This is a genomic window from Burkholderia sp. MSh2 (assembly GCF_000731655.1).
GTDB classification, from domain to species: Bacteria; Pseudomonadota; Gammaproteobacteria; order Burkholderiales; family Burkholderiaceae; genus Burkholderia; species Burkholderia paludis.
Window position 1 is genome coordinate 56762 of the sequence record NZ_JPGM01000032.1, and the last position, 54922, is coordinate 111683.

Below are 54922 nucleotides of genomic sequence, written 5' to 3' on the forward strand. Positions count from 1 at the left end.
CGTTCGGCGGGGCATAAAATCAGTCTTTAATCTGACATGCGGCTGCGGCCCCGGGGGGCCGACAGCCCGCCTCTCTTGACTCGACTCGCGTTCACCATGCCACACGCCCTGATTGTCGAAGACGATCCCAACAGTCTGTCCGGCCTCACTGCGCTGCTCGCCGCGGACGGCTTCTCGGTCGACACTGCCACGTCGCTGGCCGAAGCGCGCACGGCGCTCGGCCGCTCGATTCCCGATGTCGTCCTCGTCGACCTGAACCTGCCCGACGGCAGCGGGTTCGACCTGCTGCAGCACCTGCCGCAGCAACAGCCGAACGGCTCGCTGCCCGTCATCGTGCTGACCGGCAATGCGACGGTCGAGAGCGCCATCGAGGGCTTGCGTCACGGCATCTGGGACTACCTGCTGAAGCCGATCAACATCCCGCGCCTGCGCAGCCTGCTGGCGCGGATCCCCCGTCCGTACGAACTGATCGACGAAGTGCAGTCGCTGCGCGCATCGCTGCGCCATCTCGGCCGCTTCGGCGCGCTGGTCGGCCGCAGCGACGCGATGCAACACGTGTACGACATGATCGAGCACAACGGGCGTACCGAAACGGCCGTCCTGTTCTCGGGCGAGGCCGGTACCGGCAAGAAGCTGGCCGCGCGCACGCTGCACGACCTGAGCCGGCGCCGCAAGGGGCCGTTCGTGTCGTTCGACTGCCGCACCATCGCGCAGGCCGGCCGGCACGGCGCACCGCTCGACAGCGTGCTGTTCGGCCATGAGCGCGGTGCGTTCGATGGCGCCGAGCGACGCGAATCGGGCCTGTTCGAACAGGCCGGCGGCGGCACGCTGTTCCTCGACGAAATCACCGCGCTGCCGCTCGTGCTGCAGGAAGCGCTGCTGCAAGCGCTCGATTCGCAGAACTTCATGCGCATCGGCGGCACGAGCGCGATCGCCAGCGATTTCCGGCTGATCGCCACCACGCGCCGCCCGGCGCGCGAAGCTGTCGCGAACGGCACGCTGCGCGAGGATCTCTGGTTGCGCCTCGACGCGGCGGCGATCACGATGCCGCCGCTGCGCGAGCGCGATGGCGACGCGCTCGCGATCGCGGACGCGCTGATCGACGAACTGAATCGCGACGCGCGCGCAACCGGCCGCAGCACGACCGACAAGCGCGCGGCTCCGGGCTTCGTCCGCGAATGCCTTTCCTACGAATGGCCGGGCAACGTGCGCGAACTGCAGGAACGCGTACGCTTCGCGTACGACGCATCGGGCGACTTCATCGAGACGCTGCGCGCAGGTGAAGCAAGCTTCTCCTCCGGCGCGGCGCTGAACGGCAGCAGCGTGCAGATCAAGGTCGGCACGCCGCTGTCCGACGTCGAGGATCTGCTGATCCGCGCGACCCTCGACGCGGTCGGCGGCACGCGTCACCGTGCGGCGACGCTGCTCGGCATCAGCCCGAAGACGCTGTACAACAAGCTGCAGCGGATGAAGGTGAACTGAGCAGGCGGCGACGGAATACGGGCGCTGGTCGGGTCTGACCGTTAGTTGCGCTCAAGTTCGCCATGCCGACGGCCGATCCGTATCCGCCGCCCGGCAGAAAAAAAGCCGCGCAATTGCGCGGCTTTTTGCTGCGACGGCCGGGATGACGTGAACCGCGCCATCCCCTTCCCGCTCAGGCCAGTGCGCTTTTCAACAACGCCTGCGCCTGCAGATAGGCAGGCTGCGCGACCAGCTTGTCCCACTTGAGCGCCTTGCCACGCGCACGCATCCGTTTGATGCGTCGCACCGACTCGGCCGACGGCTGCGCCTTCAGCCCGTTCAGCACGACCTCGGCCGCATCCGGCTGATTGCAGACGAGCACCATGTCGCACCCGGCGGCAAGCGCGGCGTCGGCCGCCTGCGTGAGCGTGCCGCCTTCGCGCGCGGCCTCCATCGACAGGTCGTCGCTGAAGATCGCGCCCGTGAAGCCGAGCCGCCCGCGCAGGATGTCCTGCAGCCACACCCGAGAGAAACCCGCCGGCCGCTTGTCGACCTGCGTATAGATCACGTGCGCCGGAATCACCGCGGACAGCGACAGGCCGAGCCAGTCGTAAGGCGCGACGTCCTGCTCGAGGATCGCATCGAGCGCGCGGTCGTCGGTCGGCAGGGCGACGTGCGAATCGGCCTCCGCGAAGCCGTGCCCGGGAAAATGCTTGCCGCAGTTCGCCATCCCGGCAAGCGACAACCCGTGGTTCAGGCTCTTCGCGAGAAGCGTGACGACGCGCGGGTCGCGATGGAACGCGCGATCCCCGATCACCGTCGAGTGCCCGTAGTCAAGGTCGAGCACCGGCGTGAAGCTCATGTCGATCCCGCATGCACGCAGTTCGGCGGCCAGGACGTAGCCGACGGCGGTTGCCACCTTCGTCGCGAGCAGCACGTCGCGATCCCACAGCTCGCCGAGGCGACGCATGGCAGGCAGCACCGTGAAACCGTCGGTGCGGAAACGCTGCACGCGTCCGCCTTCGTGGTCGACGGCGATCAGGATATCTTCGCGCACCGCGCGGATCGAGTCGGTCAGCGCGGTCAGTTGCGCGCGGTCCTGGAAATGCCGCGCGAACAGGATCACGCCGCCGGTGTTCGGATGCGCGAGGCGCCGCGCATCGTCGCGCGACAGGGTCGTGCCGACGACGTCGAGCATGACCGGGCCGGGAGTCGTTTTCATCGAATCGGGAATTCCGTCAGGAGGGGGTTCGGGAAACAGGGGCAGGCGCGGCGTCCGTTTCGGCGATCACGAACGACACCGCATAGTCGCGTTCGTCGCTGACCGTCACGCGCGCCGTGATGCCGCGCGCGGCAAGCCAGTCCGCCAGCTCGCCCGACGCGACCACGTACGGCTCGCCGCTCGGGCGGTTGAGCGTCTGCAGCGCACGCCACGTCATCGGCCAGTGCATGCCGAGCCCGATCGCCTTCGAGAACGCTTCCTTCGCGGAAAAGCGCGTCGCCAGGAACGCGATGCCGCGCGCCTCGGAGCGTGCGCGGCGCGCGTGGAACACGCGCAGTTCGTCGGGGCCCAGCACTTTCTCGGCAAAGCGGCCGCCCGTGCGTTCGAGCACGGCCGCGATGCGGCTCACCTGGGCGATATCGGTGCCGATGCCGTAGATCGCCATGTCAGTGCGCGCCGGTACGCCCCGGCGCGGCCGGGTCAGGCACGACGTGCGATGCGCGCCGGCTTGCCATCTTCAGCGTGCGCCGCCGTGCAGCGCGGCCACGCGCGCGGCAACCATGATCGCCTTCATCTCGCGCACCGCGTTGTCCCAGCCCGCGAAGATCGCATGCGCGACGATCGCGTGGCCGATGTTCAGCTCGACGATGCCGTCGATCGCGGCAATCTGCTGCACGTTCGTGTAATGCAGGCCGTGGCCCGCGTTGACCTTCAGGCCGAGCTGCGCGCCGGCCTGCACACCGGCGACGATGCGCTCGTATTCGCGCTGCTGCTCGGCTTCGTCGTGAGCCTCGGCATAACGGCCCGTATGCAGCTCGATCACCGGCGCGCCCGCTTCGTGCGCGGCGCGGATCTGCGTCTCGTCCGGGTCGATGAACAGCGACACGCGCACGCCCACGTCGGCAAGCTGCTTGCACGCCGCACGCACGGCCTCGAAGTGGCCGGCGACATCGAGACCGCCTTCGGTCGTCAGTTCCTCGCGCTTCTCGGGCACGAGGCACGCGTCGTGCGGGCGCACCTCGCATGCGATATCGAGCATCTCGGCCGTCACCGCGCATTCGAGATTCATGCGCGTCTTCAGCAGCGGTCGCAGCTTGCGCACATCCGCATCGACGATGTGGCGGCGGTCCTCGCGCAGATGCAGCGTGATCGCATCCGCACCGGCTTCCTCGGCGGCGAGCGCCGCGCGGATCGGGTCCGGATAGGTCGTGCCGCGCGCATTGCGCAGCGTCGCGACGTGGTCGATGTTCACGCCGAGGTCGATGGCGGTGGGCGTTGTCAGGAAGAAGCTCATAGGTTTTGCAGGTCGATCAGGATCTGACGCGTGGCAAGCGGCGTACCGCCGAGATAGGTGTTCAGCAGGAAGCGCATCAGCGTCTTGCTTTGCGCAACCGTCTGGGCTCGATGGTAATCGTCCTGCTCCATGTCGAGCAACGTCTGTCCGGAAATGACCGGCCAGTGCGACGGAACGTCGTCGTCCGCATTGCGCACGCCGCGCTCGGGATCGAACACGTAGCGGCGGTCAGGCTCGACCGTGCGGCGCGCGACCGTGCGGTTCAGCGCCATCGCGTAGCCGGTCTCGCGCAACAGCACGCGCTCGAACGAGCGCAGCACCTGCACCGCGGGCTCGCCGTGGGCGAGACGCGTGAGGGTCAGCACGTAGTGGTTGAAAAGCGGCGGCTGGGGATCCTCGCGCGCGCAGAATTTGACGAGCAGCTCGTTCGCGTAGAAGCCGCACAGCAGCCCGTCGCCGCCGAGCGGCAGCATCCCGCCGACCCACTCGGCGCCCGTCAGCGTGCGCACCTCGGATTTGCCCGACCAGGACAGCAGCAGCGGCTGGAAGGTCTGCAGTACGCCGCGCAATGCGGAGTGCGGGCGCTTCGCGCCCTTCGCGACGAGCGCGAGCCGGCCATGATCGCGCGTCAATACATCGACGATCAGGCTCGTTTCACGGTACGGATAGCTGTGCAGCACGAACGCCGGCTGCTCGGCGACGCGGAAATCGGACGTGCGAGACGTCGCGCGCCGCGCCTTGCGCGGCGGTTCGGGCGGTGCCGGCAGCGGCGCGTCGTTCGCGCCGGCCGTCACCGCGTCTTCAGTCGACGTCAGCGCGTCATTCGTACCCATAGGCGCGCAGCCCCGCCTCGTTGTCGGCCCAGCCGCTCTTCACCTTCACGAAGGTCTCGAGGTACACGGGGCCGTCGAACAGCTTCTCCATGTCCATCCGCGCCTCGGTGCTGATCTGCTTGAGCTTCTCGCCCTTCTTGCCGATCACCATCGCCTTGTGCGAATCGCGCTCGACAAGGATCGTCGCGAAGATGCGCTTCAAGCGCCCTTCCTCCTCGAACTTGTCGATCAGCACGGTGCTCGTGTACGGCAGTTCGTCGCCGGTCCAGCGGAACACCTTCTCACGCAGGATTTCAGCCGCGAGGAAGCGCGAGCTGCGATCGGTCAGCTCGTCCTCGCCGTAGATCGGCTCGCCTTCCGGCAGGTACGGCTTGATCGTGTCCAGCAGGCGCTTGATGTCTTCCGGCCGCTGCGCCGACAACGGCACGAGCTCGGTGAACTCGCGCAACGTGCTCATCTGCTGCATGAACGGGAACAGCGTCGCCTTGTCGTTCACGCGGTCGATCTTGTTCGCGATCAGCAGGGTCGGCATGCCGGGCGGGATCAGGTCGAGCACCTTCTGGTCATCGGGCCCGAAGCGGCCGGCCTCGATCACGAACAGGATCACGTCGACCGATGTCAGCGTCGACGTGACCGCGCGGTTCAGCGAGCGGTTCAGCGCGGTGCTGTGACGGGTCTGGAAGCCCGGCGTATCGACGAACACGAATTGCGCGTCGTCGAACGTGTTGATGCCGGTGATGCGGTGACGGGTCGTCTGCGCCTTGCGCGACGTGATGCTGATCTTCTGGCCGACGAGTGCGTTCATCAACGTCGACTTGCCGACGTTCGGGCGGCCCACGATCGCGATCATGCCGCAACGGAAACCGGTAGGAGCGGGAGTGTTCATATCGTTTGGGAGACAGGTTCGGAAACGGCCGCGCGGCGCGCGGCACGATCGCTGGGCAATTCAGTGGTCGGCATCGGCCACGCGCGCCTGCGCGGCGGCGACGCTCGCGCCGCCCGGCGGCGTATCGGAATCGGACGCCGCGGCATCGCGTGCGCGAATCGTCGTACGAGTGGCGGGGTCGGAACCGGCGGAAGGCTTGTCGGCCGGCGCAGCCGGATCGACGGCATGGCCTGCCGGCTTGTCGACGGTGCGCAACGCGCCATCGGCGGGCTTGTCCACGGCCTTGTCAGGTCGCTCGGCCGGCTTGTCGGCAACCTTGTCGACCACCGGCTTCGTCGCCCGTTCGCCCTTGTCCGTGGCTGCCTCGACATGCGCCGCGCGAATCGCGGCCATCGGCGCCGCGGCCGGCTCCGCGCCGCTCGCGGCGGCTGCCGCGGACGCAGCCGCCCTGGCCTCGCGCGCCGACGCACGCTCCTTCCGTTCCGGCGAGCGCAGGTCGAGCGCTTCCTGCACGCCCTTCACGCCCGGCACGATTTCGGGTTCGACATGCTTCGACCCGCGCGCATTCTTCGAGCGCTTCGGCTTCGCGGCCAGCATCGGCGCGGCCGCCATCACCTCGTCGAGCGCCTTCTTCGCCGCGGCCTGCTCGGCCGCGCGCCGGCTCGCGCCGGAGCCCGACACCTTCACGTCCAGCTTCGGCACCGTGCATTCGACCTCGAACTGCTGATTGTGCGCCGCACCATGCGTCGCGACGACCGTATAGGTCGGCAGCGCGATCTTGTGCCCCTGCAGGTATTCCTGCAGCAGCGTCTTCGCGTCCTTGCCGAGCGTGCGCGGATCGATGTGGTCGAGAATCGGGATGTAGAGGCGCTTGATGACCCCTTGGGCGGCTTCGAAGCCGCCATCGAGGAACACGGCCCCGATGATGGCTTCGAATGCGTCCGCGAGGATCGACGGCCGGCGGAAGCCGCCGCTGCGCAACTCGCCCTCGCCCAGCCGCAGCCCGTCGGAGATATTCAGGGCCTGAGCAATTTCATACAGCGACTGCTGTTTGACGAGGTTGGCGCGTACGCGCGACAGATCGCCTTCGTCCAGCTTGCTGAAACGCTGGAACAAAAGGGCAGCCACCGCGCAATTCAGAACGGAGTCGCCGAGAAACTCGAGCCGTTCGTTGTGCGTGGCACTGTGACTACGATGGGTCAAAGCCTGGCGCAACAATTCCGCATTGCGAAATTCGTAGCGCAGCCGGCTTTCCAACTGGGATAGGGGCATGTGCAGGAGTATAACGCGGGCGCCGGTCGGGCCGAAACGGCAAGGCCGGACGCGAAAAGGCGTGACGAGGCGGTGTTACCGCCGGTTCTTAAAGTAGTTCGGCAATACGCGACGCGGCCCGTGCGTCGCGCATTGCGAGTGACTCGGCTGCGATCAGTTGAAGGAACCGATGCGCTTCAGGTCGCTGAAGTTCATCCAGATGAAGAACGCGCGGCCGACGATGTTCTGGTCGGGCACGAAGCCCCAGTAGCGGCTGTCCGCACTGTTGTCGCGGTTGTCGCCCATCATGAAGTAGTGACCGGGCGGCACCTTGCAGATCACGCCGCGGCTGTTGTACGTGCAGTTGTCGCGATACGGATAATCGTATGCGCCCATCACGAACGGCGGCACGGCCGGGTTGTTGAGGATCGCGTTCTTCCTGTTGCCGATCGTTTCCTCGAACTGCTTCGCGTAATTCTGGCGCTCGTCGTCGAAGTAATCGGGCAGCGGCGCCTCAGGCACCGGCTGGCCGTTGATCGTGAGCTGCTTGTCCTGATAGGCGACGGTATCGCCCGGCAGGCCGATCACGCGCTTGATGTAGTCAACCGACTCATCCTTCGGATAACGGAACACGACGACGTCGCCGCGCGACAACGGGCTGCCCTGCGTGATCTTCGTGTTCGTGACCGGCAGACGCAGCCCGTATTCGAACTTGTTGACGAGGATGAAATCGCCGACCAGCAGCGTCGGCACCATCGAGCCCGACGGAATCTTGAACGGCTCGACGACGAACGAACGCACGACGAACACCGCGAGAATCACCGGGAAGAAGCTCGCCGTGTACTCGAGCCACCACGGCTGGCGCAGCTTCTCGTCGCGCAGCTTCGAACGCGTCTGCCCCGCGTTTTCGTCCGCGAAACGCTTGTCGATGCGCGACTGCTGGCGATCGAACTCCTCGATCGCCGAGTCGGCCGCCTTGCGTCGCCGCGGCAGGAACACCAGCTTGTCCAGCACCCACGCTACGCCCGTCAAGACGACGAGCACAAAAAGAATCAGCGCAAAATTCATAAAAGGATCAGTCCTGTTATTTGTCTTCGACGCGCAAGATTGCAAGGAACGCTTCCTGCGGGATCTCGACCGAACCCACCTGCTTCATCCGTTTCTTGCCTGCTTTCTGCTTTTCGAGCAGTTTCTTCTTCCGCGTGATGTCGCCGCCGTAACACTTCGCCAGCACGTTCTTGCGCAGCGCCTTGATGTTCTCGCGGGCGATGATGTGCGCGCCGATCGTGGCCTGGATCGCCACGTCGTACATCTGGCGCGGAATGATCTCGCGCATCTTCGCCGCCACTTCGCGGCCGCGATACTGCGATTGCGACCGGTGGACGATCACCGACAGCGCGTCGACCTTGTCGCCGTTGATCAGCATGTCGACCTTCACGACGTCGGCCGACCGGTATTCCTTGAACTCGTAATCCATCGACGCATAGCCGCGCGACACCGACTTCAGTCGATCGAAGAAATCGAGCACGATCTCGGCCATCGGGATTTCGTAGGTCAGCTGCACCTGGCGGCCGTGATACTGCATGTTGATCTGCGAGCCGCGCTTCTGCTCGCACAACGTGATCACCGAGCCGACGTAGTCCTGCGGCATGTACAGGTTCACCGTGACGATCGGTTCGCGGATCTCCTCGATCTTCGGCGGCTCCGGCATCTTCGCCGGATTCTCGACCTTGACGATCGAGCCACCGTTCATCACGACCTCGTAGACAACCGTCGGTGCGGTCGTAATGAGGTCCATGTCGAATTCACGTTCGAGACGCTCCTGCACGATCTCCATATGCAGGAGACCCAGGAAGCCGCACCGGAACCCGAAGCCGAGCGCCTGCGACACTTCCGGCTCGTACTGCAGCGATGCGTCGTTGAGCTTCAGCTTCTCGAGCGATTCGCGCAGTGCGTCGTACTGGTTCGCTTCCACCGGATAGAGTCCGGCGAACACCTGCGGCTTCACTTCCTTGAAGCCCGGCAGCGCTTCCAGCGCCGGCTTGGCCACCAGCGTGACCGTATCGCCGACCTTCGCGGCGGTCAGTTCCTTGATGCCGGCGATGATGAAGCCCACCTGCCCCGCCGACAGCGATTCGAGATTGCGCGACTTCGGCGTGAACACGCCGATATGCTCGACCGGATACTGCGCGCCGGTCGCCATCAGCTTGATCTTGTCCTTCGGGCGCAGCGTGCCGTTGACGATGCGCACGAGCATCACGACGCCGACGTAGTTGTCGAACCACGAATCGATGATGAGCGCCTGCAGCGGCGCGGCCGGGTCGCCCTTCGGCGGCGGCACCTTCGCGATCAGCGACTCGAGCACGTCCTCGACGCCGAGACCCGTCTTCGCGCTGCAGCGCGTTGCGTCGGTCGCGTCGATGCCGATCACGTCCTCGATCTCCTCGATCGCGTTCTCGGGGTTCGCGGCCGGCAGGTCGATCTTGTTCAGCACGGGCACGACCTCGACGCCGAGCTCGATCGCCGTGTAGCAGTTCGCGACCGTCTGCGCCTCGACGCCCTGGCTTGCGTCGACGACCAGCAGCGCGCCTTCGCACGCGGACAGCGAACGGCTGACTTCGTACGAGAAGTCGACGTGCCCCGGCGTGTCGATCAGGTTCAGGTTGTAGACCTTGCCATCGCGCGCGCGATAGGACAATGCGGCCGTCTGCGCCTTGATCGTGATGCCGCGCTCACGCTCGATATCCATCGAATCGAGCACCTGCGCTTCCATTTCACGGTCGGCGAGGCCGCCGCATACCTGGATGATGCGATCCGCGAGCGTCGACTTGCCGTGGTCGATGTGCGCGATGATCGAGAAATTGCGAATATGATCCATTCAGTGCCGATCAAGCGAAAAAGGCGCGCTCGACGACTGCGGAGCACGCCTTGTAAGTCGGTGAAAAAACGGCTTATTTTAGCCGAAAAGGCCTTCGCCGGGCGGTATTTCGGACGGCGCCCCGCCACGGCCGCCCACCGGGCACCGCCTCGCGCGGCGCGGAGCCGCCCGGCGGCAGGCCGGACTCAGCGCCGGGCCGCCAGCACGCCGCGCACCTTCACGGCGTCGAACCGGTGGCGGCACACTTCCGCACCGTCCAGCAGCAGCACCGGCACGTCCTCGTCGTAGCGGGCGACGAGTGCGGCATCGGCGTCGATGTCGACGTAGTCGACCGCGACGCCGAACTCCGCCGCCACCGGCGCCAGTGCGTCGCGCATGTCGTCGCACAGGTGGCACCAGCCGCGGCCGTAGAGCGTGAACATCGGCGCGTTACTTCTGGCGCGGCCGAACCGGCACGAACTGCGTGTTGTCGCCACGCCGTACGAGCACCGCGACCGCCTTCTGCGGATCGAGCTGCGCGGTCACGTCGGCGAACTGCTTGGCGTTCGCGATGTCGGTATCGCCCACGCGCAGCACGATGTCGCCGCGCTGCAGGCCCGCACGGGCGGCCGGGCCGTCGACGCCGTCGACCTGCACGCCGTTCTTCAGCTTCAGCGTCTTCATCTGTTCCGCCGTCAGGTCGCTGACGGTCAGGCCGAGCGCATTGGCCTGGCGCGGCTTCTGCGGCGCGTTCTTGCGCTGCTCGGCCTTCGCGGTCGATTCGGCCGGCGTCTCGGCGATCGTGATCGGCAAATCGCGTGCCTGACCCTTTCGCCACACGCTGACCGTCGCCTTCGTGCCCGGCTTCGTGTCGCCGACCATGCGCGGCAGGTCCGACGCGGTATCGACCGAACGGCCGTTGAACTTCAGGATGATGTCGCCCGGCTGAATGCCCGCCTTGTCGGCCGGGCCGCCCGGCTCGACGCTGCTGACGAGCGCGCCCTCGGCCTTCGGCAGCCCGATCGAATCGGCCACGTCCTTCGTCACCTCGCCGATCGCCACCGCGATCCGGCCGCGCGTGACCTTGCCGGTCGCCTTCAGCTGGTCGGCCACGCGCATCGCCTCGTCGATCGGAATCGCGAACGAGATGCCCATGAAGCCGCCGGTACGGCTGTAGATCTGCGAGTTGATGCCGATCACCTCGCCCTGCATGTTGATCAGCGGGCCGCCCGAGTTGCCGGGGTTCACGGCCACGTCGGTCTGGATGAACGGCAGGTAGTCGCCCGTGTTGCGGCTCTTCGAGCTGACGATGCCGGCCGTGACCGTGTTGTCGAGACCGAACGGCGAACCGATTGCGACGACCCACTCGCCGACGCGCACCTTGTTCGAGTCGCCGATCGCGACGACCGGCAGGTTCGACGCCTGGATCTTGACGACCGCGACGTCGGTGCGATCGTCGACGCCGATCAGCTTCGCCTTGAACTCGCGCTTGTCGGTCAGCGTCACGTAGATGGTGTCCGCATCGTCGACGACGTGCGCGTTGGTCATCACGTACCCGTCGGCCGATACGATGAAGCCGGAACCGACGCCGCGATTCTGCTCGGTGTCGGGCGGGTTGTCCGGCGCCGGCGCATTCTTCGAGCTGCCGCCGCCATTGCCGCTACCGCCGCCGGGCGCCTGCGGCAGCGGAATGCCGAAGAAGCGCCGGAAGAATTCCGACATGTCGCCGTCGTCGAAGCCCGGCGGGAGCATCCCGCGCGGGCCGCTGCTCGTCGGCACGTTCGCGGTGGTCCGGATGTTCACGACGGCCGGCCCGACCTTTTCGACCAGATCGGCGAAGTCGGGCAGGCTGGCAGCGGGAGCCGTCACCGCGAGCGCGGTGTGCGGCACGAGGGGCAGGCTGGCAGACAATGCCGCCGCCGCGAGCCATTTGCGCAGCGTGAGTTTCATCATGTCGGAAGCCGTAGCGTTACTTGGAAGCCTTGTATTCTATGGCAGACGCGAACTGCTGCAACGTAGCCGGCGGCACTTCGCCGAGCACGGTGATCCAGTAGTCGCCGCGGCGCTTCACGAGTACGTTCGTCGCCCCGGTGCTGCCCGCGCCTTCCTTGCGCGAATTCTTTTCGGCCGGCTCGATGAAAACCGAGATCGTCGCGAGACCGTCGGTGAACACGGCCTGATCGACCGGGATCGGCGGCTCGCCGGCGTCGCGCGCGGCCATCGGCCGGCGCACTTCACGAATCTTCTGGAAGCCGGCAACGCTCGGCGCGAGCTGCCAGCCCTGCGCCTCCATGTCGACCGCCGCGACCGGCGGGCGCACGATCGTCCAGCCGCTCAGGTTGCGCATGCCGGCCGCGATCGCGGCCTTGTCGCCGCTCGCGCCGCCCGTCTGCAATTGCGAGAACGCAATCTGCTCGAGCACGCGATCGGTCGCATCGAGCGTCTGCGAACGCAGCAGCAGCCCCGTGCGCGCGTCGACCCACAGCTTGTACGTGAAGCGGTAGGCATCCTTCGGCACGAGCTCGACGACCTGCGCATCGATCCCGGCCACGCGATCCTTGCCCAGCGACTTCGCATCGTACACGGACATCACGTGATCGCCGCTCGCACCGAGCAGCGCCGGGAACGAGTCGCGCGTCTGACGGCGCTCGACCACGCACAGCTTGCGCTCGGGCACGAACGTGTAAAGCTCGTCGTTGTGCCGCAGCAGCTTGCGCGGCTTGCCGTCGAGCGTCTCGATCCGCTCGAATTCGCCGTCGCGGGACGCGACGTGCGCGATCCGCGACGACTGTACGTACCCGCCGCGCTGGTAGACGAACGTGCCCTCGTAGCTCTGCTGCTGCGCCGCCTGCTGGACGCGGTCGAGCCAGTCCGCGGCGCCCTTGCGGGTCGCGACTGGATCGTCCGGTTGCTGGGCGCTGGCAGGGAGGGATTGAACGGACAACAGGGCGGCTGCGCAAAGCAGGAGGGCCGGCAGCCGCTTCCATCCGGAGATGGCGTGATTCAACTGCAATGTCCGCATCGGGTTTATTGGCCTGGCGTGGTGGTCACGGCAGCGCGGATCAGCGGCATCGAACCCGTGACGACGGGCTGCTGCGCGAATTGCTGGTGCGCTTCAAGGTATTGGTCGAGGCTCGCGTCGCGAATGATGTTGACGTCCTGCAGCCCCGGCTGGGCCGATGCCTGCGCAACCGCCACGCGCTGCAGGTTGCCGCCTTGCGGCGCACCGGCCGACGCGACCTGGACGGCGCCCGGGGCGCCGGCCGTCTGCATTTGCGGAACGACGATCCACGTGAGCGTGGCCGCCGCCGCGGCGACCGCGAACGCGGGCACGACACGCCGGCGCAGCGACAGCAGCCTGCGGGCGACAGGCGCGGCCGCAGGCGCGAGCAGGTGCGGCTCGCTTTCGAGCACCGCCGACATGCGGGCGGTGAACGCGACGCTCAGCGCGGGCGACAGCGCGAGCTCGTCGGAGCGCAGCGCATCGCCGATCAGGTGGTAATGGGCCCACGCAGCGCGATCCGCGCGGTCGAGCTCAGCCAGAAACTGCCCGTTGTCCGGGCCATCGAACATTTCGCCGTCGACCAGCGCGGAAAGGCGCTCGCCGCGCGAGCACGTTTGCGACTGCGTATTGACCGACCCCATGATGCTCCCCATCTTGCACACCCCGTCGTGACTTCACGACTCTAACCGTAACTAGACCCCGACCCGCGTCGCTCCGCCTGTCGCGCTTACCAGCGCTTGCCTTCGGGCGTATCGAGCAGCGGACGCAATTTCGCAGCGATTGCCTCGCGTGCACGGAAGATCCGCGACCGGACCGTCCCGATCGGACAGCCCATCATTTCCGCGATCTCTTCGTAGCTCAGGCCCTCGATCTCGCGCAGCGTGATTGCCTGACGCAGTTCCTCGGGCAGCAGAGCCATTGCAGCGTTGACCGTCTCGGCAATCTGCTTGCTCATCAACATCGACTCAGGCGTGTTGATATCCCTTAGTTGGTCTGCATCGGAGAAAGTTTCCGCTTCCTCCGCATCGGCCTCGGTCGAGGTCGGTGCCCGGCGGCCTTGCGTCGCAAGGTAGTTCTTCGCCGTATTGACGGCAATCCGGTACAACCACGTATAGAACGCCGATTCGCCGCGAAATTGCGGCAGCGCACGATACGCCTTGATGAACGCGTCCTGGGCCACATCCTCGACCTCGGCGGGATCCCGCACGAGGCGCGAGATCAGCCGAATGATCTTGCGGTGGTATTTGGAGACCAGGAGTTCGAACGCCGCCTTGTCGCCCTTCTGTACGCGCTCGACCAGAGCCTGATCGATTTCTTTTTCACTCACCTGACAAATCCGTTAACTAGGGATGCAACGCGGAGCGTTATTGTAGCGTTCCCGCGCCGGCCGCTTGTTACGGTCGGTAACTGCGCCGCCGTCATGCCCGCCCCGCCGTGCCCGACGTTCTCGCCAGCACGGAAAGCGCGCTGAACGACGCGGCATCCAGCGCATCGGCCGGGATCAGCAGCGGCCGGGCCCGCCGGGCGCCCTGCCCGACCGTCAGCACCAGCAGCAGGCTGCTCCAGTGCGCATGGCCCGTCACGCGGCCGCGGGCCAGCAGACGCCCGGTGCGGCCAAACGCCGCGACTTCCCCGAATGCGTCGATCCGCAGCTCGGCCGGCAACCGGCGGGCGCAGGCCCGCGCGGCGTACACGGCGAGCAGCGCGGCCGTCGCGGCCGCCACGCAGGCGCCGCCGGCCGCGCCTGCGCGCGGCGCCCAGAACAGGTAGACCGACGCGGCAGCCGATGCGACGAACGCCGCCAGCACGAGATACAACACGGCCGAGGCCCGCAACGCAAAACGCTGCGGACGCCCGGCCGGAACATCGAATGGACTCGTCAAGCGATTGCGGCGTCAGACGCGCTTGAACACCAGCGTGCCGTTCGTGCCGCCGAAGCCGAAGTTGTTCTTCACGGCGACGTCGATCTTCATGTCACGCGCGGTATTCGCGCAGTAATCGAGATCGCACTCCGGGTCCTGGTTGAAGATGTTGATGGTCGGCGGCGACACGTTGTTGTGCAGCGCCAGCACCGTGAACACCGACTCGAGGCCGCCCGCGCCGCCCAGCAGGTGGCCCGTCATCGACTTCGTCGAGTTCACGACGATCTTGTACGCGTGCTCGCCAAAGGCCGCCTTCACCGCGTCGGACTCGTTCTTGTCGCCCAGCGGCGTCGACGTGCCGTGCGCGTTCAGGTACTGGACCTCGTCCGCGTTCACGCCGGCGTCGCGCAGCGCCGCGACCATGCAGCGGCGCGGGCCGTCCATGTTCGGCGCGGTCATGTGGTACGCATCGCCCGTCATGCCGAAGCCGGAGACTTCCGCGTAGATCTTCGCACCGCGCGCCTTGGCCGCCTCGTACTCCTCGAGCACCATCACGCCGGCGCCCTCGCCCAGCACGAAGCCGTCGCGATCCTTGTCCCACGGACGGGATGCGGTCGCCGGATCGTCGTTGCGGGTGGACAGCGCGCGCGCTGCCGCGAAACCGCCGATGCCGAGCGGCGACACCGTCGACTCGGCGCCGCCCGCGACCATCACGTCGGCGTCGCCCGCCTGGATCAGGCGCGCTGCGAGGCCGATGCTGTGCAGGCCGGTCGTGCAGGCCGTCACGGCGGCGAGGTTCGGGCCCTTCAGGCCGAACATGATGCTCAGGTGGCCCGAGATCATGTTGATGATCGAACCGGGCACGAAGAACGGCGAGATCCGGCGCGCGCCGCGATCGACGTAGGTCTGGTGCGTGTCTTCGATCATCGGCAGGCCGCCGATGCCGGAACCGACCAGCACGCCGATGCGTTCCGCATTGGCTTCGTTCACTTCCAGCCCGCTGTCCTTGATGGCCTGGACGCCGGCGGCGATGCCGTAGTGGATGAACGTATCCATGTTCCGGGCTTCCTTCGCCGGGATGTACTCCTCGGCGCTGAAACCCTTCACTTCGCCCGCGAAATGGACGGCGAGGTTCGACGGATCGAACTTCGTGACGGTAGCGATACCGGACTTGCCGGCGACGAGATTGGCCCAGCCGTCGGCAACATTATTGCCAACAGGCGAAATCAGCCCCAGGCCTGTAACAACAACACGACGGCGGCTCACGGTAACCTCTTTTGCATTATTGGATGACAAAAACAAAAGCCACAGTGGCCACAGGAACCAGCCCTGCGAGCCCTGTGGCTGTTAGTCCGTCCGGCGCGAAGCCGGCAGGATGACGCGTCAATCGCGAAGATCGCGGCGACGTGGCGAACAAGCGCGAAAGGCGCTTACGCCTTGACGTTTGCGCGAGCGTAGTCGATCGCTTGCTGAACGGTCGTGATCTTCTCTGCTTCTTCGTCCGGGATTTCCATGCCGAACTCGTCTTCGAGAGCCATCACCAGTTCGACCGTGTCGAGCGAGTCGGCGCCGAGGTCGTTCACGAACGAAGCTTCGTTCTTGATCTCGCCTTCAGCGACGCCCAGTTGTTCAGCGACGATCTTCTTGACACGTTGTTCGATGTTGTCCATTACCCCTCCGAGGGAAAGTTCAGATTTACAAGTGCGCGCATTTTATCAGGTTTGCTGACGCCAAAACGCGCGTTGGCTTGATGGTCGATCAAGCGCCGATCCGCCTGAAAAACGGGATACGGCGCGGATGGTAAACGAAAACCGTTACGACATGTACATGCCGCCGTTCACGTGCAGCGTCGTGCCGGTAATGTAACCGGCCTGCGGCGATGCGAGGAACGCGACGGCATGGGCGATGTCTTCCGGGCTGCCGAGGCGGCCGAGCGGAATCTGGGTCTTGAGCGCGGCCTGTTGTTCTTCCGGCAGCGTCTTCGTCATGTCGGTGTCGATGAAGCCCGGCGCCACGCAGTTCACCGTGATTCCGCGGCTGCCGATTTCCCGCGCGAGCGCGCGGGTCATGCCCGCGACGCCGGCCTTCGCGGCCGCGTAGTTGACCTGGCCGGGGTTGCCGGCCGAGCCGACCACCGACGTAATGTTGATGATACGGCCGCCGCGCGCCTTCATCATCGGGCGCAGCACCGCGCGCGACAGGCGGAATACCGACTTCAGGTTGGTGTCGATCACCGCGTCCCAGTCTTCATCCTTCATCCGCATCGCGAGCTGGTCCTGCGTGATGCCCGCGTTGTTGACGAGCACGTTCAGCGCGCCGAATTCCTTCACGGTCGCATCGATCAGCGCCTCGGCGGCGGCCGTGTCGTTGACGTTCAGCACCGCGCCGCGCCCCGTGACGCCCGCTTCCGCGAATGCCGCGGTGATCGCGTCAGCGCCCGATTCGCTCGTCGCCGTACCGATCACCGTCGCGCCCAGGCGCGCGAGTTCGAGCGCGATCGAGCGGCCGATGCCGCGCGACGCGCCGGTGACGATCGCAACCTGTTTATCGAGAGTCTTGTCCATGAATCGAGTTTCCGTCTCTTGAAAAAAGGCGCCGCGTCAGGCGGTCACCAGCTTGAGCGCTTCGTCGAGCGACGCCGGATCGAATACCGACGCGCCCGTCAGGTTGCCGTCGATGCGTTTCGTCAGGCCGGCGAGCACCTTGCCCGGACCGCATTCGATCACGTGCGTGACGCCCGTGCCGGCGATGTGCCGCACGCATTCGACCCAGCGCACGGGGCCTGCGGCCTGGCGCACCAGCGCATCCTTGATTGCGGCCGGATCGCTGACCACGGCGACGTCGATATTATTGACGACCGGAATCTGCGGCGCCTTGACGTCGACGCTCGCGAGATAGTCGCGCAACTGGTCCGACGCCGGCTTGAGCAGCGACGAATGGAACGGCGCCGACACCGGCAGCGGCAGCGCGCGCTTCGCACCCTTCGCCTTCGCGATTTCGCAGGCCTTTTCGACCGCGGCCTTGTTGCCGGCGATCACGACCTGCGCGGGCGCGTTGAAATTCACCGCTTCGACGATCCCTGCTTCCGCGGCTTCGGCGCACACCGCGCGCACCGTGTCGTCGTCGAGGCCCAGGATGGCGGCCATGCCGCCCTGGCCCACCGGGACGGCCGTCTGCATCGCCTGCGCGCGGAAGCGCACGAGCGGCACGGCATCCTTGAACGCGAGCGCGCCGGCCGCGACGAGCGCCGTGTATTCACCGAGGCTGTGCCCGGCGACGATCGACGGCGCCGGGCCGCCCGCCTGCTGCCATGCGCGGTAGCACGCATATGCGGCGGTCAGCATCACGGGCTGCGTGTTGGCGGTGAGATTCAGCTCTTCGGCCGGGCCTTCGGCGATCAGCTTGCCGAGATCCTGATTGAGTGCATCGGACGCTTCCTGGAGCGTCTCGCGCACGATGGCCAGATCGGCAAATGCATTGAGCATGCCGACCGCCTGCGAGCCCTGCCCCGGAAAAACGAATGCAAATTTCATATCGTCCCCAATTGAATCGATTCGGACGGCGCGCACGAACGGCGCGCCGGTGGGATCCGCGCGCGGCAATCGCGCGCCGCGGATCAGTAGCGGAAGACCGACGCGCCCCAGGTGAAGCCGCCGCCGACGCCTTCGATCAGCACGTGCTGACCGCGCTGGATGCGGCCGTCGCGCACCGCGGCGTCGAGCGCCAGCGGGATCGACGCGGCCGACGTGTTGCCGTGCTGGTCGACCGTCACGACCATGCGATCCTGCGGCAGGCCGAGCTTGCGGCAGGTGCTGGTCATGATGCGGATGTTGGCCTGATGCGGAATCAGCCAGTCGATCTGCTCGGGCGCGAGATTCGCCTTCGCGAGCGCCTCGATCGCGACCTTTTCAAGGACGTTGACCGCCAGCTTGAACACGGCCTGCCCGTCCATGTGCAGGAACGCGCTGCCCTCGATCACGCCGCGGTTCACGTTGCCCGGCGTGCAAAGGATGTGCGAGTAGCTGCCGTCCGCGTGCAGCGCGCTGCCGAGCACACCCGGCTCGTCCGATGCGGACAGGACCACCGCGCCCGCGCCGTCGCCGAACAGCACGCAGGTCGTGCGGTCCTTGAAGTCGAGAATGCGCGAGAACGTCTCCGCACCGACGACGAGCGCCGTGCGGTGCTGGCCGCTGCGGATGAAGCTGTCGGCCGTCGCCACCGCGTACGCGAAGCCCGAACACACGGCCTGCACGTCGAGCGCCGCGCCGCCGTTCTTGATGCCGAGCTTGCTCTGCAGCAGGCACGCGGTGCTCGGGAACACGAAATCGGGGGTCGAAGTCGCGACGATGATCAGGTCGATCGACTGCGGATCGATATCGGCCATCTCGATCGCGCGGCGCGACGCCTCGAGCGCGAGATCGCTCGTCGTGACGTCCGGCGCGGCAAAATGACGCGCATGGATGCCCGTGCGCGCCACGATCCATTCATCGCTCGTCTCGATGCCTTCCTTCGCGAGACGATCGGTCAACTGCTGGTTCGTGACGCGGTCAGGCGGCAGATAACTGCCCGTGCCGAGCACGCGGGAATAGAGAGTCGATTGGGCCATTTATGCTTTAGAGGATTGCGCAGCGGAAGGTTCGGCGTGATGGCCTGCGGCCGGGCTTGCACGGCCCGCGCCGCCCGCGTCGTGTTCGCCATCGCCGAGCGACACTGAATTATCCGCCATCGCGCGCGCGAGGCGCTCCAGCACGCCGTTTTTGACGGCATCATACCCGCGTTTGATCGCCCACTCAAACGCGTAGGCGTCGGCCGAACCATGGCTCTTGATCACGAGGCTCTTGAGCCCCAGCAGCGCCGCGCCGTTGTACTGGCGGTGGTCGACGCGCTTCTTGAAACGCATCAGCACGGGCAGCGCGAGCAGCGCCATCAGCTTCGACATCAGCGACCGGCCGAACTCCTCGCGGATGATGTCGGACAGCATCTGCGCGAGCCCCTCGGACGTCTTCAGCGCGACGTTGCCGACGAAGCCGTCGCACACGATCACGTCGACCGTGCCCTTGTAGATGTCGTTGCCTTCCACGTTGCCGCGGAAATTCAGCGTGCTGGCGCGCAGCAGTTCACCCGCGCGCTTGATCGTTTCATTGCCCTTGATCACCTCTTCGCCGATGTTCAGCAGGCCGATCGTCGGGCGCTCCTTGCCTTCGAGCGCGGCCACGAGCGCATGCCCCATCTCCGCGAACTGCAGCAGGTGCTGCGGCTCGCAGTCGACGTTCGCGCCGAGGTCCAGCATCATCGTATAACCGGTCGGGTTCGGCAGCGCGAACGCGATCGCGGGCCGCTCGATGCCGGGCAGCGTCTTGAGTACGTAACGGGAAACGGCCATCAGCGCGCCGGTATTGCCGGCGGAGATGCAGGCCTGCGCCGCGCCTTCCTTGACGTGGTTGAGTGCGACGCGCATCGAAGAATCCTTCTTCTTGCGCAGCGCCACTTCGACAGGGTCGTCCATCGCCACGACTTCGGTGGCGGGAACGACGGTCAGCGCGGGATCGTCGAGGGCTTTCAGCTTCTTCAGCTGAGCGCGGATCGCGCTTTCGATGCCGACGAGCATCAGATGCGCATCGGGATGCGCGCGGACGAACTTGACTGCCGCGGGAACGGTCACGGACGGGCCGTGGTCGCCTCCCATGCAATCGATTGTGAGCTTTACGGTCATGGAATGCGACGAATTTCAGGCACAAAAAAGCGGCAGTTGAATGCCGCCTTTTTGTTGCGCCAGGAAAGTGTCAAGCGAACCAGTTGTCACGCGAACGGCGAGCGTAGCGCGCAACGCGTGACTTGACGCTTAGTCGTTCTTCGTCTTGACGACTTTCTTGCCGCGATAGTAGCCGTTCGGGCTGACGTGGTGACGCAGATGCACTTCACCCGTGCTCGGCTCGACTGCCAGCGGCGCTGCCGTCAGGAAATCGTGCGAACGATGCATGCCGCGCTTCGACGGCGACTTCTTGTTTTGCTGGACTGCCATGACTAACTCCTAAATAATTTTCCGGATTCTAACACAGCCCGATCCGGCGCTTAACTACCCTGGCCCAAAGCCCTTACGCCTTCCCGCGCCACAACTGCTTAGTGTTTCTTGGTGCCGTCACCGCCCTTCTTCAACGCTTCCAGCGCTGCGAACGGATTCGGCCGTTTGCCTTCGTCCCCGGCTTCGTCGGATTCTTCATCCGCCTCTTCCGCGGGACCGCTCGCACCCGACACGAGGCTTTCGTGAACTGCCGGGCAAACCTCGTGCTTGGGCACGAGCGGCAACGAAAGCAGCAATTCCTCTTCGATCAAGTCGACGAGATCGAACTGGCGTGAGCCCACGATCACATCGGCTTCATCGTCGTCGAGCGGAAATTCTTCAGCCTCTTCTTCGGACGCGACGACCCGGTACGTCATGTCGATGTCGAACGCCTGGTCGTACGGGGTCATGCAGCGCTGGCACGTCAGCCATGCATGGCCGTGCACCGCAAGACGCAGATACGGCTGCTGCCCGTCGGTGCCGTCGTCCTGCAGCTCCTTCTGGGTGAACCCTTCAGCCTGCCACGTGAAGGCCGTGTCGCGATCGGGCGCGTCCGCCGGCACTTCGTTCAACATGCGCGGCAACTGCGAGAGGTGCATCGCCCCTGCTGCCTGCCGCCCGCTGCGGGCGAACTCGAACAGGTCGACCGCGCGCGGATCGAGTGGCGCCGAAGCAGGTTTGCCAGAAGAAATGTTCATGTGCGCTCCTGCCTACAGGCTGACTTGCGGATCCGGCTTGGCGCCGCTCCCGTACGGGTTACCGTACCGTACTTTACTTCCGAAGACCCGGCAGGCGCCACCACAACGGAAGCCTGCCGACGAAAAGCGGGAAAGCATACCTGTTTTACCTTTTGCGGTCAATCACTTAAGCTTGCGTCCTCGCAACGCTGCGCCACCCCTGTCGACTTACCGATCCAACCGACCATGCCGGATACCGTTTGCCGCCCGCCGCGGCTGATTCTTGCCTCCAGTTCCCGCTACCGCCGCGCGCTCCTCGAGCGCCTCGGCCTGCCCTTCGACGTCATGTCGCCCGATCTCGACGAAACCCCGCACGACGGCGAAACGCCGGCCGCGACCGCGCTGCGCCTCGCCGGCGCGAAGGCCCGCGCCGTCGCCGGCGCGATCGACGCGCCGGACGGCGTGCTCGTGATCGGGTCGGATCAGGTCGCGACCTTCGACGGGCTTCAGATCGGCAAGCCCGGCACGCACGAGCGCGCGCTCGCGCAACTCGTGTCGATGCAGGGCCGCGAAGTCGAATTCCATAGCGCGCTTTGCCTGTACGACAGCCGTACGGGCGACACGCAGATCGAGGACATCGTTACGCGCGTGCGCTTCCGTTCGCTGCCGGAGGCCGAACTCGACGCGTACCTGCGCGCGGAAACGCCGTACGACGTCGCCGGCAGCGCGAAGTCCGAAGGGCTCGGCATCGCGCTGCTCGACGCAATCGACTCGAACGACCCGACCGCGCTCGTCGGCCTGCCGCTGATTGCGCTCACGCGAATGCTGCGCGCCGTGCAATATCCGCTGTTTGCCACCACCCAAGGAGACCGCGCATGACGACCGGCACGCTCTACCTCGTTCCGAACACGCTGGGCGAAGGCGACGAATCGATGCTCGCCGCCGTGCTGCCCGCTGCCGTGCAGGCGCGCGCCGGCACACTCGGCTATTACGTCGGCGAAAACGCGAAGACGACGCGCGCCTTTCTGAAGAAGATCGGCACGACACGCCCGATCCAGGAAATCGAGATCCGCGAACTGAACGTCAATACGCCGGCCGGCGAAATCGACCGGCTGCTCGCCCCCGTGCTGACCGGCACGGACGCCGGCCTCGTCTCGGAAGCCGGGTGCCCGGCGGTCGCCGACCCGGGCGCGTTGCTGGTCCGCCGCGCGCACGAGCGCGGCGTGAAGGTCGTGCCGCTCGTCGGGCCGAGTTCGATCCTGCTGGCGCTGATGGCATCGGGCCTGAACGGCCAGAGCTTTGCGTTCAACGGGTACCTGCCGGTCGATGCGGCCGCGCGTGCGAAACGCCTGCGCGAACTCGAGCAGATGTCGCGCAAGGCCCGTCAGACGCAGATCTTCATCGAAACGCCGTATCGCAATCAGGCGATGCTCGACACGCTCGTCGCGACTTGCGCGCCGTCGACGCAAATCTGCGTCGCCGCGGACCTGACCCTCGCGACCGAGACGATCGCGAGCCGCACCGTCGCGGACTGGAAAAAGGCGCCCGCCCCGAATCTGCACAAGCGCCCCGCGATCTTCCTGCTGCTCGCCAACTGAAACAGCCGGCAGCGGCTGGCCGGCGGGTTGCCACGGCCCGCCGATTGCCGGTCAGCGCAGGCTGACCGACGCGCCGCCGGCCGTCAGCGCCTTCATCGCGGCGCCGCCGACGGCCGCGCCGAACTTGCGCGCGACACGGTTCGTCAGGCTTTCCTTCACCGTGTAGTCGACGAGATCGGGCGCCTTCAGCACGTCGCGCGCGACGGTGTCGGTCGTGCCGTAGCCGTCGGCGAGCCCGAGTTCAACGCTCTTCTCGCCGGTCCAGAACAGGCCTGAGAACATGTCGGGCGTCTCGTGCAGCCGTTTGCCGCGGCCATCCTTCACGGCCTTGATGAACTGCGCGTGCACCTGGTCGAGCAACGCCTGCGCATGCGCGTCCATCTTCGCCGTCTCCGGCGAGAACGGATCATAGAAGCCCTTGTTTTCGCCCGACGTATGCAGGCGCCGCTCGACGCCGAGCTTGCCCATCAGCCCGGTGAAACCGAAACCGTCCATCAGCACGCCGATAGACCCGACGATGCTCGCCTTGTCGACGAAGATCTTGTCGGCCGCGGCCGCGATGTAATAGCCGCCCGACGCGCACATGTCGGTCACGACGACATACAGCGGCTTGTCCGGGTGCTTCGCGCGCAGCCGCCGGATCTCGTCGTAGACCATCCCGGCCTGCACCGGGCTGCCGCCCGGGCTGTTGATCCGCAGCACGACGCCGGCCGTGCCGTCGTCGTCGAAGGCGGCGTCGAGCGCGGTGTTGATGTCGTCGGCGTTCGCATTGACGCCGGCCGCGATCTCGCCGTCGATCGTCACGAGCGCCGTATGCCGCCCGCTCGACGCAAACTTCGAATCGCTCGAGAAATCGATCAGCGCAAATGCGAACAGCACGAACACGCCGAGGAACGCAAAGCGGAAGAAGATCTTCCAGCGCCGCGCCGCACGCTGCTCCTTCACGGCCGCAAGCGCGATCCGCTCGAGCGCGGCGCGCTCCCAGTTCGGTTCACGGTTGTCGGGACGGGAGACGGAATCGGGAGAATTCGGTTGGTCGGCCATGCGGAGTCGTCGTTAATCGGTCGTAGCGGGACGCAGGTCGGCGTCGGGCACCCAGAATACCGCACGCCCGTCGGACGTGTCGCGCTCGTCGACCTCGACCGGCCGCAGCCGGCCGCCCCGGCACGGGCCGCCGACGCACTTGCCGGTATTCGGCTCGTAGATTGCACCGTGCGTCGCGCACATCAGGTAAAGGCCCGACGACTCGAAGAACTGCCCTTCGGCCCAGTCGAGCTCCATCGGCACGTGCGCGCAGCGGTTCAGGTAACCGTATGCGCGGCCGTCGTAACGCACGAAGAACACGACGGCCTGCTCGCCGCGCAGCGTCGCCTCGACCCGTACGCCGGCGCCGCCGTCGGCCAGCGCGTCCGATGCGCACACGCGCACGGCGGGCGTGGCGTTCGCCGTGCTCATGCGTGCTCCCGCAGCCACTCGCCCAGCGCGGCCACGTCCGGCGCAACGAAGCGCGGCGCCAGCGCGGCCAGCGCATCGGCCGTGTGCGCGCCGTACGCGACGCCGACGCCGGCCGCCCCGGCACTCGCGGCCATCTGCAGGTCGTGCGTCGTATCGCCGATCATCACGGTGCGCGACAGATCCTGCCCCAGTTCGCGGGTCAGTTCGTGCAGCATCGCCGGATGGGGCTTCGAGAACGTTTCGTCCGCGCAGCGCGTCGCATCGAACACGCTCGTCAGCTTCGACTGGTCGAGCACGCGGTTCAGCCCGACGCGCCCCTTCCCTGTGGCGACCGCAAGCAGGTAGCCCGTATCGCGCAACTCCGCGAGCAGTTCGCGCACGCCGGCGAACAGCTCGATGCGCTGGTCGTCGAGCAGATAGTGGTAGCGGTAGCGTTCGGCCAGCCGCGGATAGTCGGACGGATCGAGGGTCGGAGCCGTAATCTGCAGCGCATCGCGCAGGCCGAGGCCGATCACGTAGCGCGCCGATTCGTCGGAGGGTTTGGGCAGACCGAGGTCGCGACATGCCGCCTGGATGCTGTGCGCGATATGCGCAGTCGAATCCATCAGCGTGCCGTCCCAGTCGAAGACGATCAGGTCAAATTGCTGTCGGGCCATGCGGTTCAGGCGGTATCGCGCAATGCGCGGAGTTGGTCGAGAAAGCGCCGGCAGTCATCCGGCAACGGTGCGTCGAATCGCAGTGCCTCGCCCGTCAGCGGATGGGCGAGCTGCAACCGGTGCGCATGCAGGAACATCCGTTTCAGCGACGGCTGCGCGTTCGCGCGGGCCAGCGCCTTGTTCAGTGCGAAATCGCCGTACTTGGCGTCGCCGACGATCGGCAGGCCGAGATGCGCGAGGTGCACACGGATCTGATGGGTCCGACCCGTTTTGAGTTCCGCCTCGACGAGCGCGTACTCGGGCCAGCACTCGACAAGGTTGAAAACCGTGTGCGACGGCAGGCCGTCGTCCTGCACGCGCACGCGGCGCTCGCCTTCCGGGGTCGAATACTTGAACAGCGGCGCCTTCACCGCGCGGCGGCGCCCCCAGTCCGACTGCCACTCGCCGTGCACGCACGCGAAATAGCGCTTGTCCATCCGGTTCTCGCGGATCTGCTCGTGCAGGCCGACGAGCGCCGTGCGCTTCTTCGCGAGCATCAGGATCCCGGACGTCTCGCGGTCGAGCCGGTGCACGAGTTCGAGGAATTTCGCGCGCGGGCGCGCCTGGCGCATCTGCTCGATCACGCCGAACGCGACGCCGCTGCCGCCGTGCACGGCGACGCCGGCCGGCTTGTTGATGACGAGCATCGCGTCGTCCTCGAACAGCACGTCGAAATGCGCGGGCGGCACGATGGGCGCATCGGCGCGCGCGAGGTCGGCCGCGGCCACCCGGACGGGCGGTACGCGGACGATGTCGCCGAACGCGAGCCGGTACTGCGCATCGACCCGGCCCTTGTTGACGCGTACTTCGCCGCTGCGCAGGATCCGGTAAATATGGCTTTTCGGCACGCCTTTACAGACGCGCAACAGGAAGTTGTCGATCCGCTGACCGGCCGAACTTTCGTCGATCTCGAGCATCGAGACCTGGCCGCTTGCGACCGAATTCTGGGATATTTTGCCTAACTCGTTCATACTGAATATAATTTTGCCCAGCCTGACGTTGCGGGCGGCCTTATCGGCCGGCCCGGACTGACCGGGCAAGGCGCAAGCGCAAACCGTCATTTTACTTGCGCCGGGGGGCTGCTGCTCACCCCTGATCAAAGAGAAGCAGCAAGTTGCACGCACGGCGCCGCCCGTCGGCAAGGATCGCGCCCACAGGCGGATTCGGTCGGCAAGGCGCCGCGGTAACGGAAAGTTGGTTGAAAAGAATTTGATCGGCAGCCCGACGGCGCGAAGTGCGTCCGCGCAGGCTGCCGGTTGCGAAAATTACGGCGTTGCGCCCGATTTGGTCCCGCGAAGCGTGCGGGGCCTGGCGACGTCAAACCAGGGAAGTACACCCCAGGCGGGAAAGTCGGGCTGGATTCGATACTCCCCGCTGCGGCCCAAGCCGCAGCATCTGCCGCCCGTTGGCACGCGCGACGCATGACGACGCGCCCCGCGGCAGTGCCCGGCCTCAGGCTTAGCGCGCTTTGACAGCGTGCGGTGTGTGGACGCCGTGCTTTGAAGCCGTGTTCGCAGGTGCCCTATGGCCGCCGGCCCCGTCTATCGGGCCCAAGCGCCTCTTCAGGCAATTCTCCCCGCCATCCTTCCCGCTCCAGCGTGCTCGTGACAACACAACAAGGTGCGGCCTGCCGTCGTTCCCGCCCTCGCGACTGACACCCGCGAGGCGCCGCCGACAGAGCCGCCTGGAGCCGTTATGAAACGCATGCTGTTCAATGCGACGCAGCAGGAGGAGCTGCGCGTCGCCATCGTCGATGGGCAGAAGCTCATCGACATCGACATCGAGACAGCCGGGCGCGAACAGCGCAAAGGCAATATCTACAAAGGTGTCGTCACCCGCATCGAGCCGTCGCTCGAGGCGTGCTTCGTCAATTACGGCGAAGACCGCCACGGCTTCCTGCCGTTCAAGGAAGTCGCCCGCCAGTACTTCAAGGAAGGCATCGACATGCGCTCCGCGCGCATCCAGGATGCCCTGCGCGAAGGTCAGGAACTGATCGTCCAGGTCGAGAAGGAAGAACGCGGCAACAAGGGGGCCGCCCTCACCACCTTCATCTCGCTGGCCGGCCGCTACCTCGTGCTGATGCCGAACAATCCGCGCGGCGGCGGCGTGTCGCGCCGGATCGAAGGCGACGAGCGCCAGGAACTGCGCGAAACGATGGCGCAACTGCAGATTCCCGACGGGATGAGCATGATCGCCCGTACCGCCGGCATCGGCCGCAGCGCCGAGGAACTGCAGTGGGACCTGAACTACCTGCTGCAGCTGTGGCGCGCGATCGAAGCGGCGTCGCAAAGCGGCAACGCCGGCCAGCCGATGCTGATCTATCTGGAATCGAGCCTCGTGATCCGCGCGATCCGGGACTATTTCCAGCCGGATATCGGCGAAATCCTGATCGACACGACCGAGATCTACGATCAGGCACGTGCGTTCATGGACATCGTGATGCCGGACAACGTGTCGAAGGTGAAGCGCTACCACGACGACGTGCCGCTCTTCTCCCGCTTCCAGATCGAACACCAGATCGAGACCGCGTACTCGCGCACGGTGCCGCTGCCGTCGGGCGGCGCGATCGTGATCGACCACACCGAAGCGCTGGTCGCGATCGACGTGAACTCGGCGCGCGCGACCAAGGGCGCGGACATCGAGGAAACGGCGACCCGCACGAACCTCGAGGCGGCCGACGAAGTCGCCCGCCAGCTCCGTCTGCGCGACCTCGGCGGCCTGATCGTGATCGATTTCATCGACATGGAATCGGCGAAGAGCCAGCGCGAGGTCGAGCAGCGCCTGAAAGACGCGCTCAAGCATGACCGCGCGCGCGTCCAGATGGGCAAGATCTCCCGTTTCGGCCTGATGGAACTGTCGCGCCAGCGCCTGCGTCCGGCGCTGTCGGAAGGCAGCCACGTGACCTGCCCGCGCTGTAACGGCACCGGCCACATCCGCGATACCGAATCGTCCGCGCTGCAGGTCCTGCGGATCATTCAGGAAGAAGCGATGAAGGAAAACACCGCGGCGATCCACTGCCAGGTGCCGGTCGAGGTGACCGCCTTCCTGCTCAACGAAAAGCGTCAGGAAATCAACAAGATCGAGTCGCGCTTCAAGGTCGGGATCGTGCTGATCCCGAACAAGCACCTCGATACGCCGCACTACAAGCTCGAGCGCCTGCGCCACGACGACGCGCGTCTCGACGATCCGCGCGCGTCCTGGAAGATGGCCGAGGAAGCGGCTCGCGAACTCGAGTCGGAAACCGGCTACAGCAAGCGCGCAGCGGAAGTGAAGCCGAAGCAGGAAGCCGCGGTCAAGGGCATCACGCCGGAACGTCCGGCGCCGAGCGCGGCGCCGCAGCGCCCGGTCGAGCCCGTTGCCGCACCGGCCCCCGCGCCCGTCGCACCGGCAAGCGGCGGCTTCTTCGGATGGCTGAAGGGCCTGTTCGGCGCGTCGCCGGCTCCGGCGCCCGCGCCGGTTGCAGCTGCACCGGCGAAGGAGCAGGCAGCCCGCCCCGCCCGCGGCGAACGCACCGAGAAGGCCGAGCAACGCGGTGAACGCGGCGGCGATCGCAACCGCAACCGTCGCGGCGGCGCCCAGCAGGCTCAAGGCGGTCGCGACCAGGTTGCGGCAGGCCGTGGCCAGCCGCAACGCCCGGAGCGCGAAGGCAAGGAACCGCGTGAAGGCCGCGAGCCGCGCGAGGGTCGTGAGCTGCGTGAGGGTCGCGAGCCCCGCGAAGGCCGTGAGGGTCGCGAAGGTCGCGGCCAACGCGAAGGTCGCGAACCGCGCGAGCCGCGTGAAGGCCGCGAGCCGCGTGAAGGCCGTGAACCGCGTGAAAATCGCGAACCGCGCGAGAACCGTGAACCGCGCGAGCGCGTCGAGCAGCCGGAAGGCGTCGAAGCAGCCAGCCGTGGCGAGCGTCAGGAACGCGGCGAGCGGCGCGAGCGCCGCAAGCCGACCCAGCATGCGGCCACGCTCGAGACCGTCACCCGCGGCGAGAACCATCCGGAACCGGAAACCGACCAGGCCGTCGCGGAAGCGCCGCCCGGCGCGGAGCTGGCAGCCGATGCGGAAGCCAGCGCACGTGACGGCGAGGAACGTCGCCGCCGCCGCCGCGGTCGCCGCGGTGGTCGCCGCGAGCGCGAGGAAGACGGCGCAGTCGTCGACCACGCCGAGCAAGGCGCCGATGGCGAAGGCATCGTGCAAGACGTGACGCCTGCGGCACCGGCTGCTGCCGAACCGACCCATACGGCCGCACCGGCAGTCGTCGCGGCCGTGGCCGCGGCAGGCGCCGTCGCCGCCGAGGCAGCGGTCGAGCACCATGCCGAACCGGTGGCGCCGGCTGCAGTCGAGCCGCAACCGGCACCGGCCCAGGTCGAGGCAGCACCGGTCGAGCCGGCCGTTGCCGCTCACGCAGCTGAACCCGCACCGGTCGCACCGGTCGCACCGGCCGTCGAGGCGGAGGCCGGTCCGGCTCCGGTCGCCGTGTCGCCGACCGACGCGTTCGAAGTGCCGGCAGCGGTCGAAGCACCGCAGTCCGCGCCCGTCGAGCAGGCCGCGCCGGCTGTGACGGCCGAAGCCGCGCCGGCGGCTGCCGAGCCGGCACCGGTCGAAGCTGCGCCGATCGCCGCCGCACCGGTCGAGGCCATCGCGGCACCGGCCCCCGTGCAGCAGGCCGCCGCGCCCGCTTCGGCGAGCCTGGATGTCGTGCTGGAGCAGGCCGGTCTCGTGTGGGTGAACACGGATGCAGGCAAGTTCGCCGCCGCGCAGGAAGCCGCGTCGCAGATCCCGCGTCCGGCCCGCGTGCCGCGTGAACGCAAGGCGCTGCCGCCGGTCGATACGGCCCCGATGCAGCAGGTCGAGACGCACCACTAACCGGCGCGTCGCCCGACCAGGAAAAGCCCGCCTCCGGCGGGCTTTTTCACGTCCGCGCTGCGGGTTTCCGCCCACCGGACCAGCCGGCCGCATGCGGCTAAAATGGAGGTCTGGTTCGTACTTCTTTCAACATGTCCCGACGCATCATTCCTCTCGCCGACGTCAGCGGGATGCCGGATGTCTCCGGCGTCGCGCACGCCCCGGACGGCACGCTGGCCGACACGTTCGCCAGGCCGCTGCGCGATCTGCGCATTTCGGTGACGGATCGCTGCAACTTTCGCTGCGTGTACTGCATGCCGCGCGCGGTCTTCGACAAGGACTACCCGTTCCTGCCGCACAGCGCTTTGCTCACGCACGAGGAAATCGAACGCGTGGCGCGACTTTTTGTCGCACATGGCGTCGAGAAGATCCGCATCACGGGCGGCGAACCGCTGCTGCGCAAGAATCTCGAATTCCTGATCGAACGCCTCGCGCGCCTGACCACGCATGACGGCCGCCCGCTCGACCTGACGCTGACGACCAACGGCTCGCTGCTCGCGCGCAAGGCGCGCGCGCTGAAGGACGCCGGACTCGCGCGCGTGACGGTCAGCCTCGACGCGCTCGACGATACGCTGTTCAAGCGCATGAACGACGCAGAGTTCGCGAGCGCCGACGTGCTCGACGGCATCTTCGCCGCGCAGGCTGCCGGCCTCGCGCCGGTCAAGGTCAACATGGTCGTGAAGCGCGGCACCAACGACGGCGAGATCCTGCCGATGGCCGAGCGTTTCCGCGGCACCGGCGTGATCCTGCGTTTCATCGAATACATGGACGTCGGCACGTCGAACGGCTGGAACATGACCGAGGTGCTGCCGTCGGCGGACGTCATCGCCCGGATCGCCGAACATTTCCCGCTCGTCCCGCTCGAACCGCACACGGCGGCCGAAACCGCGCAACGCTGGGGCTATGCGGACGGCAGCGGCGAGATCGGCGTGATTTCGAGCGTCACCCAGGCCTTCTGCGGCGACTGCACGCGCGCGCGGCTGTCGACCGAAGGCAAGCTGTACCTGTGCCTGTTCGCGTCGACGGGCCACGATCTGCGCGCGCTCGTGCGCGGCGGCGCGAGCGACGCCGAGATCGCCACCGCGATCGCCCGCATCTGGCAGGCCCGTACCGACCGCTATTCGCAGCTGCGCGGCCGCGCGCCGGCCGACGCCGCGCCCGACAGCGCCGCCAGGCGCGTCGAAATGTCATATATCGGCGGCTGAAACCAGCCGCACGCACCACTGCCGCACGATGCCCGCCTCCTCCTCTCCTTCAATCGCCGGCCTGCTGCTCGCAGGCGGGCGCGCCACACGCATGGACGGCGTCGACAAGGGCCTGCAGCTGCTCGACGGCACGCCGCTGGCGCTGCACGTACTGCGTCGGCTCTCGCCGCAGGTCGACGAGACGCTGATCAGCGCGAACCGTCATGCCGATCGCTATGCCGAGCTCGGCGCACCGTTCGATGCGCGCATCGTCGCGGACGAAACGCCCGACTTCCCCGGCCCGCTCGCGGGCCTGCTCGCCGGCATGCGGGCGGCGCGCGCACCGCTCATCGTCTGTTCGCCGTGCGACACGCCCTATCTGCCGGCCGACCTCGTCGCGCGCCTGCATGCGGCGCTCGACACCCACAGCGCCGACATCGCGATGGCCGTGACCGTCGACACGCAGCAGGCACGCTCGCCGCAGCCGACGTTCGCGCTGCTGCATACATCGCTGGCCGAGGATCTCGCGGCCCGGCTCGCAGCCGGCGACCGCAAGGTGCGTGCGTGGTACGCACGCCACAAGACGGTCGAAGTCGAGTTTCGCGACGAGCGTGCGTTTTACAATGCCAACTCGTGGCAGGAACTCGCCGCGCTGGCGCGTCGCTGACTGCGCGCTTGCCATTCCCGCCCGGCCCCCTCCTCGCGCCACCGGCCACGAACCCGTTACGCCTTGCGGCGCAGTCCGACTGATGATCACGCAATCCTCGCCCGCCTCCCGAACCGCACCCGATTCCGATGCCCCGCTGTCGCTCGCCGACGCGCAGGCGCTCGCGTGCCGCTTCGCGGTGCCGGTCGATGCGAGCGAGACGGTGACGCTGCACGACGCGCTCGACCGCGTGCTCGCAGCCGACGTGAACGCGCCGTTCGACATTCCCGCGTATGACAACTCGGCAATGGACGGCTACGCGTTCGACGGCGCCGCCAGTGCGCACGCGTCGCCGCAGCAGGAGGACGTCGCAATGTCGGTTGCCGGCACCGCGTTCGCCGGGCATCCGTTCGACGGCAGCGTGGCAGCCGGTTCGTGCGTGCGCATCATGACCGGCGCGCCGATGCCCGCCGGCTGCGACACGGTGATTCCACAGGAGCACGTGCGCGTCGACGGCGACACGATCCGCTTCGCCGCGCACGCGATCGCGCGCGGTGCGAACTGCCGCAAGGCCGGCGAGGATCTCGCGCGCGGCGCCTGCGCGCTCGCCGCGGGTCGCATCCTGCGGCCGTCCGATCTCGGCCTGCTCGCGTCGCTGGGTTTCCCCAGCGTCACGGTGCGCCGGCGCGTGCGCGTCGCCGTGTTCTCCACCGGCGACGAACTGCGCGAGCCCGGCGAGCCGCTCGGCCACGGCGCCCTGTACGACAGCAATCGCGGAATGCTGATCGCGATGCTCGAACGGCTGCATGTCGACGCGCTCGATCTCGGGATCGTTCGCGACGATCCCGCCGCGCTCGAGGGCGCATTGCGCGACGCCATCGCCGCGCAGGCCGACGCGGTGATCACGTCGGGCGGTGTATCGGTCGGCGAAGCCGACTTCACGCGCGACGTCATGGCACGGCTCGGCGACGTGACGTTCGCGAGCCTCGCGCTGCGGCCCGGCCGGCCGCTCGCCTGCGGCACGCTCGTGCGCACGGCAAGCAGCGGCGCCGGTCACGCGCTGTTCTTCGGGCTGCCCGGCAATCCGGTCGCCTCCGCCGTGACGTTCCATGCGATCGTGCGCCCCGCGCTGCTGACGCTGGCCGGCGCGCGCGCGCAGCCACCGGCGATGTATGCGGCACTCAGCACGCACGCGCTGAAGACGCGGCCCGGCCGCACCGAATACCTGCGCGGCATCGCGACACGCGCCGCCGACGGCCTCTGGCACGTCACGCCGGCCGGCTCGCAAAGCTCCGCATCGCTGAGCGGCCTCGCGGCCGCCAACTGTTTCATCGTCCTGGGCCACGACACCGCGGCAGTCGACGCGGGCGCCCCGGTCGACATCCTGCCGTTCGACGGCCTGATCTGAATTCCAATCGGTATATCTCTACGGGGGCAATCCGCACATGAAGAAACAAATTTCGTCGATCGCCGCGGGTCAGACCGCAAAAGCGCTGATCCTGGTCTACCTGACGTTCAGCGTGCCGATCGTGCTGCTCGGCATTCTGGTCGCGTACGTCCGCTACGGGATGGTCGAACTGAGCACGATCCTGAGCGCGCTGCTGCTGAACGCCATCCTCGGTTTCGTGCTGCTGTGGATCGCGTGCCATGCGTACAACTGGGTCGCATCGCGTTTCGGCGGCATCGAAATCGTGCTGTCCGATCCGCCGGAGGAAGCGTGAGCGGCACGCCGCGAATCCGCGCGGCCGAAGCGCGCGACGTCGGCGCGATCCTCGCGCTGATGCGCGAACTGGCCGAGTTCGAAAAGCTCACGCACCTGTTCGTCGCGACCGAGGCCGATCTCGCCGACGCGCTGTTCGGCGAGCGGCCCGCCGCCGAAGCCCGGGTGGCCGAGCACGACGGGGAGATCGTCGCGTATGCGCTGTTCTTCCACAACTATTCGACGTTCCTCGGCCGTCGCGGCCTCTATCTCGAGGATTTGTACGTGCGGCCGTCGCAGCGCGGGACGGGGCTCGGCACCGCTATGCTGCGGCACCTCGCGGCGCTGGCCGTCGAGCGCCGTTGCGGGCGCTTCGAATGGTCGGTCCTCGACTGGAACCAGCCGGCGATCGATTTCTACGAAAAGATGGGCGCGACCGTACTGCCCGACTGGCGCATCGTACGCCTGACGGGGGACGCGCTGGACACGCTCGCCGGACATTGAGCGCGGGCCGGCCCTGCCGGCGATCGCGTCGAACGACAACGGGCGCTGCGGCGCCCGTTGTCGTTTCAGCCGGGACGGCGACTTGCGTCAGGCATCGTCCGCATCGGCGCCGTCGGCCCCTTCCGCGCCGAGCAACCCGGCCGCCGTGTCGCCCGGCAGCGCCTCGACCTGCTTCAGCTTGCGGTTCATCACGCGCGTGCGCTGCTCGGCGGCCTCGATCGAACGCGTGACCGTCTCGAGCTGCGACTTCGTGCGCGCGAGCACATCGCCGAACTTGCCGAACTCCGTCTTGACCGCACCGAGCACCTGCCACACCTCGCTCGAGCGCTGCTCGATCGCGAGCGTGCGGAAGCCCATCTGCAGGCTGTTCAGCAACGCGGTGAGCGTCGTCGGCCCGGCGACCGTCACGCGATAGTCGCGCTGCAGCAAGTCGGTCAGGCCCGGGCGGCGCAGGATCTCCGCGTAGAGCCCTTCGGTCGGCAGGAACAGCAGCGCGAAATCCGTCGTGTGCGGCGGCGCGACGTATTTCTCGGCGATCGTGCGCGCCTCGAGCCGCACACGCGCCTCCAGCGCACGGGCCGCCTCCTCGACCGCCGCCGCGTCGGCGCGCTCCTGTGCGTCGATCAGCCGCTCGTAGTCTTCGCGCGGGAATTTCGCGTCGATCGGCAGCCACACGGGCGGCGCATCGCGCGTGCCCGCTTCGCGCCCCGGCAGCCGGATCGCAAACTCGACGCGCTCGCTACTCTTGGGCACCGTCGCGACGTTCTTCGCGTACTGCTCGGGCGTCAGCATCTGTTCGAGCAGCGCCTCGAGCTGCACTTCGCCCCAGGTGCCGCGCGTCTTCACGTTGGTCAGCACCTTCTTCAGGTCGCCGACGCCCGCCGCGAGCGTCTGCATCTCGCCGAGCCCGCGATGAACCTGTTCGAGCCGGTCCGATACGAGCTTGAACGATTCGCCGAGCCGTTGTTCGAGCGTCGCGTGCAGTTTCTCGTCGACGGTGCGGCGCATCTCCTCGAGCTTCGCCGCGTTGTTGGTCTCGATTTCCTTCAAGCGCTGTTCGAGCGTGGCGCGCACCTCGCCGATCCGGCGGTCGTTCGCCTCGGTCAGTTGCGTGAGCTGCCGGTTCAACGTATCGCCGAACAGCCTGAGCGCGCCCGTCTGCTCCTCGCGCGCCTGCTGCGCGTGGCGCTGCACGCTCTCGCGCATCGCGTCGAACTGCTGCGCATTGCCGGCGACGAGCTTGCCGAGCTGCTGCGCGAACCCTTCTATCTGGTTGTTCTGCACGGTCGCCACGCTCGTCAGCTGTGCGGCGAGCGTCTGCTGAAGCTGGGCGAAGCTGCCGGCCAGCTCGGTGCGCGAGCCGCGCGCGTTCTCGACGATCTCGCCGCGCAATTCGCGCTCGAGACGCTCGACGGCACGCGCCTGCGCATGCGCGGCGTCTTCGATCTGGTCCCCGAGCACGGCCGCATCGTCGTGGCGGCCACCGCCGCGCACGAGCGCGACGATCGCCACCGCGAGCGCGACGGCCAGCACGACGACCGCCGCAAGCAACAACGTCATCGTCATGCGCGCGGCTTCCCGATCACGTCAGGGTTGATCGGATTCGGCGGCTGCCCCGCGCGCGGCCCCTCGCCCAGTGCGGCGATCAGGTTGTCGGCAGCAAGGTTCGCCATCGCACGGCGCGTCTTCTCGGTCGCGCTCGCGATATGCGGCGTCAGCACCACGTTCGGCACCTCGAGCAGCGCCGGATGAACCGTCGGCTCGCCTTCATATACGTCGAGGCCGGCCGCGGCGATGGTTCCGTCACGCAGCGCGACGGCCAGCGCCGCGTCGTCGACGATCCCGCCGCGCGCGATGTTGGTCAGCGTCGCGGTGGGCTTCATCTTCGCGAGCTCGGCCGCACCGATCGTGTGATGGTTCTCCTTCGTATACGGCAGCACGAGCACGACGTGATCGGCGCGTGCGAGCAGCGCATCCTTCGACAGGTACTCGGCGTTCAGGTCGGCCTCGATCCCGGGCGCGACCCGCGAGCGGTTGTGATAGACCACCTGCATCCCGAAGCCGCGCGCGCGTCGCGCGAGCGCCTGGCCGATGCGGCCCATCCCGATGATGCCGAGCGTCGAACCGTAAATGTCGGTGCCGAGGAAACCGTCGTACGCCCACTTCTGCCAGTGGCCGGCGCGCAACCAGTGCTCGGATTCGGCGATCCGGCGTGCGGCGGCCATCATCAGCGCCCAGCCGAAATCGGCGGTCGACTCGTTCAGCACGTCGGGCGTGTTGGTGCCGAGCACGTGCGCCGCGTTGAACGCGGCCATGTCGAAGTTGTTGTAGCCGACCGCCATGTTCGCCACGACGCGCAGGCGCGGCGCCGCCGCGAGCGTCGCCGCGCCGACCGGGTCGCCGGCCGTCAGTGCGCCGTCCTTGTCGGCCAGACGCGCGGCGAGCGCGTCGGGCGCAAGCGCGTCGCCGTCGTTCCAGTCGACTTCGAAATACTGCTTGAGCCGCTCGATCACGTCCGGAAAGATCGGACGTGCGACCAGGATCTTCTGCATCGCCATCTCCGCATGCCGCGGACGGCTCGCGACGCGCCGTGCGTCGCCGGGACCGCCCGCTCGAGGTTGAAATCGTCCGCTTACGCCGTGAAGAACAGCCACGACGTCAGCAGGAATACCGGTATCAGCACGACGAGCGCCCAGCCGAGGTACGCGAAGAAGCTCGGCATCTTCACGCCGCGCGACTCGGCGATCGCCTTCACCATGAAGTTCGGCGCGTTGCCGATATAGCTGTTCGCGCCCATGAACACCGCGCCCGCGGAAATCGCGGCGAGTGTCGACGCGCCGGCCGTCATCAGCGTCTGCGCATCGCCGCCCGCGAGATTGAAGAACACCAGATAGGTCGGCGCATTGTCGAGGAACGACGACAGGATGCCCGTCGCCCAGAAGTACATCGCATCGATCGGCTTGCCGTCCGGCCCCGTGACGAGATGGACGATCTGCGCGAACGCACCGTCCGCCCCCGCGCGCAGGATCACGATCACCGGCGCGATGGTCACGAAGATCCCCGCGAACAGCTTCGCGACCTCCTCGATCGGCGCCCAGTTGAACGCGTTGCCTTCACGCGCGGAGCGCGGCGTCAGCGCAAGCGACGCGAACGTCACCCCAACGAGCGCGACGTCGCGCACGAGGTTCTGCAGCGCGACGTGCGTGCCCCATACGTCGAACGTGATGCCCGGCTTCCAGATCCCGCTCATCAGCACGAGTGCGACCACGACCGCGAGCAGCACGAAGTTGACCTTGCCGTCGATCGACAGTGCCGCACCGTCGGGCGTCGGGTCGAGCGCGGCCGGCCGCTCCTCGCCGCCCTTGCGATAGAAATACGTGTCGAGCACGAAGAACAGCGTCAGCAGCACCGCGCAGATGAACAGCATCGGCAACGCGAGATGCGTCGTCGTCCAGAAGAAGCTCACGCCGTTCAGGAAGCCGAGGAACAGCGGCGGATCGCCGAGCGGCGACAGCGAGCCGCCCGCGTTCGCGACGAGGAAGATGAAGAAGATCACGACATGCACGACATGCTTGCGGTTGTCGTTGGCGCGCAGCAACGGCCGGATCAGCAGCATCGCGGCACCCGTCGTACCCATCACGCTCGCGAGCAGCGTGCCGAGCGCGAGGATCGCGGTGTTCAGCTTCGGCGACCCGTGCAGGTTGCCGTTCACGCAGATGCCGCCCGCGACCGTATAGAGCGCGGTAAGCAGCACGATGAACGGAATGTATTCCTCCAGCAGCGCGTGCACGAGCGTACCGAACGCGGTACCCGCGCCGAACGCGAACGCGAACGGAATCAGGAACGCGACGGCCCACCCGGCGGCGATCTTGCCGAAATGGTGATGCCAGAACACGGGGGCGACGAGCGGGAACAGCGCGATGGACAGCAGGATCCCGGCGAACGGGACGCCCCAGAGCGCGGACAGCGTGGCACCGTCGAGCGTTGCGGCCGATGCGAGCGCGGGAACGGCGCCAAGCGCGATTCCCGACGCCATGCCCGCCCAGGCGGCATGTCGTTTCATGCAGAACTTCCTTGTTCGAGTGGTGGATGCGGCGGGCGCGTCATGCGCCCCGTACGACGATCGCGTGAACGCGGTACGGGCCGTGCGCGCCCAGTACGATGGTCTGCTCGATGTCGCCCGTGCGCGACGGGCCCGACACGAAATTGACCGCGCGCGGCAATTCGCCGCGCTCGGCGCGGATCAGTGCAAACGCGTCTTCATGACCGGCGACGATCCGCGACGCCGGCACGATCGCGACGTGCGTTTCCGGCAACAGGCCGGCAGACGCATAGGTGTCGGGGCCGGACAGCAGCACCAGCGAACCGGTTTCGGCGGTCGCGCAAAAACAGCCCGTGAGACCGACCAGGTCGCCATCCCGCGGCTTGCGGCATTCGACCGACAGGCCGGCGCCCGCCCAGTCGAAATCGGCCAGCGTGCGCCATGCAACGGCCTGCATCGGCAAGCCATGGGCAGAAAGGTAGCGGGCCGCGGCGGCCGGGACATCGGCAAGCGTCGCGACTTCGTCGACCGTGGTCGACAGGCGCGCCGCCTCGTCGACGAATGCTGCGACGAGATCGGCCGGCGCCGGCGGACGCGGGCCCTGCGGATGACGGGCGAGATAGTCGGCGACGCCGTCGCGCTCCGCCGCATCGGGTTCGGCCGCGCGCCCCTGCGCCGCACGAATGCGCGCGAGGATCTGGCGACGGGCAGCGGAAGTGTCCATGAACGGTCCTCGTGACGTTGGCGGGGGATACCGTCGGATTATACCGGCCACCCCCGCCGCGCCGCAGCTTCGGCCGTTCGGCCAGGACTTACTTCGACGCGTCTTCCTCGACCGGCTGCGCGATGCCGAACACCTGACGCAGGTATGCGAGATAAGCCTTGTCGTCGCACATGCTCTTGCCAGGAGAATCCGACAGCTTCGCGACCGGCTGGCCGTTGCAGCGAACCATCTTGATCACGATCTGCAGCGGCACGTAACCGAGATCGTTGGTGAGGTTCGTGCCGACGCCGAACGCGAGCTTGCAGCGGCCGCGGAACCGTTCGTACAGCTGCATGACCTTCGGGATGTCGAGTGCGTCCGAGAACACCAGCACCTTGGTGCGCGGGTCGCAACGGTTCGACTCGTAATGGCGCACCATGCGCTCGCCCCAGTCGAACGGATCGCCCGAATCGTGGCGCGCGCCGTCGAACAGCTTGCAGAAGTACATGTCGAAGTCGTTCAGGAATGCATCCATTCCGTAGACGTCCGACAGCGCGATTCCGAGGTCGCCGCGGTATTCCTTCGCCCACATCTCGAAACCGTAGACCTGCGAATCGCGCAGCCGCGGGCCGAGCGCCTGGCACGCCTGCAGGTACTCGTGCGCCATCGTGCCGAGCGGCGTGATGCCGTGCCTCATCGCATACAGCACGTTGCTGGTGCCCGCGAACTGCGGGCCCAGGCCGTCGCGCAGCGTGAGCGCGACCTCCTCGTGCCAGACCTTCGAGAAGCGCCGGCGCGTGCCGTAGTCGGCGATCTTGCAGTCGGCGAACTCGGGCTTCGCGCCGAGCAGCTTGATCTTGTCGCGCAGCCGCTCGCGGCCCTCGCGATAGTCGGGCTCGCGCTGCGTGTTGCGGAAATAGACTTCGTTGACGATCGCGAGCACCGGAATCTCGAACAGGATCGTGTGCAGCCACGGCCCCGCGATCTCGATGTCGATCTCGCCGTTGCCCTTCGGCGACGGCGTGATCGAGATGTACTTCTCGTTCAGGTGGAACAGCGCGAGGAAATCGACGAAGTCGCTCTTGATGAAGCGCATCCGCCGCAGGTAATCGAGTTCGACGTCGGTGAAACGCAGCGCGCACAGGCCGCGAACCTCGTCGCGAATCTCGTCGATGTACGGCACGAGATCGACGCCGGGCGTACGGCACCTGAAACGGTATTCCACGCTTGCCGCGGGAAAGTGATGCAGGACGACCTGCATCATCGTGAACTTGTAGAGATCCGTGTCGAGCAGCGAGGTGATGATCATGATTACGGCACCGCCAATATCGAGACAGGGCCCCGGCGCACCGCGCGCCGCCCGGTCTGCCGGCCATGTTACCCGAATGCGGGCCCGACCATCGCGAAACCGCCGCTTGCCCTGCCCCATACGCTCCGCCGCGCCCGCGCACGGCACGCCCGTCTTGCCGGCGCGCACTGTCAGCGGCCGGCCCGAAGCGCCCCCATAAACTAATCACGAAACGATATAAGCCGGATAGCCGACCGCGCCATGCGGGTTTTGCGCTTCAGTTACAATGCCGGTTTTGGCGCATACGCCACCCCATATATACCGCCAAGCAGGAGCGTTTTAATGACTCACGTTGTGACCGAAGGCTGCATCAAGTGCAAATACACGGATTGCGTGGATGTGTGCCCGGTGGATTGCTTCCGTGAAGGTCCCAACTTTCTCGCCATCGATCCGGACGAGTGCATCGACTGCGCCGTGTGCGTCGCCGAATGCCCGACCAATGCGATCTATGCCGAAGAAGACGTTCCGGGCGACCAGCAGCAATTCACCGCGCTGAACGCCGAGCTGGCGAAGGACTGGCCGTCGATCACGAAGACCAAGCCGGCACCGGCCGACGCGGACGAGTGGAAGGACGTGCAGGACAAACTGCACCTGCTCGAACGCTGATCGCGCGGCGGCTGCAAAAAAATTTGTGCGCCGCAGCCCAAAGGTGTTGACAGCTTAGCCAGCACCCCATACAATCTCGTTTCTCTGCTGTTGTTTGTTCCCCGATAGCTCAGTCGGTAGAGCGCCGGACTGTTAATCCGTAGGTCCCTGGTTCGAGCCCAGGTCGGGGAGCCAAAAACGCAAAGGCCCGTTGAAAGTGGACGGGCTTTTTGCTGGTACGCAAACACGCAGATATACCGATTTATTCCCCGATAGCTCAGTCGGTAGAGCGCCGGACTGTTAATCCGTAGGTCCCTGGTTCGAGCCCAGGTCGGGGAGCCAAAAACGCAAAGGCCCGTTGAAAGTGGACGGGCTTTTTGCTGGTACGCAAACACGCAGATATACCGATTTATTCCCCGATAGCTCAGTCGGTAGAGCGCCGGACTGTTAATCCGTAGGTCCCTGGTTCGAGCCCAGGTCGGGGAGCCAAAAACGCAAAGGCCCGTTGAAAGTGGACGGGCTTTTTGCTGGTACGCAAACACGCAGATATACCGATTTATTCCCCGATAGCTCAGTCGGTAGAGCGCCGGACTGTTAATCCGTAGGTCCCTGGTTCGAGCCCAGGTCGGGGAGCCAGACAGCGAAAGGCCCGTCATTCGACGGGCCTTTTGTTTTTCCGGCCCGCCTCGCGCGTTTTCGTGGCACGGGCATGCGCATGCTAGAGTCTCTGTCCCGCATTCGCATCCGGTCACGTCGATGAAGCACCGCCTCCTCCGCTCCGCCCCGCTCGCCCTGCTCCTCTCCGCGCTTGCCGCGGCACCGCTTGCCCATGCGGAGGAAGTCGGCAGCGTCAACACCCATTTCCGCGTCACGGGCTCCGATCGCGTGGTCGTCGAGGCGTATGACGATCCGGTCGTCAACGGCGTGACCTGCTACGTATCACGCGCCCGCACGGGCGGGATCAAGGGCACGCTCGGCGTCGCCGAGGATCCGAGCGAGGCGTCGATCGCCTGCCGGCAGGTCGGCCCGATCAGCTTCAAGGAGCCGCTCAAGCAGCAAACCGACGTGTTCAGCGAGCGCATGTCGTTCATCTTCAAGACCTTGCACGTCGTGCGCGTGGTCGACGCGAAGCGCAACACGATCGTCTACCTGACCTACAGCGACCGCATCGTCAGCGGCAGCCCGAAGAACGCCGTCACCGCGGTGCCGATGCCGGCCGGCACGACGATTCCGGTCAAGTAAAGCCCGCGCCGGCCGGACGCGCGAGCGATACACTGTCGGTTCGACCGCTCCCGCGCCCGATCATGTCCGCGCTCCGCCTTCCAGATTCCGCACGCTACTGGCGCACGCCGCTGCTGCCGGACGCGGATCTCGTCACGGCCACCTATCGCGATCACACGTTCGCCCCCCACTGGCACGACGCGTACACGATCCCCGTGATTCTCGAAGGCGCGGAACGCTTCACCTATCGCGGCAGCGGCTACGTCGCCGAAACCGGCACCGTGCCCGTGATCAATCCCGGCGAAGTGCATACGGGTTCGCGCGCGGCCGATGAAGGCTGGTGCTACCGCGTCGGCTACATGCCGGTCGAATTCATCCGCGAACTCGCAAGTGCGATCGCGGGCCGCCCGCAGGACGCGCCGTGGTTCCCGCCCGACGTGATTCGCGACGTCGATCTTGCGGCCCGGCTCACGCGCGCGCACCGGATGATGGAGGCCGGCAGCGAACACACCCGGCCCTCGCATGCGCATCCGCCGACCGACGACGATCCGGCGGCAGGCGGTCCCGCGGCAGGCAGCTCGACGACGGACGCCGTGCGCATCTACGATCCGCTCGCCGCCGAGACGGCAATGCTCGACGCGCTGTCGACGCTGATCGTGCGCCACGCCAATGCGCAATCGCAACCGGCGCGCCTCACCGCGGACGAACCGCGCGTCGACGCGATGCGCGAGCGGCTCGCCGCCGACCTCACGTGCACGGTGACGCTCGACGAAGTCGCGTTGGCGGCCGGGCTGTCGCCGTTCCACGCGGCCCGCCTGTTCACGCGCACAACCGGCATGCCACCGCATGCCTGGCGCAACCAGCTGCGCTTGCAGCGCGCGCTGGCGCCGTTGCGCGCGGGCGTGCCGGTCGCCGATGTCGCGGCGGCCAGCGGCTTCGTCGATCAAAGCCACTTCACCCGGCACTTCAAACGCATGTTCGGCGTGCCGCCCGGGCGCTGGCAGGCGCGCTGACGCCGCGGCCTCCGCGCACCGCCCGGCATGCGAGCGCCGCGATACCGCCGGCGTCGGCGCGCACCGATCCCGATCCCGCAAGCGCAAGAACATACAAGCCCGCCTTTCGCCCGCCCGCTATCCTCCGGTTCATGGAGGAATACGCTTTGAATCCGACACCCGCATCGCCCGCTCGCCGCCCGCTCAACGAATGGCTGGACGGCGCACGCGACACGATCCCGATGATGATCGGCGCCGCGCCGTTCGGCGTGATCTTCGGCACGCTCGTCGGCGGCGGCCCGCTTGCCGCATGGCATGGCGCGCTGATGTCGCTCGCCGTGTTCGCGGGCTCCGCGCAGTTCATTGCGCTCGGCCTGATCGCGGGCAGCGCGGGCTTCGTCGTCGTGCTCGCCACCACGCTGATCGTGAACCTGCGTCACCTGCTGTACAGCGCGACGCTCGCCCCCTATGTCGCGCACCTGCCGCTGCGCTGGCGCGCAACGCTCGGCGCACTGATGACCGACGAGGTATTCGCGGTCGCCTACGCGCACTACCGGCACTTCGCGCCGGGCACCATCGGCCCCCACTACTTCTTCGGGTCCGGGCTCGCGATGTACCTGAACTGGCAGGTCTGGACGCTCGCGGGCATCGGCTTCGGCGCGGCGTTCCCGGGCCTGCAGTCGCTCGGCCTCGATTTCGCGATGGCGGCAACCTTCATCGCGATCGTCGTCCCGCAGCTCGGCACGCTGCGCTATTTCGCGGCGGCCGCGACGGCCGGCACGCTGGCTTGCTTCTGGCAAGGCTGGCCCTACAAGCTCGGGCTGCTCGGCGCGGTCGCCGCCGGCGTCGCGATCGGCGTCGCACTCACGCTGCTGCACAAGCGCGCGCGCGCCGGCTCGCACCCGGAGGCCGCATCGTGAGCTACGCGCTACTGATTCTCGGGATGGCCGTCATCACCTACGCGATCAGATCGACGCTGTTCCTGTTCGGCGAACGGCTGACCTTCCCGCCGCTCGTGCGGACGGCGCTCGGCTTCGTACCCGTCACCGTGCTGACGGCGATCATCGTGCCGATGGCCGTCTCGCCGCACGGCGGCGCGGCCGAGCTGACCTGGCGCAATCCGCAGCTCGTCGGCGCGCTCGCCGCCGTGCTCGTGTCGGCGGCGACCCGCCGCCCGCTCGTGACGATCGCGGCGGGCCTCGCGGTGTTCTTTCTCTGGCAAGGGGTCGTGCTGCCCCACTGGCTGCCCGCCTGAGCGAGCGGGCGAGCGCTTGGCCCGGCGCGCTCAAGTTTCCGCCCGGCGCGCCGATATACGGGGTGAACACCCGCCACCGGCCTCGTCGCGCACCGGTCAGTCGACGCTGCGCCCGCCCCGGTGCGCCGTGCCGGCCGCCGGCTTGCGCGGGCCGCCATCGAGACGATTCATGGGCCAGATCACCCTTTCCCTCAAGGACGACACGCTCGAGTCCCTGCGCAAGGACTACGATGCGTTCGTCCGCGTGTCGCTGAAGCTCGACCCGCAGTTCGCGACGCCGTCGTTCGAGGATTTCCTGCGCGCCAAACTGCTCGACAACATGGTGCCGCTGACCGAGCACGCCGTGCAGCGGATGCTGCAGGGCGGCCAGTACGCGTGGGCAAAGCGCACGCTCGACAAGGAATTTCCGGACGTCGTCGCGATCCTGATGCGACAGGCCGGCGAATTCGGCTTCGGCTTCGCGTCGCGTTCCGAATGGACGCCCGACGAACTCGCGAAGGCTTGCCGCGACTGGGCAAAGGCAATCGTCGCCGAAGCGCAGGCCGATCCGGCGCTGATCGACCCGCTCGCGTCGCAGATCAAGGGGGCGGCGCAGGACATCCAGACGCTCGAGGAACTGATGCAGACGCCCGCGTGGCGGCTCGCGGAATCGCTGCGGCAACGGATTTACGAGGCCAAGCTCGCGTGCGAGATGAGCGTCGGCAGCACCGCGCGCGACAAGCTCGGCGAACTGCGCGGGCTGCTCCGGCTCGGTCTCGCGCACGGCTCGTTCCAGAAGCAGGAAGCGCAGCAGATCATGGAATACCTGCGGCTGCTGAAGCCGGAGATCTTCGTCGAGGAGCCGTACGACGTCTTTGCACGGCTCGCCGCGTGGCTGCGCAGCGTATTCACGCCGGCCGCCACGCGACCGGCGCAGGGTCCGGGACAGGGACAGCGCCGGCCGTAACGGCACGCCGTTGCGCATGGACATGTGACGGCGGCCCGGTTCGTACGACGCGAACCGGGCCGCCGTCGCGGTGCCGCGCCCGGCGCGCGCAGCCGGCTAGCGTTGGCTGCGCGGTGCGTCGGGCGGACACACCACGGGGGCATGGGCACCGGCCGCGCCCTGCACCGCCACGCCCGTCGCGGCACACGCGTCCGACACGACGAACGCCGTCGGCGCGGCACCGATCAGCATCGCGCGAATCCGGCGCATGGCCTGCTCCACGAAAAATCGTCAGATCGAACCGCAGCGATGCGGCCGGCCGCGCCTCGCCGCAACACGCGGCAGGTACGACGAAAGACCCGCAGGCTCTCGGCTCTCCCGGGCCGTTACCCGCCGTTCCACCTGCCGACGAACAACGCCCCTTCCCCGCACCGGCGTACCGCGCCCCTCCGCGCTCGCGTGCCGGCCCGCGGTGCCGTATGATGCGAGGCGATTCCTCCCGCGCCTTGCGCGCCTTCTTCGTCATGCCCAACCTGGATTTCACGCTGACCGGCGAATACGTCGAGCTGCACAACCTTCTCAAGATCACCGGCCTCGCGGACAGCGGCGGCTCCGCAAAGCTGATCGTCGCGTCCGGCGCGGTAAAAGTAGACGGCGCGGTCGAGCTGCGCAAGACCTGCAAGATCCGCGCAGGCCAGGTCGTGCTGCTCGGCGACACGCGCATCGCGGTGCGCGAGGCATAGCGCCGGTTCCCCTTTCCGCGACATGGCCATCGGCGCGCGCGTTCGACACGGTGCGAATAAAGCCGTAAGCTGGTTGTCTCTCAAAATAACTACATATAGCGCGGGCCCGCACCCGTGCGAGCGCCCATCCCATGTCGCATTCCGGTCTTACGCGGACGGCCGCCGCGCCGCCGTCCCTGTCCAGTCACGCCGCCGATACCGCGCGCCTCGCCGCGCCGCTCGCGATCGCGCAACTTTCCCAGATGGCGATGAGCGTCACCGACACGGTGCTGCTCGGTTCGCTCGGCCCCGATTCGCTCGCGGCGGGCGGGCTCGGCGCGAACTTCTTCTTCGTCATCGTCACCATTCTGCAAGGCGTGCTGTCGTCGATCAGCGTGAGCGTCGCGCATGCGCGCGGCTCCAAGGCCGACGAGCGGGTGCCGCACATCTACTGGACCGGCTTCGCCCTGTCCGTGCTGCTCGCGATTCCCGCCATCGTCGCGCTGTCGCTGTCCGAACCGATCCTGCTGATGTTCCACGAGCCGCCGCTGCTCGCTCATCACGTCGGCGAATACACGGGCATCCTGCGCTTCGCGGCGCTCGGCAGCCTGATCGGCGTCGGGCTGATGCGCGCGTTCCTGCCGGCGATCGGCGCCGCCCGGCGGCTGCTGTGGGTGTCGGTCGGCGGCGTCGGCGTCAACGGCGTGCTGAACTACGGGCTGATCCACGGCGCGTTCGGCCTGCCGCGCCTCGGCTTTCTCGGCTCGGCCGTCGCGACGACGATCACGATCTGGCTCACCGCGTTCGCGCTGCTCTGGCTGCTGCACGGCCGGCAGCGCTTCCGCCATTTCGTGACCGCGGCGCGCCCGAAACTGCCCATGATGGGCGAGCTGATCGGCATCGGCTGGCCCGTCGCGATCACGTACGGGGTCGAATCGACGCTGTTTCTCGCGACCGGCCTCACGGTCGGCGTGCTGGGCGCGACGTCGCTGGCCGCGCACCAGATCGCGCTGAACGTCGCGTCCGTGTCGTTCATGGTGCCGCTCGCGATCGGCCAGGCCGCGAACGTCCGGGTCGGCTACTGGGTCGGCGCGGGCTCGCCCGTCGCCGCGCGGCACGCGGGCTTCGTCGCGCTCGCGCTCGGCGTCGCGTTCATGTCGCTGTCGGGCCTCGTGATGATCGTCGCGCCGCATGCCATCGTCGGCCTGTACCTTCACCTCGACGATCCGGCCAACATGGCCACGGTATCGCTCGCCGCGTCGCTGCTCGGCATCGCGGCGGTGTTCCAGATCGTCGACGGGATGCAGACCGTCGCGTCGGGCGCGCTGCGCGGCCTGAAGGACACGCGCATCCCGATGCTCGCCGCGACCTTCGGCTACTGGGGCATCGGCTTCCCGACCGGCTACTGGCTCGCGTTCCACGCGGGCCTCGGCGCGCGCGGCCTGTGGTGGGGACTCGCGGCCGGCCTCGCGAGCGTCGCCGCGCTGATGGCGTGGCGCTTTCATCGCAAGACCGCATCGCTCGTCGCGGCGCCTCGCCAGGCGCGACATGACGCGAAATCGCCGCCGGCGCTATCCTAGTCGGCTGAAGACCAAGACGCCGCGCAAGCGGCGCGACTGCCTCACGATACGTCTGATTACGTTTGATGCCGCGCAACGACGCGCGGCCTTTCCCCTTTCCTGGAGGAGTGCATCATGAACGAAGCAGTTCGGATGGAACGCGATACGTTCGGCGAGATCGCCGTCCCGGCCGACCGGCTGTGGGGCGCGCAAACCGAGCGTTCGCTGCAGAATTTCCGGATTTCGACCGAGAAGCAGTCGCCCGAGCTGATCCACGCGCTGGCGATCGTCAAGCGCGCGGCGGCGGCCGTGAACCAGTCGCTCGGCGTGCTGGCCGACGACAAGGCGCGCGCGATCATCGACGCCGCCGACGAGATCATCGCCGGCAAGCATCCGCGCGAATTCCCGCTCGCGGTGTGGCAGACGGGCTCCGGCACGCAGACCAACATGAACCTCAACGAGGTGATCGCGAACCGCGCGAGCGAACTGATGGGCGGCGAGCGAGGCGAGGCGCGCAAGGTGCATCCGAACGACGACGTGAATCGGGGCCAGTCGTCGAACGACGTGTTCCCGACCGCGATGCACGTCGCGGCCGCGTACGCGATCGTCAATCATCTGCTGCCGGCGCTGCGCACGCTGCGCACGACGCTCGATGCGAAGTCGAAGGCGTTCGCCGACATCGTGAAGATCGGCCGCACGCACCTGCAGGACGCGACGCCGCTCACGCTCGGCCAGGAGTTTTCCGGCTACGTTGCGCAGCTCGACCAGAGCATCCGCCACGTCGAGTCGGCGCTGCCGCACCTGTACGAGCTCGCGCTCGGCGGCACCGCGGTGGGCACGGGGCTGAACGCCCATCCGGAGTTCGCGGTGCGCGTCGCCGACGAAATCGGCCGGCTCGCGAAGCTGCCGTTCGTGACGGCGCCGAGCAAGTTCGAGGTGATGGCGGCCGCCGACGCGCTGGTGTTCGCGCACGGTGCGCTGAAGACGGTCGCGGCCGGCCTGATGAAGATCGCGAACGACGTCCGCTGGCTCGCGAGCGGCCCGCGCTGCGGGCTCGGCGAGCTGTCGATTCCGGAAAACGAGCCGGGCAGCTCGATCATGCCGGGCAAGGTGAACCCGACGCAGTCCGAGGCCGTGACGATGCTGTGCTGCCAGGTGTTCGGCAACGACGTCGCAGTCAACGTCGGCGGTGCGAGCGGCAATTTCGAGCTGAACGTGTTCCGGCCGATGATCGCGCATAACGTGCTGCAATCGGTGCGGCTGCTCGCCGACGGCGCGCAGAGCTTCAACGACCACTGCGCGGTGGGCATCGAGCCGAACCGCGCGCGGATCGACCTGCTGCTGAACGAATCGCTGATGCTCGTGACGGCGCTCAATCCGCACATCGGCTACGACAAGTCCGCGCAGATCGCGAAGAAGGCGCACAAGGAAGGCACAACGCTGAAGGCGGCCGCGCTCGCGCTCGGCTACCTGACCGAGGCGGAATTCGACGCGTGGGTGCGCCCGGAGCAGATGATCGGGTCGCGGTAACGGCGTGAAGGCGGGCGCGGCGCGATGCGCGGCGCCCGGCGGGTCAGACCGCGCCCTTCGCGACCTCTTCCGGCTTCATCTCGACGATCTTGTCGAGCGCGGCCCGCACGTCGGCCGCATACTTCGCGAGCACTTTCTGCTCGTCGGTCTCGGGCACGAACGGCGGCACCGGCACCGGGTTGCCGTTCTCGTCGACCGCGACGAACACGACCAGGCAATCGGTCGTCTGGCGCAGCACGCCGCCCTTCGGATCGCCGGCGTGCACCGATACGTGGATGTGCATGCTGGTGCGGCCCGTCGCGACCACGCGCGCCTTCAACTCGACCAGATTGCCGACCAGGATCGGACGCTGGAAACGGATGTTGCCGACGCTGACCGTCACGCAATAGCGGCTCGACCAGACTGCCGCGCAAGCATACGCAACCTCGTCGATCCATTTCATCAGCGCGCCGCCGTGCACCTTGCCGCCGAAGTTCACGGACGACGGCTCGGCGAGGAAGCGGAATACGGTTTCGGTGCGGTCGAGAGCGGCCGGTACGGGGGACGATTGGGACATTTTGTTGGCTCCATGCGGCAGGGGCGCTGTAATCGGGCCATTATACGTTGCACTGCGGCAATGCGTCGCGGCGCGCCCCGGGCGGCGCGGCCGGGACGGCCGCACCCGGTGTGTCGCCAGGCGGCGCCGCTCAGCGGCGCACCGTGATGCCCTGGTCGATCGTCCCGTACATCTCCAGGCTGCCGCCGCGCTCGCCGGCGGCGCTCGCGCCGCCCTGCGCACAGGCCGCACAGACGAGCGCGGCCGCCAGCAAACAGAAAATCGTCTTCATCGTTGCATCGCGTCACGTGCGACGGCCCGTTGCCGTCGCGTCCCGCCATTCTACGCGTGCGCCGCTACGGGCCGCGGGACGGTTCGCCACGCCGACGCCGCCGATGCATCCGACATTTCAGCCGAACGCGAAACATCGAATACCCGCACCGACTACACTGCGGATCATCCTGCCCGACGAGACACGACGATGACCGATCAAGACGACCACCATTTTCCGGGGCTGAGCCGTATCGGCGCACTGATCGCCGACCCCGGGCGCGCCGCGATGCTGTGGGTGCTGATGGACGGCAGCGCACGACCGGCCGGCGAACTGACGATGATCGCGGGGCTGTCGCCGTCCGCCGCAAGCGCCCATCTCGCGCGGCTGACCGAAGGCGGCCTGCTCGCGCTCGACGTGCGCGGCCGGCACCGCTACTACCGCATCGCGTCGGCCGACATCGCGGCATCGCTCGAAGCGCTTGCGAACGTCGCCCGCGCGGCCGCGCCGCATCGCCCGGTTCCGCCGCCGTCACGCGCGGTCCCGGCCGAACTGCGCTACGCGCGCACCTGCTACGACCACATGGCCGGCGAACTCGCGGTGCGCATCTTCGACGGGCTCACCGCGCGCGGCTGGCTGCTTGCGGACGGCGATGCGATCGAAACCACCGAACTCGGCACGCAGGCGCTCGCGCAATGGGGCATCGACGTCGCGCAGCAGCGCACGCGCCGGCGCCGTTTCGCGTGCGGCTGCCTCGACTGGAGCGAACGACGCTCGCATCTCGGCGGTGCGCTGGGCGCGGCGCTGCTCGAAAGCTTCTGCGCGCACGGCTGGATCGAGCGCTCCGCACGGCCGCGCGTGCTGCGCGTCACAGTCCCCGGGCAGCAGGTTTTCGACGCGTGGCTTACGTCTGCTTGACGCCTGCATTGCGACTGCACGACAAAGGCGCGCGATGGACAGGTTTTGTTACATCGCGTGCCATTCGACTTACAAAACATCGAGCATTGAAACAGGCCGGGCGGATATTGTGAACTCAGCGGCACGAATCGACGCGCCGCGATAACGACGAAGACGCTCACCATGGCCACCCCGTTCACGCTCAAGCGAACCGCCCGCTGCACCCTCCTCGCGTTCGTCGCGCTTGCGACCCTCCCCGCTGCATTCGCACAATCGTCCGGCACCGCGCCCTATGCGGCCGCGGCGACACAACCCGGCGGCGATCCGCCCGGCCGCGTCGCACGGCTCGATTACCTGTCGGGCGCGGTAACGACCGAGCCGGCCGGCACCGATACCTGGTCGTATGCCGCCGTGAACCGGCCGCTGACGACCGGCGACCAGCTCTGGAACGACGCCGGCGCGCGCTCGGAACTGCACATCGGTTCGACCGCGGTGCGGCTCGGCGAATCGACGAGCCTGTCGGTGCTGAACCTCGACGACACGACGACGCAGCTGAAAGTCGGCCTCGGCACCGTATCGACGCACGTGCGCAACCTGCCGGCCGGCGGATCGTATGAAATCGACACGCCGAATCTCGCACTCGGCATCACGGGCCCCGGCGACTATCGCGTCGATGTCGCACCGAACGGCGCGAGCACGACGGTCACGCTACGCAGCGGCAGCGCGACCGCCTACGGCAGCAACGGGCAGTACCCGCTGTCGCCCGGGCAGCAGGTCGTGTTCACGGGCACCGACCTGCAGGTTGCCCAGCAATCGGCCGCGCCGGCCCCCGACCCGCTCGACCGGTGGGCGGCCAGCCGCGACATGGCCGAGGAGCGCTCGGTGTCGGCCCGCTACGTATCGCGCGACATCCCCGGCTATCAGGATCTCGACGCGAACGGCTCGTGGCGCGACACGCCGAACTACGGCGAGGTATGGGTGCCGAACGACACGCCGGCCGGCTGGGCGCCGTATCACGACGGCCACTGGATCTGGCAGGCGCCGTGGGGCTGGACGTGGGTCGACGACGCGCCGTGGGGTTTTGCGCCGTATCACTACGGCCGCTGGGCGTACGTGGACGATAGCTGGGCCTGGGTCCCCGGTCCGCTGGTCGTCAGCCAGCCGCCGGTCTATGCGCCGGCGCTCGTCGCATTCGTGGGCGGCGGCGGCCCCGCCTGGAGTGTCGCGCTCACGGTGGGCGGCATCGCCGCGGCCGGCTGCGCGTGGTTCGCGCTCGGCCCGGGCGAGCCGTGGCACCCGGGCTGGGGCGGCTGGAGCCCGCACTACTACGACGGCGTGAACCGCAACATCGTGGTGAACAACGTCAACGTGAACAAGACCGTGAACGTGACGAACATCACCAATATCACCAACATCAACAAGACGTACGTGAACTTCGGCGCACCGCACGCGATCACGGCCGTCCCGGCGTCCGCGTTCGTGCACGGCCAGCCTGTCGCGCACTTCTCGCAGCACGTCGATCCGCAGCAATGGCGCAATGCGCGCGTCACACCGGGAACCCCCGGTATTGCGCCGGTGAGCCAGAGCTTTACCGGCGGGCTGCGCAATGCGAGCTACCGCCCGCCGGCGGCGCTCGCCCAGCACCCGTACGTCGCGACGCGCAATCCCGCCGTGCCGGCCGCGTACCGCGACCAGGCCGCGGCCCGCCTCGTGCAGCAAGGCGGGCGCGTACCGGGCGCCGGCGCCCCCGTCGTGAAGACGAGCGTACCGGCCGACTATACGGCTCGTCCGGTCCGCGTTCCGGGCAACCCGGGCGGCGGCGCATGGGCGATGCACAACGTGCAGCTCGTGAATCCGCACGGCCCCGTCGTACAGCCGGCGCGCGAGCCGCGCGAAGGTCAGCCGCCCGCCGGGCAGGCCGGCAGGCCCGGGGTACCGATGCCGGGCGCTCCGAATGTCGCGCGGTCGGCGAACGGTGCAGACGCCAATGCGCCGCGCTTCGCAACCGGCGGCACGACACAGGCGTCCGGAAGCCCGACGCCGCATCCGGCATTCGGGGCAGGAAACGGTGTCCCGCACCCGCCGACGGCCGGCAACTTCCCTTCCGGCATCGGCGAGGCCCATGCAGCCGAAGCGCCGTCGCCCGCGTGGATGCAGCCGCACACGCCGATGGAGCGCCAGCGCCCCGCCCCGCCGACCGCCCTGCACCCGCCGGGACAGAATGCGCTGCCGCCTGTCCGCAGCGCGGCAATGCCGCGCCCGGACGGCTCGCCGGACTCGCGGGAGGCGCAGCCCAACGCTCGAAACGAAGCGCCACGCGCACTGCCGCAACCGAGGCTCGACGGCGTTGCGCAGATCCCGCAGCCGCGTCCGCGCCCCGACTTCCCGACGCCGGCCCAGCACGCGCAACCGGAACGGGCCGCCCCGGCAGCGCAACCGCGCGCCGATTTCTCTCAACCGGCGCCACACCGCGAAGTCGCGCCGCCGCACGTGAACGAGTACCGTCCGCCGGCTCCCGCCGTGCACGACATGCCGCGCCCGCAGCCGCAGGCGCCACGCATGGAGCCGCGGCCGTCGATGCCCGCCCCGCATGTCGAGCCGCGGCCGCAACCGGCGCCGCACGTCGAGGCGCCGCATTCGAACAACCCGCCGCCAGGCGGTCACGACGAGCGTCACCACCAGTAGGCGCCGCAAACGTGAAACAAAAAGGCCTGGCCGGCATCTGCCGGTCAGGCCTGCGTTCTGCCGCACGGGGATCGGCGAGGCCGCCTGCCCGTGCCGGCGCTCAGACCGCCATCCGCGCGGTCAGCGGCTCATGGTGGCGGTAGCCGACGAGCGAGAAATCGGACGGCTCGATCTGATCCAGCCATTCGGGCGCATAGACGCCGGTTTTCGCGTAGTCGGGCACGCGCGCGGCGATCTCGAGCTGCGGGCTTTCGTACGGCTCGCGCGTGAGCTGCTGCTGCAGCATGTCGAGCTGGTTCTCGTAGATGTGCGCATCGCCGATGAAATACGTGAACCAGCGCGGCGTGTAGCCCGTCAGCCGGCCCACGAGCGACAGCAGCGCCGCCCCTTCCGTCAGGTTGAACGGCGTGCCGAGCCCCACATCGTTGCTGCGGATGTAGAGGCACAGCGAGATCTCGCGCTTCGTGGCGTTCGGCAGGAACTGGTACAGCAGATGACACGCGGGCAGCGCGATCTGATCGAGCACGGCCGGATTCCACGCATGAAACAGGATGCGGCGGTCGCCCGGGTTCTCCATGATCGTGTCGAGACACTGGCGCAACTGATCGATTGCCTTGTACAGCAGCACCTTCGGCACGCCGTCCTCGTCGAAACGCGTGACGATCCGGAAGCCGCGGCGCGTCGCATCGGCGATCTGCGCGTCGGCGCCCGCATCGAGCACCTTGTAGCCCGGCCACTGCCGCCATTGCACACCGTACACGTCGCCGAGATCGTCGACGCCCTCGCGATACGGGTTCGCGAGCCATTGCGCGTTCTCGTTCGCGTTCGCGTCCCACACCTTGCAGCCGAGCGCCCGGAAATCGGCCGCGCTGCGCGATGCGCGCAGGAAGCCGACCAGTTCCCCGATCGCGGACTTGAACGCGAGCTTCTTGGTCGTCAGGGCCGGGAAGCCTTGCTGCAGGTCGAAGCGCAGCATCGCGCCCGGCATGCTGATGGTGCGGATCCCCGTGCGGTTCTCCTGCCAGGTGCCGGTATCGAGAATGGTACGAACGAGATCGAGATACTGTTTCATGCGGGTTCCTTCGGCCGCGGGGGGCGGCCGTACCCGCCAATTTTAGCAAGCGTGATGCGGAAGCTCCGGCAACGGCGCCGAAAACCCTGCCAGCGTGTCGCCGCGATCGCGCATGCCGTGCGCGCACATCAGCCGGTACAGCGTGACGCGCGACACGCCGAGCTCGCGTGCGGCATCCGCGAAACGGCCCCGGTGGCGCAGCAGCGCCTGCTCGATCGCCTGCCGCTCGGCCGCCTCGCGCGCCTCCAGCAGCGACACGGGCGCGAGCGTCGCATAGTCGTTCAACTCGAGATCGGCCGCGGTGATCATCCGCCCCTCCGACATGACGATCGCGCGACGCACCCGATTGATCAGCTCGCGCACGTTGCCCGGCCATGAATAGCCGTACAGCGACGCGACCGCATCCGGAGAAAAGCCGCGCAGGCGCCGATGCGCGTCGCCCTTGAAACGCTCGAGCATGTGGCGCGCGAGCACCTCGATGTCCTTGCCGCGCGCGCG

56 protein-coding genes and 4 tRNA genes (1 of these 60 only partly in view) are annotated in these 54922 nt (G+C 67.6%); 24 read left to right on the forward strand and 36 right to left on the reverse strand.

The genetic code is table 11. The features are described 5' to 3' along the window. Positions 1-96 precede the first annotated feature (96 nt). On the forward strand, positions 97-1482 hold the full coding sequence (locus tag GQ57_RS20940) for a sigma-54-dependent transcriptional regulator (RefSeq protein ID WP_031400034.1): 1386 nt from the start codon (positions 97-99) through the stop codon (positions 1480-1482). Positions 1483-1654: 172 nt separating this feature from the next. Here the strand turns inward: GQ57_RS20940 and nagZ are convergent, their stop codons facing one another. The 22 genes from nagZ to GQ57_RS21050 all read right to left on the reverse strand — a co-directional run bounded on the left by nagZ (position 1655) and on the right by GQ57_RS21050 (position 21429). Continuing rightward, positions 1655-2683, reverse strand: coding sequence for a beta-N-acetylhexosaminidase (gene nagZ / locus GQ57_RS20945; protein ID WP_034198910.1), 1029 nt, complete (start codon positions 2681-2683; stop codon positions 1655-1657). Positions 2684-2699: 16 nt separating this feature from the next. Then, entirely contained in the window at positions 2700-3128 is a 429-nt protein-coding gene (acpS, locus tag GQ57_RS20950) for a holo-ACP synthase (RefSeq protein ID WP_031400032.1), read from the reverse strand. 72 nt (positions 3129-3200) lie between these two features. After that, the gene (gene pdxJ, locus GQ57_RS20955; protein ID WP_031400031.1) at positions 3201-3977 is read right to left on the reverse strand and encodes a pyridoxine 5'-phosphate synthase; all 777 of its coding nucleotides are present in this window, start codon (positions 3975-3977) and stop codon (positions 3201-3203) included. Beyond that, a complete protein-coding gene (gene recO, locus GQ57_RS20960; protein WP_031400030.1) occupies positions 3974-4810 on the reverse strand; it encodes a DNA repair protein RecO in 837 nt (278 codons plus the stop codon). Before recO ends, pdxJ begins: the two co-directional genes overlap by 4 nt. Continuing rightward, on the reverse strand, positions 4797-5696 hold the full coding sequence (gene era, locus GQ57_RS20965) for a GTPase Era (protein ID WP_031400029.1): 900 nt from the start codon (positions 5694-5696) through the stop codon (positions 4797-4799). Before era ends, recO begins: the two co-directional genes overlap by 14 nt. Positions 5697-5756: 60 nt before the next feature. Then, on the reverse strand, positions 5757-6968 hold the full coding sequence (gene rnc, locus GQ57_RS20970) for a ribonuclease III (RefSeq protein ID WP_034198911.1): 1212 nt from the start codon (positions 6966-6968) through the stop codon (positions 5757-5759). A 153-nt stretch (positions 6969-7121) separates the two neighbouring features. Further along, entirely contained in the window at positions 7122-8015 is an 894-nt protein-coding gene (gene lepB / locus GQ57_RS20975; RefSeq protein ID WP_031400027.1) for a signal peptidase I, read from the reverse strand. Between the two features lie 16 nt (positions 8016-8031). Next, positions 8032-9825, reverse strand: coding sequence for a translation elongation factor 4 (gene lepA / locus GQ57_RS20980; protein ID WP_031400026.1), 1794 nt, complete (start codon positions 9823-9825; stop codon positions 8032-8034). A gap of 185 nt (positions 9826-10010) precedes the next feature. Beyond that, positions 10011-10247 (reverse strand): glutaredoxin family protein, encoded by a 237-nt coding sequence (locus GQ57_RS20985; RefSeq protein WP_031400025.1) that lies wholly within the window; start codon positions 10245-10247, stop codon positions 10011-10013. A 7-nt stretch (positions 10248-10254) separates the two neighbouring features. Then, complete coding sequence (locus GQ57_RS20990) at positions 10255-11757, reverse strand: DegQ family serine endoprotease (protein ID WP_031400024.1); 1503 nt, start codon at positions 11755-11757, stop codon at positions 10255-10257. 16 nt (positions 11758-11773) lie between these two features. Then, a complete protein-coding gene (locus tag GQ57_RS20995; protein ID WP_031400023.1) occupies positions 11774-12826 on the reverse strand; it encodes a MucB/RseB C-terminal domain-containing protein in 1053 nt (350 codons plus the stop codon). Positions 12827-12831: 5 nt separating this feature from the next. Then, positions 12832-13449 carry a sigma-E factor negative regulatory protein gene (locus GQ57_RS21000; protein WP_031400022.1) on the reverse strand — a complete coding sequence of 206 codons (618 nt, stop codon included), beginning with the start codon at positions 13447-13449 and terminating at the stop codon, positions 12832-12834. A gap of 86 nt (positions 13450-13535) precedes the next feature. Then, the gene (gene rpoE, locus GQ57_RS21005; protein WP_006490873.1) at positions 13536-14135 is read right to left on the reverse strand and encodes an RNA polymerase sigma factor RpoE; all 600 of its coding nucleotides are present in this window, start codon (positions 14133-14135) and stop codon (positions 13536-13538) included. A 91-nt stretch (positions 14136-14226) separates the two neighbouring features. Then, positions 14227-14691, reverse strand: coding sequence for a protein YgfX (locus tag GQ57_RS21010; protein ID WP_031400021.1), 465 nt, complete (start codon positions 14689-14691; stop codon positions 14227-14229). A gap of 12 nt (positions 14692-14703) precedes the next feature. Then, positions 14704-15936: a beta-ketoacyl-ACP synthase II gene (gene fabF, locus GQ57_RS21015; RefSeq protein ID WP_031400020.1), complete on the reverse strand. Its 1233-nt coding sequence runs from the start codon at positions 15934-15936 to the stop codon at positions 14704-14706. 164 nt (positions 15937-16100) lie between these two features. After that, positions 16101-16340, reverse strand: coding sequence for an acyl carrier protein (gene acpP, locus GQ57_RS21020; RefSeq protein ID WP_012735022.1), 240 nt, complete (start codon positions 16338-16340; stop codon positions 16101-16103). Between the two features lie 144 nt (positions 16341-16484). Then, positions 16485-17234, reverse strand: coding sequence for a 3-oxoacyl-ACP reductase FabG (gene fabG / locus GQ57_RS21025; protein ID WP_034198912.1), 750 nt, complete (start codon positions 17232-17234; stop codon positions 16485-16487). Positions 17235-17270: 36 nt separating this feature from the next. Then, positions 17271-18203 (reverse strand): ACP S-malonyltransferase, encoded by a 933-nt coding sequence (fabD, locus tag GQ57_RS21030; RefSeq protein ID WP_031400018.1) that lies wholly within the window; start codon positions 18201-18203, stop codon positions 17271-17273. Positions 18204-18286: 83 nt separating this feature from the next. Next, positions 18287-19276, reverse strand: coding sequence for a beta-ketoacyl-ACP synthase III (locus GQ57_RS21035; protein WP_034198913.1), 990 nt, complete (start codon positions 19274-19276; stop codon positions 18287-18289). After that, the gene (gene plsX, locus GQ57_RS21040) at positions 19277-20383 is read right to left on the reverse strand and encodes a phosphate acyltransferase PlsX (RefSeq protein WP_031400016.1); all 1107 of its coding nucleotides are present in this window, start codon (positions 20381-20383) and stop codon (positions 19277-19279) included. Positions 20384-20512: 129 nt separating this feature from the next. Beyond that, the gene (rpmF, locus tag GQ57_RS21045) at positions 20513-20692 is read right to left on the reverse strand and encodes a 50S ribosomal protein L32 (RefSeq protein WP_006051932.1); all 180 of its coding nucleotides are present in this window, start codon (positions 20690-20692) and stop codon (positions 20513-20515) included. A gap of 98 nt (positions 20693-20790) precedes the next feature. After that, the gene (locus GQ57_RS21050) at positions 20791-21429 is read right to left on the reverse strand and encodes a DUF177 domain-containing protein (protein ID WP_031400015.1); all 639 of its coding nucleotides are present in this window, start codon (positions 21427-21429) and stop codon (positions 20791-20793) included. Between the two features lie 225 nt (positions 21430-21654). Here GQ57_RS21050 and GQ57_RS21055 point away from each other — a divergent pair, with 225 nt between their 5' ends. Together GQ57_RS21055 and GQ57_RS21060 are read left to right on the forward strand one after the other, a co-directional pair. Continuing rightward, a complete protein-coding gene (locus tag GQ57_RS21055) occupies positions 21655-22287 on the forward strand; it encodes a Maf-like protein (RefSeq protein ID WP_031400014.1) in 633 nt (210 codons plus the stop codon). Beyond that, positions 22284-23006, forward strand: coding sequence for an SAM-dependent methyltransferase (locus GQ57_RS21060; RefSeq protein WP_034198914.1), 723 nt, complete (start codon positions 22284-22286; stop codon positions 23004-23006). The genes GQ57_RS21055 and GQ57_RS21060 overlap by 4 nt, the downstream gene beginning before the upstream one ends. Before the next feature lie 51 nt (positions 23007-23057). Here GQ57_RS21060 and GQ57_RS21065 read toward each other — a convergent pair whose 3' ends face one another. From GQ57_RS21065 to GQ57_RS21080, 4 genes are read right to left on the reverse strand one after another with little or no spacing between them, the layout of a single operon-like run. Continuing rightward, positions 23058-24050 (reverse strand): S49 family peptidase, encoded by a 993-nt coding sequence (locus GQ57_RS21065; RefSeq protein WP_031400012.1) that lies wholly within the window; start codon positions 24048-24050, stop codon positions 23058-23060. Between the two features lie 12 nt (positions 24051-24062). Then, on the reverse strand, positions 24063-24461 hold the full coding sequence (locus GQ57_RS21070) for a Rieske (2Fe-2S) protein (protein ID WP_031400011.1): 399 nt from the start codon (positions 24459-24461) through the stop codon (positions 24063-24065). Continuing rightward, the gene (locus GQ57_RS21075; RefSeq protein WP_031400010.1) at positions 24458-25117 is read right to left on the reverse strand and encodes an HAD-IA family hydrolase; all 660 of its coding nucleotides are present in this window, start codon (positions 25115-25117) and stop codon (positions 24458-24460) included. The genes GQ57_RS21070 and GQ57_RS21075 overlap by 4 nt, the downstream gene beginning before the upstream one ends. Positions 25118-25122: 5 nt before the next feature. Next, positions 25123-26127 carry an RluA family pseudouridine synthase gene (locus GQ57_RS21080; protein ID WP_031400009.1) on the reverse strand — a complete coding sequence of 335 codons (1005 nt, stop codon included), beginning with the start codon at positions 26125-26127 and terminating at the stop codon, positions 25123-25125. A 724-nt stretch (positions 26128-26851) separates the two neighbouring features. Between GQ57_RS21080 and GQ57_RS21085 the strand changes: the two genes are divergently transcribed. The 6 genes from GQ57_RS21085 (at position 26852) to GQ57_RS21110 (ending at position 34082) form a co-directional block, all read left to right on the forward strand. Beyond that, the gene (locus tag GQ57_RS21085; protein ID WP_034198915.1) at positions 26852-30010 is read left to right on the forward strand and encodes an Rne/Rng family ribonuclease; all 3159 of its coding nucleotides are present in this window, start codon (positions 26852-26854) and stop codon (positions 30008-30010) included. A 131-nt stretch (positions 30011-30141) separates the two neighbouring features. Then, a complete protein-coding gene (gene moaA, locus GQ57_RS21090; RefSeq protein WP_031400007.1) occupies positions 30142-31254 on the forward strand; it encodes a GTP 3',8-cyclase MoaA in 1113 nt (370 codons plus the stop codon). Positions 31255-31282: 28 nt separating this feature from the next. Next, positions 31283-31900, forward strand: a complete 618-nt coding sequence (mobA, locus tag GQ57_RS21095; protein WP_034198916.1) for a molybdenum cofactor guanylyltransferase MobA — start codon at positions 31283-31285, stop codon at positions 31898-31900. A gap of 82 nt (positions 31901-31982) precedes the next feature. Continuing rightward, a complete protein-coding gene (gene moeA / locus GQ57_RS21100) occupies positions 31983-33287 on the forward strand; it encodes a molybdopterin molybdotransferase MoeA (RefSeq protein ID WP_034198917.1) in 1305 nt (434 codons plus the stop codon). Between the two features lie 37 nt (positions 33288-33324). After that, positions 33325-33600: a hypothetical protein gene (locus GQ57_RS21105; RefSeq protein WP_006401288.1), complete on the forward strand. Its 276-nt coding sequence runs from the start codon at positions 33325-33327 to the stop codon at positions 33598-33600. Then, on the forward strand, positions 33597-34082 hold the full coding sequence (locus GQ57_RS21110) for a GNAT family N-acetyltransferase (RefSeq protein ID WP_031400004.1): 486 nt from the start codon (positions 33597-33599) through the stop codon (positions 34080-34082). Before GQ57_RS21105 ends, GQ57_RS21110 begins: the two co-directional genes overlap by 4 nt. Before the next feature lie 87 nt (positions 34083-34169). On the opposite strand, the gene rmuC is transcribed toward GQ57_RS21110, so the two are convergent. From rmuC to pncB, 5 genes are all read right to left on the reverse strand, one after another. After that, positions 34170-35648 carry a DNA recombination protein RmuC gene (gene rmuC / locus GQ57_RS21115; RefSeq protein ID WP_034198918.1) on the reverse strand — a complete coding sequence of 493 codons (1479 nt, stop codon included), beginning with the start codon at positions 35646-35648 and terminating at the stop codon, positions 34170-34172. Further along, positions 35645-36634 carry a 2-hydroxyacid dehydrogenase gene (locus GQ57_RS21120; protein WP_034198937.1) on the reverse strand — a complete coding sequence of 330 codons (990 nt, stop codon included), beginning with the start codon at positions 36632-36634 and terminating at the stop codon, positions 35645-35647. Before GQ57_RS21120 ends, rmuC begins: the two co-directional genes overlap by 4 nt. An 80-nt stretch (positions 36635-36714) precedes the next feature. Then, positions 36715-38145, reverse strand: a complete 1431-nt coding sequence (locus GQ57_RS21125) for a sodium:proton antiporter (protein WP_034198919.1) — start codon at positions 38143-38145, stop codon at positions 36715-36717. A gap of 40 nt (positions 38146-38185) precedes the next feature. Next, entirely contained in the window at positions 38186-38848 is a 663-nt protein-coding gene (locus tag GQ57_RS21130; RefSeq protein ID WP_031400000.1) for a LutC/YkgG family protein, read from the reverse strand. 88 nt (positions 38849-38936) lie between these two features. Further along, the gene (gene pncB / locus GQ57_RS21135) at positions 38937-40136 is read right to left on the reverse strand and encodes a nicotinate phosphoribosyltransferase (RefSeq protein WP_031399999.1); all 1200 of its coding nucleotides are present in this window, start codon (positions 40134-40136) and stop codon (positions 38937-38939) included. Between the two features lie 321 nt (positions 40137-40457). Here pncB and fdxA point away from each other — a divergent pair, with 321 nt between their 5' ends. The 10 genes from fdxA to GQ57_RS21185 all read left to right on the forward strand — a co-directional run bounded on the left by fdxA (position 40458) and on the right by GQ57_RS21185 (position 45174). Further along, entirely contained in the window at positions 40458-40781 is a 324-nt protein-coding gene (gene fdxA / locus GQ57_RS21140; RefSeq protein ID WP_011351384.1) for a ferredoxin FdxA, read from the forward strand. Between the two features lie 98 nt (positions 40782-40879). Continuing rightward, positions 40880-40955 (forward strand) — tRNA-Asn (locus GQ57_RS21145). 71 nt (positions 40956-41026) lie between these two features. Then, positions 41027-41102: transfer RNA gene (locus GQ57_RS21150), tRNA-Asn, on the forward strand. 71 nt (positions 41103-41173) lie between these two features. Continuing rightward, a tRNA-Asn gene (locus GQ57_RS21155) sits at positions 41174-41249 on the forward strand. Positions 41250-41320: 71 nt separating this feature from the next. Next, positions 41321-41396, forward strand: a tRNA-Asn gene (locus GQ57_RS21160). A gap of 120 nt (positions 41397-41516) precedes the next feature. Beyond that, entirely contained in the window at positions 41517-42002 is a 486-nt protein-coding gene (locus GQ57_RS21165) for a CreA family protein (RefSeq protein ID WP_031399998.1), read from the forward strand. Positions 42003-42064: 62 nt separating this feature from the next. Beyond that, positions 42065-42994, forward strand: coding sequence for an AraC family transcriptional regulator (locus GQ57_RS21170; protein WP_034198920.1), 930 nt, complete (start codon positions 42065-42067; stop codon positions 42992-42994). 131 nt (positions 42995-43125) lie between these two features. Next, positions 43126-43893, forward strand: a complete 768-nt coding sequence (locus tag GQ57_RS21175) for an AzlC family ABC transporter permease (protein ID WP_034198921.1) — start codon at positions 43126-43128, stop codon at positions 43891-43893. Next, positions 43890-44228: an AzlD domain-containing protein gene (locus GQ57_RS21180; RefSeq protein ID WP_034198922.1), complete on the forward strand. Its 339-nt coding sequence runs from the start codon at positions 43890-43892 to the stop codon at positions 44226-44228. Before GQ57_RS21175 ends, GQ57_RS21180 begins: the two co-directional genes overlap by 4 nt. 169 nt (positions 44229-44397) lie before the next feature. Beyond that, a complete protein-coding gene (locus GQ57_RS21185; protein WP_031399994.1) occupies positions 44398-45174 on the forward strand; it encodes a DUF4088 family protein in 777 nt (258 codons plus the stop codon). Between the two features lie 96 nt (positions 45175-45270). On the opposite strand, the gene GQ57_RS43085 is transcribed toward GQ57_RS21185, so the two are convergent. Further along, a complete protein-coding gene (locus GQ57_RS43085; protein ID WP_160257543.1) occupies positions 45271-45423 on the reverse strand; it encodes a hypothetical protein in 153 nt (50 codons plus the stop codon). A 254-nt stretch (positions 45424-45677) separates the two neighbouring features. On the opposite strand from GQ57_RS43085, the gene GQ57_RS21195 reads away from it, so the two are divergent. The 3 genes from GQ57_RS21195 (at position 45678) to fumC (ending at position 48964) form a co-directional block, all read left to right on the forward strand. Next, a complete protein-coding gene (locus GQ57_RS21195; RefSeq protein ID WP_021159725.1) occupies positions 45678-45896 on the forward strand; it encodes an RNA-binding S4 domain-containing protein in 219 nt (72 codons plus the stop codon). 131 nt (positions 45897-46027) lie between these two features. Continuing rightward, the gene (gene norM, locus GQ57_RS21200) at positions 46028-47455 is read left to right on the forward strand and encodes a multidrug efflux MATE transporter NorM (RefSeq protein WP_052001421.1); all 1428 of its coding nucleotides are present in this window, start codon (positions 46028-46030) and stop codon (positions 47453-47455) included. 114 nt (positions 47456-47569) lie between these two features. Further along, a complete protein-coding gene (fumC, locus tag GQ57_RS21205) occupies positions 47570-48964 on the forward strand; it encodes a class II fumarate hydratase (protein WP_031399992.1) in 1395 nt (464 codons plus the stop codon). A 43-nt stretch (positions 48965-49007) separates the two neighbouring features. Here fumC and GQ57_RS21210 read toward each other — a convergent pair whose 3' ends face one another. Together GQ57_RS21210 and GQ57_RS43410 are read right to left on the reverse strand one after the other, a co-directional pair. Further along, positions 49008-49520, reverse strand: a complete 513-nt coding sequence (locus tag GQ57_RS21210) for an acyl-CoA thioesterase (RefSeq protein WP_031399991.1) — start codon at positions 49518-49520, stop codon at positions 49008-49010. Between the two features lie 130 nt (positions 49521-49650). Next, the gene (locus tag GQ57_RS43410; protein WP_006757662.1) at positions 49651-49791 is read right to left on the reverse strand and encodes a hypothetical protein; all 141 of its coding nucleotides are present in this window, start codon (positions 49789-49791) and stop codon (positions 49651-49653) included. A gap of 189 nt (positions 49792-49980) precedes the next feature. Between GQ57_RS43410 and GQ57_RS21215 the strand changes: the two genes are divergently transcribed. After that, positions 49981-50688, forward strand: coding sequence for an ArsR/SmtB family transcription factor (locus GQ57_RS21215; RefSeq protein WP_031399990.1), 708 nt, complete (start codon positions 49981-49983; stop codon positions 50686-50688). A 162-nt stretch (positions 50689-50850) separates the two neighbouring features. After that, complete coding sequence (locus tag GQ57_RS21220) at positions 50851-53352, forward strand: DUF6600 domain-containing protein (RefSeq protein ID WP_034198924.1); 2502 nt, start codon at positions 50851-50853, stop codon at positions 53350-53352. Positions 53353-53452: 100 nt separating this feature from the next. On the opposite strand, the gene GQ57_RS21225 is transcribed toward GQ57_RS21220, so the two are convergent. Both GQ57_RS21225 and GQ57_RS21230 read right to left on the reverse strand, forming a co-directional pair. Beyond that, positions 53453-54424, reverse strand: coding sequence for a thymidylate synthase (locus tag GQ57_RS21225; protein ID WP_034198925.1), 972 nt, complete (start codon positions 54422-54424; stop codon positions 53453-53455). 42 nt (positions 54425-54466) lie between these two features. Next, positions 54467-54922, reverse strand: partial view of a sigma-54 dependent transcriptional regulator gene (locus GQ57_RS21230; protein WP_031399987.1) — the final stretch only. 942 nt of this gene lie beyond the right edge of the window; the window shows 456 of its 1398 coding nt (coding positions 943-1398); its start codon lies off the right edge, out of view; its stop codon occupies positions 54467-54469.

What these genes read in the sequence shown, in the direction of transcription:
- GQ57_RS20940 (WP_031400034.1), top strand. Translation starts at nt 97, where the DNA reads ATGCCACACGCCCTGATTGTCGAAGACGATCCCAACAGTCTGTCCGGC.
- nagZ (WP_034198910.1), bottom strand. Translation starts at nt 2,683, where the DNA reads ATGAAAACGACTCCCGGCCCGGTCATGCTCGACGTCGTCGGCACGACC.
- acpS (WP_031400032.1), bottom strand. Translation starts at nt 3,128, where the DNA reads ATGGCGATCTACGGCATCGGCACCGATATCGCCCAGGTGAGCCGCATC.
- pdxJ (WP_031400031.1), bottom strand. Translation starts at nt 3,977, where the DNA reads ATGAGCTTCTTCCTGACAACGCCCACCGCCATCGACCTCGGCGTGAAC.
- recO (WP_031400030.1), bottom strand. Translation starts at nt 4,810, where the DNA reads ATGGGTACGAATGACGCGCTGACGTCGACTGAAGACGCGGTGACGGCC.
- era (WP_031400029.1), bottom strand. Translation starts at nt 5,696, where the DNA reads ATGAACACTCCCGCTCCTACCGGTTTCCGTTGCGGCATGATCGCGATC.
- rnc (WP_034198911.1), bottom strand. Translation starts at nt 6,968, where the DNA reads ATGCCCCTATCCCAGTTGGAAAGCCGGCTGCGCTACGAATTTCGCAAT.
- lepB (WP_031400027.1), bottom strand. Translation starts at nt 8,015, where the DNA reads ATGAATTTTGCGCTGATTCTTTTTGTGCTCGTCGTCTTGACGGGCGTA.
- lepA (WP_031400026.1), bottom strand. Translation starts at nt 9,825, where the DNA reads ATGGATCATATTCGCAATTTCTCGATCATCGCGCACATCGACCACGGC.
- GQ57_RS20985 (WP_031400025.1), bottom strand. Translation starts at nt 10,247, where the DNA reads ATGTTCACGCTCTACGGCCGCGGCTGGTGCCACCTGTGCGACGACATG.
- GQ57_RS20990 (WP_031400024.1), bottom strand. Translation starts at nt 11,757, where the DNA reads ATGATGAAACTCACGCTGCGCAAATGGCTCGCGGCGGCGGCATTGTCT.
- GQ57_RS20995 (WP_031400023.1), bottom strand. Translation starts at nt 12,826, where the DNA reads ATGCGGACATTGCAGTTGAATCACGCCATCTCCGGATGGAAGCGGCTG.
- GQ57_RS21000 (WP_031400022.1), bottom strand. Translation starts at nt 13,449, where the DNA reads ATGGGGTCGGTCAATACGCAGTCGCAAACGTGCTCGCGCGGCGAGCGC.
- acpP (WP_012735022.1), bottom strand. Translation starts at nt 16,340, where the DNA reads ATGGACAACATCGAACAACGTGTCAAGAAGATCGTCGCTGAACAACTG.
- fabG (WP_034198912.1), bottom strand. Translation starts at nt 17,234, where the DNA reads ATGGACAAGACTCTCGATAAACAGGTTGCGATCGTCACCGGCGCGTCG.
- fabD (WP_031400018.1), bottom strand. Translation starts at nt 18,203, where the DNA reads ATGAAATTTGCATTCGTTTTTCCGGGGCAGGGCTCGCAGGCGGTCGGC.
- GQ57_RS21035 (WP_034198913.1), bottom strand. Translation starts at nt 19,276, where the DNA reads ATGGCCCAATCGACTCTCTATTCCCGCGTGCTCGGCACGGGCAGTTAT.
- plsX (WP_031400016.1), bottom strand. Translation starts at nt 20,383, where the DNA reads ATGACCGTAAAGCTCACAATCGATTGCATGGGAGGCGACCACGGCCCG.
- rpmF (WP_006051932.1), bottom strand. Translation starts at nt 20,692, where the DNA reads ATGGCAGTCCAGCAAAACAAGAAGTCGCCGTCGAAGCGCGGCATGCAT.
- GQ57_RS21050 (WP_031400015.1), bottom strand. Translation starts at nt 21,429, where the DNA reads ATGAACATTTCTTCTGGCAAACCTGCTTCGGCGCCACTCGATCCGCGC.
- GQ57_RS21055 (WP_031400014.1), top strand. Translation starts at nt 21,655, where the DNA reads ATGCCGGATACCGTTTGCCGCCCGCCGCGGCTGATTCTTGCCTCCAGT.
- GQ57_RS21060 (WP_034198914.1), top strand. Translation starts at nt 22,284, where the DNA reads ATGACGACCGGCACGCTCTACCTCGTTCCGAACACGCTGGGCGAAGGC.
- GQ57_RS21065 (WP_031400012.1), bottom strand. Translation starts at nt 24,050, where the DNA reads ATGGCCGACCAACCGAATTCTCCCGATTCCGTCTCCCGTCCCGACAAC.
- GQ57_RS21070 (WP_031400011.1), bottom strand. Translation starts at nt 24,461, where the DNA reads ATGAGCACGGCGAACGCCACGCCCGCCGTGCGCGTGTGCGCATCGGAC.
- GQ57_RS21075 (WP_031400010.1), bottom strand. Translation starts at nt 25,117, where the DNA reads ATGGCCCGACAGCAATTTGACCTGATCGTCTTCGACTGGGACGGCACG.
- GQ57_RS21080 (WP_031400009.1), bottom strand. Translation starts at nt 26,127, where the DNA reads ATGAACGAGTTAGGCAAAATATCCCAGAATTCGGTCGCAAGCGGCCAG.
- GQ57_RS21085 (WP_034198915.1), top strand. Translation starts at nt 26,852, where the DNA reads ATGAAACGCATGCTGTTCAATGCGACGCAGCAGGAGGAGCTGCGCGTC.
- moaA (WP_031400007.1), top strand. Translation starts at nt 30,142, where the DNA reads ATGTCCCGACGCATCATTCCTCTCGCCGACGTCAGCGGGATGCCGGAT.
- mobA (WP_034198916.1), top strand. Translation starts at nt 31,283, where the DNA reads ATGCCCGCCTCCTCCTCTCCTTCAATCGCCGGCCTGCTGCTCGCAGGC.
- moeA (WP_034198917.1), top strand. Translation starts at nt 31,983, where the DNA reads ATGATCACGCAATCCTCGCCCGCCTCCCGAACCGCACCCGATTCCGAT.
- GQ57_RS21105 (WP_006401288.1), top strand. Translation starts at nt 33,325, where the DNA reads ATGAAGAAACAAATTTCGTCGATCGCCGCGGGTCAGACCGCAAAAGCG.
- rmuC (WP_034198918.1), bottom strand. Translation starts at nt 35,648, where the DNA reads ATGACGATGACGTTGTTGCTTGCGGCGGTCGTCGTGCTGGCCGTCGCG.
- GQ57_RS21120 (WP_034198937.1), bottom strand. Translation starts at nt 36,634, where the DNA reads ATGCAGAAGATCCTGGTCGCACGTCCGATCTTTCCGGACGTGATCGAG.
- GQ57_RS21125 (WP_034198919.1), bottom strand. Translation starts at nt 38,145, where the DNA reads ATGAAACGACATGCCGCCTGGGCGGGCATGGCGTCGGGAATCGCGCTT.
- GQ57_RS21130 (WP_031400000.1), bottom strand. Translation starts at nt 38,848, where the DNA reads ATGGACACTTCCGCTGCCCGTCGCCAGATCCTCGCGCGCATTCGTGCG.
- pncB (WP_031399999.1), bottom strand. Translation starts at nt 40,136, where the DNA reads ATGATCATCACCTCGCTGCTCGACACGGATCTCTACAAGTTCACGATG.
- fdxA (WP_011351384.1), top strand. Translation starts at nt 40,458, where the DNA reads ATGACTCACGTTGTGACCGAAGGCTGCATCAAGTGCAAATACACGGAT.
- GQ57_RS21165 (WP_031399998.1), top strand. Translation starts at nt 41,517, where the DNA reads ATGAAGCACCGCCTCCTCCGCTCCGCCCCGCTCGCCCTGCTCCTCTCC.
- GQ57_RS21170 (WP_034198920.1), top strand. Translation starts at nt 42,065, where the DNA reads ATGTCCGCGCTCCGCCTTCCAGATTCCGCACGCTACTGGCGCACGCCG.
- GQ57_RS21175 (WP_034198921.1), top strand. Translation starts at nt 43,126, where the DNA reads ATGGAGGAATACGCTTTGAATCCGACACCCGCATCGCCCGCTCGCCGC.
- GQ57_RS21185 (WP_031399994.1), top strand. Translation starts at nt 44,398, where the DNA reads ATGGGCCAGATCACCCTTTCCCTCAAGGACGACACGCTCGAGTCCCTG.
- GQ57_RS43085 (WP_160257543.1), bottom strand. Translation starts at nt 45,423, where the DNA reads ATGCGCCGGATTCGCGCGATGCTGATCGGTGCCGCGCCGACGGCGTTC.
- GQ57_RS21195 (WP_021159725.1), top strand. Translation starts at nt 45,678, where the DNA reads ATGCCCAACCTGGATTTCACGCTGACCGGCGAATACGTCGAGCTGCAC.
- norM (WP_052001421.1), top strand. Translation starts at nt 46,028, where the DNA reads ATGTCGCATTCCGGTCTTACGCGGACGGCCGCCGCGCCGCCGTCCCTG.
- fumC (WP_031399992.1), top strand. Translation starts at nt 47,570, where the DNA reads ATGAACGAAGCAGTTCGGATGGAACGCGATACGTTCGGCGAGATCGCC.
- GQ57_RS21210 (WP_031399991.1), bottom strand. Translation starts at nt 49,520, where the DNA reads ATGTCCCAATCGTCCCCCGTACCGGCCGCTCTCGACCGCACCGAAACC.
- GQ57_RS43410 (WP_006757662.1), bottom strand. Translation starts at nt 49,791, where the DNA reads ATGAAGACGATTTTCTGTTTGCTGGCGGCCGCGCTCGTCTGTGCGGCC.
- GQ57_RS21215 (WP_031399990.1), top strand. Translation starts at nt 49,981, where the DNA reads ATGACCGATCAAGACGACCACCATTTTCCGGGGCTGAGCCGTATCGGC.
- GQ57_RS21220 (WP_034198924.1), top strand. Translation starts at nt 50,851, where the DNA reads ATGGCCACCCCGTTCACGCTCAAGCGAACCGCCCGCTGCACCCTCCTC.
- GQ57_RS21225 (WP_034198925.1), bottom strand. Translation starts at nt 54,424, where the DNA reads ATGAAACAGTATCTCGATCTCGTTCGTACCATTCTCGATACCGGCACC.